Source organism: Mediterraneibacter glycyrrhizinilyticus (assembly GCF_015560805.1).
In the GTDB taxonomy this organism is placed as follows: Bacteria; Bacillota; Clostridia; order Lachnospirales; family Lachnospiraceae; genus Schaedlerella; species Schaedlerella glycyrrhizinilytica_A.
Map to the genome: position 1 here is coordinate 1 of NZ_JADMSO010000014.1, position 57,671 is coordinate 57,671.

43 protein-coding genes (1 of these 43 running past the window's edge) are annotated in these 57,671 nt (G+C 43.3%); 37 read left to right on the forward strand and 6 right to left on the reverse strand.

From position 1 onward, the window contains the following. The first annotated feature begins 52 nt into the window (after positions 1-52). Together I2H87_RS12060 and I2H87_RS12065 are read left to right on the forward strand one after the other, a co-directional pair. Positions 53-1,765 (forward strand): IS1182 family transposase, encoded by a 1,713-nt coding sequence (locus I2H87_RS12060; protein ID WP_195610110.1) that lies wholly within the window; start codon positions 53-55, stop codon positions 1,763-1,765. Positions 1,766-2,067: 302 nt separating this feature from the next. Then, on the forward strand, positions 2,068-3,723 hold the full coding sequence (locus I2H87_RS12065) for an RNA-binding domain-containing protein (RefSeq protein WP_195610112.1): 1,656 nt from the start codon (positions 2,068-2,070) through the stop codon (positions 3,721-3,723). 196 nt (positions 3,724-3,919) lie between these two features. Here I2H87_RS12065 and I2H87_RS12070 read toward each other — a convergent pair whose 3' ends face one another. Further along, entirely contained in the window at positions 3,920-4,372 is a 453-nt protein-coding gene (locus tag I2H87_RS12070; RefSeq protein ID WP_054338230.1) for a helix-turn-helix domain-containing protein, read from the reverse strand. A gap of 322 nt (positions 4,373-4,694) precedes the next feature. Here I2H87_RS12070 and I2H87_RS12075 point away from each other — a divergent pair, with 322 nt between their 5' ends. Further along, positions 4,695-5,327 (forward strand): glycoside hydrolase family protein, encoded by a 633-nt coding sequence (locus tag I2H87_RS12075; protein ID WP_195610114.1) that lies wholly within the window; start codon positions 4,695-4,697, stop codon positions 5,325-5,327. Between the two features lie 107 nt (positions 5,328-5,434). Here the strand turns inward: I2H87_RS12075 and I2H87_RS12080 are convergent, their stop codons facing one another. Continuing rightward, complete coding sequence (locus I2H87_RS12080; RefSeq protein WP_195610116.1) at positions 5,435-6,655, reverse strand: helix-turn-helix transcriptional regulator; 1,221 nt, start codon at positions 6,653-6,655, stop codon at positions 5,435-5,437. A 234-nt stretch (positions 6,656-6,889) separates the two neighbouring features. Between I2H87_RS12080 and I2H87_RS12085 the strand changes: the two genes are divergently transcribed. The 7 genes from I2H87_RS12085 to I2H87_RS12115 all read left to right on the forward strand — a co-directional run bounded on the left by I2H87_RS12085 (position 6,890) and on the right by I2H87_RS12115 (position 17,480). Then, positions 6,890-8,395, forward strand: a complete 1,506-nt coding sequence (locus tag I2H87_RS12085) for a sugar ABC transporter ATP-binding protein (protein ID WP_195610118.1) — start codon at positions 6,890-6,892, stop codon at positions 8,393-8,395. A gap of 13 nt (positions 8,396-8,408) precedes the next feature. Beyond that, positions 8,409-9,395, forward strand: coding sequence for an ABC transporter permease (locus I2H87_RS12090; RefSeq protein ID WP_195610120.1), 987 nt, complete (start codon positions 8,409-8,411; stop codon positions 9,393-9,395). Between the two features lie 59 nt (positions 9,396-9,454). Further along, positions 9,455-10,669: a hypothetical protein gene (locus tag I2H87_RS12095; protein ID WP_195610122.1), complete on the forward strand. Its 1,215-nt coding sequence runs from the start codon at positions 9,455-9,457 to the stop codon at positions 10,667-10,669. Between the two features lie 34 nt (positions 10,670-10,703). Then, a complete protein-coding gene (locus I2H87_RS12100; protein WP_195610124.1) occupies positions 10,704-11,711 on the forward strand; it encodes an ABC transporter permease in 1,008 nt (335 codons plus the stop codon). Further along, complete coding sequence (locus I2H87_RS12105) at positions 11,708-13,435, forward strand: glycoside hydrolase family 3 protein (protein WP_195610126.1); 1,728 nt, start codon at positions 11,708-11,710, stop codon at positions 13,433-13,435. Before I2H87_RS12100 ends, I2H87_RS12105 begins: the two co-directional genes overlap by 4 nt. A gap of 77 nt (positions 13,436-13,512) precedes the next feature. After that, the gene (locus I2H87_RS12110) at positions 13,513-16,050 is read left to right on the forward strand and encodes an alpha-L-rhamnosidase (RefSeq protein WP_195610128.1); all 2,538 of its coding nucleotides are present in this window, start codon (positions 13,513-13,515) and stop codon (positions 16,048-16,050) included. Then, positions 16,047-17,480, forward strand: a complete 1,434-nt coding sequence (locus I2H87_RS12115) for a family 43 glycosylhydrolase (RefSeq protein WP_195610130.1) — start codon at positions 16,047-16,049, stop codon at positions 17,478-17,480. The genes I2H87_RS12110 and I2H87_RS12115 overlap by 4 nt, the downstream gene beginning before the upstream one ends. Positions 17,481-17,574: 94 nt before the next feature. Here the strand turns inward: I2H87_RS12115 and I2H87_RS12120 are convergent, their stop codons facing one another. Then, the gene (locus I2H87_RS12120) at positions 17,575-19,857 is read right to left on the reverse strand and encodes a glycoside hydrolase family 3 C-terminal domain-containing protein (RefSeq protein WP_195610132.1); all 2,283 of its coding nucleotides are present in this window, start codon (positions 19,855-19,857) and stop codon (positions 17,575-17,577) included. A 222-nt stretch (positions 19,858-20,079) separates the two neighbouring features. On the opposite strand from I2H87_RS12120, the gene I2H87_RS12125 reads away from it, so the two are divergent. From I2H87_RS12125 to I2H87_RS12145, 5 genes are all read left to right on the forward strand, one after another. Beyond that, the gene (locus I2H87_RS12125) at positions 20,080-22,656 is read left to right on the forward strand and encodes an alpha-L-rhamnosidase (protein WP_195610134.1); all 2,577 of its coding nucleotides are present in this window, start codon (positions 20,080-20,082) and stop codon (positions 22,654-22,656) included. Between the two features lie 29 nt (positions 22,657-22,685). Continuing rightward, positions 22,686-23,579, forward strand: coding sequence for a glycoside hydrolase family 43 protein (locus I2H87_RS12130; protein ID WP_195610136.1), 894 nt, complete (start codon positions 22,686-22,688; stop codon positions 23,577-23,579). Positions 23,580-23,633: 54 nt separating this feature from the next. Next, positions 23,634-26,063, forward strand: coding sequence for a glycoside hydrolase family 2 TIM barrel-domain containing protein (locus tag I2H87_RS12135; protein ID WP_195610138.1), 2,430 nt, complete (start codon positions 23,634-23,636; stop codon positions 26,061-26,063). Between the two features lie 239 nt (positions 26,064-26,302). Further along, positions 26,303-27,697 (forward strand): MFS transporter, encoded by a 1,395-nt coding sequence (locus I2H87_RS12140; protein ID WP_195610139.1) that lies wholly within the window; start codon positions 26,303-26,305, stop codon positions 27,695-27,697. Between the two features lie 87 nt (positions 27,698-27,784). Beyond that, positions 27,785-29,299 carry a family 43 glycosylhydrolase gene (locus tag I2H87_RS12145; RefSeq protein WP_195610140.1) on the forward strand — a complete coding sequence of 505 codons (1,515 nt, stop codon included), beginning with the start codon at positions 27,785-27,787 and terminating at the stop codon, positions 29,297-29,299. 92 nt (positions 29,300-29,391) lie between these two features. On the opposite strand, the gene I2H87_RS12150 is transcribed toward I2H87_RS12145, so the two are convergent. Continuing rightward, positions 29,392-30,531, reverse strand: coding sequence for an AraC family transcriptional regulator (locus I2H87_RS12150; RefSeq protein ID WP_009268709.1), 1,140 nt, complete (start codon positions 30,529-30,531; stop codon positions 29,392-29,394). A gap of 354 nt (positions 30,532-30,885) precedes the next feature. Here I2H87_RS12150 and I2H87_RS12155 point away from each other — a divergent pair, with 354 nt between their 5' ends. The 6 genes from I2H87_RS12155 to I2H87_RS12180 all read left to right on the forward strand — a co-directional run bounded on the left by I2H87_RS12155 (position 30,886) and on the right by I2H87_RS12180 (position 38,890). After that, complete coding sequence (locus I2H87_RS12155) at positions 30,886-32,574, forward strand: glycoside hydrolase family 3 protein (protein WP_009268708.1); 1,689 nt, start codon at positions 30,886-30,888, stop codon at positions 32,572-32,574. 38 nt (positions 32,575-32,612) lie between these two features. Further along, positions 32,613-35,423, forward strand: a complete 2,811-nt coding sequence (locus I2H87_RS12160; protein WP_195610141.1) for an alpha-L-rhamnosidase — start codon at positions 32,613-32,615, stop codon at positions 35,421-35,423. Positions 35,424-35,494: 71 nt separating this feature from the next. Further along, a complete protein-coding gene (locus tag I2H87_RS12165; protein WP_054704501.1) occupies positions 35,495-36,352 on the forward strand; it encodes an MBL fold metallo-hydrolase in 858 nt (285 codons plus the stop codon). A 6-nt stretch (positions 36,353-36,358) separates the two neighbouring features. Next, the gene (gene pgmB, locus I2H87_RS12170) at positions 36,359-36,991 is read left to right on the forward strand and encodes a beta-phosphoglucomutase (RefSeq protein ID WP_009268704.1); all 633 of its coding nucleotides are present in this window, start codon (positions 36,359-36,361) and stop codon (positions 36,989-36,991) included. A 63-nt stretch (positions 36,992-37,054) separates the two neighbouring features. Next, on the forward strand, positions 37,055-37,906 hold the full coding sequence (locus I2H87_RS12175; protein WP_195610142.1) for an MBL fold metallo-hydrolase: 852 nt from the start codon (positions 37,055-37,057) through the stop codon (positions 37,904-37,906). A 12-nt stretch (positions 37,907-37,918) separates the two neighbouring features. Then, a complete protein-coding gene (locus tag I2H87_RS12180; RefSeq protein WP_195610143.1) occupies positions 37,919-38,890 on the forward strand; it encodes an alpha/beta hydrolase in 972 nt (323 codons plus the stop codon). Between the two features lie 41 nt (positions 38,891-38,931). Here the strand turns inward: I2H87_RS12180 and I2H87_RS12185 are convergent, their stop codons facing one another. Both I2H87_RS12185 and I2H87_RS12190 read right to left on the reverse strand, forming a co-directional pair. Next, on the reverse strand, positions 38,932-39,498 hold the full coding sequence (locus I2H87_RS12185; RefSeq protein ID WP_195610144.1) for an anthranilate synthase component II: 567 nt from the start codon (positions 39,496-39,498) through the stop codon (positions 38,932-38,934). Further along, on the reverse strand, positions 39,495-40,961 hold the full coding sequence (locus tag I2H87_RS12190; protein WP_195610145.1) for an anthranilate synthase component I family protein: 1,467 nt from the start codon (positions 40,959-40,961) through the stop codon (positions 39,495-39,497). The genes I2H87_RS12185 and I2H87_RS12190 overlap by 4 nt, the downstream gene beginning before the upstream one ends. A 781-nt stretch (positions 40,962-41,742) precedes the next feature. Here I2H87_RS12190 and I2H87_RS12195 point away from each other — a divergent pair. From I2H87_RS12195 to ftsH, 16 genes are all read left to right on the forward strand, one after another. Then, the gene (locus I2H87_RS12195) at positions 41,743-42,747 is read left to right on the forward strand and encodes a Gfo/Idh/MocA family protein (protein ID WP_009267556.1); all 1,005 of its coding nucleotides are present in this window, start codon (positions 41,743-41,745) and stop codon (positions 42,745-42,747) included. Between the two features lie 239 nt (positions 42,748-42,986). Continuing rightward, positions 42,987-44,378, forward strand: a complete 1,392-nt coding sequence (asnS, locus tag I2H87_RS12200; RefSeq protein ID WP_054704026.1) for an asparagine--tRNA ligase — start codon at positions 42,987-42,989, stop codon at positions 44,376-44,378. A 231-nt stretch (positions 44,379-44,609) separates the two neighbouring features. Beyond that, positions 44,610-45,668, forward strand: coding sequence for a metallophosphoesterase family protein (locus I2H87_RS12205; protein ID WP_022152038.1), 1,059 nt, complete (start codon positions 44,610-44,612; stop codon positions 45,666-45,668). After that, entirely contained in the window at positions 45,611-47,293 is a 1,683-nt protein-coding gene (locus I2H87_RS12210; protein ID WP_330611584.1) for an ATP-binding protein, read from the forward strand. The genes I2H87_RS12205 and I2H87_RS12210 overlap by 58 nt, the downstream gene beginning before the upstream one ends. Positions 47,294-47,310: 17 nt before the next feature. Further along, on the forward strand, positions 47,311-48,645 hold the full coding sequence (locus I2H87_RS12215) for a CCA tRNA nucleotidyltransferase (RefSeq protein WP_009267552.1): 1,335 nt from the start codon (positions 47,311-47,313) through the stop codon (positions 48,643-48,645). A 66-nt stretch (positions 48,646-48,711) separates the two neighbouring features. Further along, on the forward strand, positions 48,712-49,809 hold the full coding sequence (locus I2H87_RS12220) for a protein kinase family protein (protein ID WP_195610146.1): 1,098 nt from the start codon (positions 48,712-48,714) through the stop codon (positions 49,807-49,809). A gap of 49 nt (positions 49,810-49,858) precedes the next feature. Further along, entirely contained in the window at positions 49,859-51,589 is a 1,731-nt protein-coding gene (locus I2H87_RS12225) for a phospho-sugar mutase (protein ID WP_009267550.1), read from the forward strand. Positions 51,590-51,761: 172 nt separating this feature from the next. Continuing rightward, complete coding sequence (locus tag I2H87_RS12230; protein WP_009267549.1) at positions 51,762-52,037, forward strand: HU family DNA-binding protein; 276 nt, start codon at positions 51,762-51,764, stop codon at positions 52,035-52,037. Between the two features lie 171 nt (positions 52,038-52,208). After that, on the forward strand, positions 52,209-52,448 hold the full coding sequence (locus I2H87_RS12235) for an RNA-binding S4 domain-containing protein (RefSeq protein ID WP_009267548.1): 240 nt from the start codon (positions 52,209-52,211) through the stop codon (positions 52,446-52,448). A gap of 170 nt (positions 52,449-52,618) precedes the next feature. Further along, positions 52,619-52,903, forward strand: coding sequence for a sporulation protein YabP (yabP, locus tag I2H87_RS12240; protein ID WP_009267547.1), 285 nt, complete (start codon positions 52,619-52,621; stop codon positions 52,901-52,903). A 9-nt stretch (positions 52,904-52,912) separates the two neighbouring features. Continuing rightward, positions 52,913-53,245 (forward strand): spore cortex biosynthesis protein YabQ, encoded by a 333-nt coding sequence (gene yabQ, locus I2H87_RS12245; RefSeq protein WP_009267546.1) that lies wholly within the window; start codon positions 52,913-52,915, stop codon positions 53,243-53,245. Positions 53,246-53,302: 57 nt separating this feature from the next. Next, entirely contained in the window at positions 53,303-53,632 is a 330-nt protein-coding gene (locus tag I2H87_RS12250) for an FtsB family cell division protein (RefSeq protein WP_054704028.1), read from the forward strand. Positions 53,633-53,748: 116 nt separating this feature from the next. After that, positions 53,749-55,146 carry a SpoIIE family protein phosphatase gene (locus I2H87_RS12255; RefSeq protein ID WP_195610147.1) on the forward strand — a complete coding sequence of 466 codons (1,398 nt, stop codon included), beginning with the start codon at positions 53,749-53,751 and terminating at the stop codon, positions 55,144-55,146. A gap of 105 nt (positions 55,147-55,251) precedes the next feature. Continuing rightward, positions 55,252-56,631, forward strand: coding sequence for a tRNA lysidine(34) synthetase TilS (tilS, locus tag I2H87_RS12260; RefSeq protein WP_330611585.1), 1,380 nt, complete (start codon positions 55,252-55,254; stop codon positions 56,629-56,631). Next, complete coding sequence (gene hpt / locus I2H87_RS12265; RefSeq protein WP_009267542.1) at positions 56,624-57,151, forward strand: hypoxanthine phosphoribosyltransferase; 528 nt, start codon at positions 56,624-56,626, stop codon at positions 57,149-57,151. Before tilS ends, hpt begins: the two co-directional genes overlap by 8 nt. 64 nt (positions 57,152-57,215) lie before the next feature. Further along, positions 57,216-57,671, forward strand: the 5' end (the start) of a protein-coding gene (ftsH, locus tag I2H87_RS12270; RefSeq protein WP_044954808.1) for an ATP-dependent zinc metalloprotease FtsH. Its footprint extends 1,323 nt past the window's final position; only the first 456 of its 1,779 coding nucleotides appear in the window; its start codon is at positions 57,216-57,218; its stop codon lies off the right edge, out of view.

Here is a 57,671-nt window from a genome sequence, read left to right on the forward strand (position 1 = left end):
AAACTCCACCTCGTGGAATTTAGTCCTACAAGGTGGAATTTAACTTTACAAAGTGGAATTTACTTTTTCAATTGACCTCGAATTGTGTTTACCTGACGACGATCCAGTCTATACCCTGAAAAAAGTGATGGAGGACTTAGATTTTTCTGGCTTATTAGCCAATTGTTCAGATAAGGGAAGAACCGGGTACAACTCAATTATGATGTATGCTGTCGTTACTTACGCAAACATGCGCGGAGTTCGAGCTGTTGACCGTATTGTAGAATTATGTGAAAGAGACCTTGCTTTTATCTGGCTTACCAAAGGACAGAAACCAAAAAGAGATGCTCTTTATGAATTCAAAAACAAAAAACTCACTGCTGATGTATTAGATGAACTGAACTACCAGTTTCTTCGTCGCCTGCAAAAAGAAGGATTCATTACGTTGAAATCACTTTTTATTGATGGAACCAAAATAGAAGCCAATGCAAACCGTTATACATTTGTTTGGAGAGGGACACTCAACTACCATCTTGCAGGATTGTTAGATACGATTGATTCTCTGTATCAGAAATATAATGTTCTGATTGATGAAAATGAGTATGGCATCAAATATGACATTCCCCATGCCCATATGTTTGTGATCGAAGGAATGGAGAAAGTAAGGGATGTCATTGAAAAGAACCGGAAACGAAAACTGGCAAAACATAAAAAGCTGTCAAATAATACAATCATCGAAATTGACAACTGTTCTCCCCTGGAGGTTCTGAAACTCCAGAAAAATCTGCTTCAGATTGCAGAGCAGGAACATATCACGTTTGTTTATGGAAAGGGAAAGAGAAAACCGGAAATCCAGCAATTATATGAGGAACTGGAAGCATGTGGAGAACGTCTGATGGGATACAAAAACTGCTTTGAGATCATGGGAACAGACAGAAACAATTATTCCAAAACAGATTTGGAAGCTACCTTTATGCGGATGAAAGAAGATCATATGCTGAACGGACAGTTAAAAGCAGCGTATAATGTTCAGATTGCAGTAGAGAATTATTTTATTGTTCAAGCCTATGTCAGCAATGACCGGACAGATTATAACACACTGATCCCAATCTTGGAGAAACATAAAAATTCATTTGGCGATATTCTGGAAGAAGTAACTGCCGACAGCGGTTATTGTAGTGAAAAGAATCTTCTGTATTTAAAAGAACATAAAATCTCCAGTTATATTAAGCTACAGGATCATGAAAAACGGAAAACACGCGCATACACAGAAGAAATTGGGAAATATTACAACATGAAAACGCAGATGTTTGAGGATGAACTTTATTATGTCTGCCATGATGGAAGGGAGCTTCATCATCTCAGAAGAGAGACAAAAGAACAGGCTGGTTACACCCAGACGTTTGAGGTGTATGGCTGTTCTGATTGCAGCGGCTGCGAACACAAAGCAAAATGTCTTTATAAATATAATGTAGAAAAAGATACAGAGAAAAATAAAGTGATGAAAATCAACGAACAATGGGAAGCTTTGAAAGAAGAATCCCATGCAAACATCCAAAGTGAGAAGGGGATTTTGAACCGGCAGATCCGTTCCATTCAGACAGAAGGACATTTTGGGGACATCAAAGAAAATGATGGTTTTCGCCGTTTCAATTACCGGACAGCAGAAAAAGTATATAAAGAATTCATGCTGTATGCAATCGGAAGAAATATAAATAAATACCATCGTTTTCTTCATGATGAGATCAAGAAATTTGAAGGAAAAGCGGAAGAAAAGGCTGTTTAGAAAAAGTGTGCTTTTCAAAAATGCAGCCAAGGGGTTTTTGCGCTCTAAAATACATACAGAAAAGAAAAAAATACAAATCTCCCGAAGAAATTCAAGTACTAAAAATACTGATTTCTTTGGGAGATTCGTATTTTAAGGTTTAGAGCCTAAAAATCGGTATTAACCGACAGACCTTTTGGGTATGTTTTAATGTATATATAATTCGTTTTAACTCGAAATATGAATTAAAAAAATGTTTTAACTCGACAAATGAGTTAAAACGAGTTACACTATATCTAAATTATATGATGGGAGGGATTGAAATGCGTACAATTCCTAAAGAGGAAAGTTTAGATATTGAGTTTAAAAGTGATTTAAAATGTTATCCGGATCATGATCTTATTGAAGAAATTGTTGGAATGACAAATACGTCAGGTGGGTGTTTGTTTCTTGGAGTTGAGGATGATGGGACAATTACCGGGGTTCATAAAAAACACAAGGATCCTATAGGAGTGACTGCATTGATTGCAAATAGCACTGTTCCGCCTATAGCTGTCAGGGCAGATATAATTACTGAAGAGGATAAGGATATTCTGAAAATTGAAGTACCGAGAAGCCGAGGTGTTGTATCTACTGCATCAGGGAAAATATTAAGAAGACGTAATAAATTGGATGGAAGTCCAGAAGTAATACCAATGTATTCATATGAGATTCCATCTCGTCTTGCAGAGCTGGGGATGCTTGATTATTCCGCTCAGCCTTTGGCAGGAGCTACTTTAGATGACTTGGATCCAAATCAGAGATTAAGACTTCGGCGAATCATTCAGAACAGATCGGGAGGTGAAAAATCTTTACTTTCTTTACCGGATGAGGAATTGGACATTGCATTGCGTCTTATCACAAATGTTGCGGGTAACTATGTCCCAACAGTTACAGGTATGTTATTAATTGGTAAGGAGGAGCGCATTGCGGAGTTAATGCCAACAGCGAAAGCTGCATTTCAGGTTTTGGAGGGAACGGCTGTCCGTATAAATGAGGACAGTAATAAACCATTGCTTGAATTGTTCGAGAACTATGAGACATATGTTAAAGCATGGAATCCGGAAAGAGAGACTGAGTATGGTTTATTCAGAATTCCAATCCCAGAGTTTGACTGGGCTGCTTTTCGAGAAGGATTGGTAAATGCATTTTGCCATAGAGATTATACCATGCTCGGATCGGTAAGAGTTCTGATAGATGATGAAGGAATGACCATTAGTAATCCGGGTGGATTTATAGATGGGGTCAACTTGAAAAATCTTCTTACGGTAGAGCCACATGGGCGTAATCCGGCACTTGCAGATGCAATGAAACGAATTGGATTAGCCGAGAAAACGGGAAGAGGAATTGATAGAATTTATGAAGGATCTATCATTTTTGGAAGACCTTGGCCGGATTATTCTGAGTCTACCAGCAGATCTGTTAAACTATTTATCCAAAGAGCAAAAGCAGACTTGCCATTTGCAAAATTTGTTGCAGATGAACAAAATAGACAGGGAAAACCATTATCAATATATACGTTAATGATTTTGTCGGTTCTTAATAATGAAAGACGATGTACTGTTGAACGAATTGTTGAATTGACAAATCTCGGAGAAAGTAAGATTAGATCGGCAATCGAGTTTATGATTGAATCTGGATTGATTGAAGTATCCGGAAAAGGAAAAAATCGCACTTGTATTCTTGGAAAAAAGATCTATCGTGAGAATAAAAAAACAATACAGTATGTTCGACAGACGGATATAGATAGTATTAGATATCCTGAATTAGTAATGAAGTTGGCAAATACTCAGGATGGAATTATCACAAAGCAAGATGTAATTGAGTTGCTGAAAGTAAATCCTTCGCAGGCATATACAGTTATTAAAAAACTTCAAGCAGAAGGTCGTTTGAAATTGTTATGTGGAGGAAAATATTCTAAATATAAAGTTGTTAAATGAATTTTTATAGAGCATTTGTAAAATATTATCATGTATCACCGAAGCAGTTCCTAGAAAATATGAGATATGGAGAAAGTGAAAGTTGGTAATATAATTTGAAAGCGCATTATTGGATTATAGATATGGGAGAAATATAGAAAAGACATCAGGACATGTGTGTGTTCCGATGTCTTTTGTAATTATAGAAAAAGAAGTTTTACGTTTGTTTTTTCTTCCGATATTGTAGCGGAGAAATTCCGTAAAAAGCGGAGAATACCCGATAAAAATGATCTTCGCTATTGTAACCGATACGGATAGAAATTTCTTCCATAGAAAGTTTTGTCTTTTCCAGATAACGAACAGCATCTCTCATTTTTAAATCCCGAACGAGTGTAACAAAATTTTTGTCAGTTGTATCCTTAATGATTTTTGACAAATAAGGAATCGAGTAATGAAAAATCTTGGATAATTCCGTTAGGGTGATTGTTGTATAGTGATTTTGGATATAGCGCAGGATTGGGGCATAGTCAGGTCCGGTTTTGTAACTGGAAAATTGACTGTATGTCTGGTAATCTCGTAAAATGCTGGAAAAAAGTAAGTAGAGCCAGTGTATGAGATTTTGTGAAGCATATTTATCCTGACGGAAATTCTCCAAAAAAAGTCGTTTCATTAAATCTCTGATTTCTAAGGATCCGCTTGTTTGAAATAATAAGTAGTTGGGTTCACTTTTATCAGAAAGAATCCGGCGGAAGAAGTCTGAAAGTAGATTATCTTCCGGAAGCAGTGGGAAAAATATTTCACTGAAAGTTTTTTCTTTGAGTAAAACAGGAAAAATCTGAGAGTCTTCGGTTAAAAGTGTTACGTTATGATTGGTATAAGGAGAAATAATACAAAAATCCCCTTCTTTCAGAATCCGTTTTTCGTCCAGAAAGGTAAGTTCACACTCTTTAGGTCCTTATACAAAAATCAGAGAAGGACTTCGTCCACTCGGAATGAATGGCGGAGATTTCGATCTGGCAGTTGCGCCGGATGGAAAGGCATATTATTATTTTGAACGAGTACATACGGAAACAATCTGTGCAGATCTGACGGACGATTATACCGATGTAACCGGATATTACACGACACATTTTCCTCGCGTGCAGCCTCCATATGTGAGAGAAGCAACCGCACATTTTTACCGGAAAGGAAAGCATTATCTGTTGACGTCGGGAACGACAGGATATTTACCGAATCCGTCGGAAGTTGCAGTTGCGGATACATGGCACGGACCATATCGTGTATTGGGAAATCCACATATTGATGATGAAAGTCAGACATCTTTTCATAGTCAGATTTCCAGTGTATTTAAGGTGGCAGGGAAGAAAGCTCTCTATATTGCCTGTGCGGATCGTTGGCTTCCGAAGAATATGGATAAAGAATATCCGATTTACAAAGAAATGTTTGAATGTCTTTATGGGGAAGAAAAGAAGGAATTTGATTTCAGCAGGATGGGAGAAGAGGTCGTTCAAAATACGTCCATTGCTGATTATGTATGGCTTCCATTGAGATTTGACGGCGAGATGGTATATATCGACTGGAAAGATTCATGGAGTCTGGATGAATATGAAGATATTGTGAGATAATTAAGAAGAAAAGCATCTGTGATACTTGAACTTGCGCGTATCACAGATGCTTTTCTTTTTGGGGTTAAAAAGTAAAGTCATCTGGAGAACGGAGTTGCAAGAGACGATCAGTTTTCGGATGAGTTTTGTAATTTCTTACGATATTCACTTGGTGTACAGCCGATAATTCGTTTAAATATTTTTGTGTAATAATTAAAATCGGACATGCCTACGTAGGATGCGATTTCCTGAATCTGAAGGTTAGATGTACTAAGTAATTGCAGAGAACTATGAATGCGACAGCTCATAATGTAATCTGTAATGGTTGATCCCACTTCTTTTTTGAATAGTTTTGACAAGTATGGAGTGCTGACGTGGCAATATTCGGAAAGTGTAGTGAGCGTAAGTGGCTTGCTAAGATTAAAATCAATATAATTGAGTGTATTACGTATGATTTTGGAATACTGATTTCTTGACTTGTTTTGTACCAAAAGGCAGTATTCACGTACCATTTTTTCGTGAATTTTATCTAGTTCAATGGTTGTGTTACTATTACTGATCAGTTTGACAAATTTGCTGGAAAGGCTGTGGAGATATACCGGATGTACATTTCCATGAACGGCACCTAGTCGTAATATTGTATTTGTAGAATAAAGAGAAGCCTTTTTATCAGAGACCGAGTCATTGATACGAGGTGCGTAAACAATGCTCATAAACTGTCTCGTAACGGACATTGCTTCTGTAACATTTCCTTTTCGAATTGCCTGAAGAAGAGAATCTTCCAATGCGTAACGTTTTTCACAGGCGGTTGCTGTCAGCATATAATCATCGATCGGGATATAATCAGTTTGTTCTTGTTCTTCTTTTTGATCCGTTATTTCGAGCGGAGAAAAGGTATGTCCGGGACTGATATAGTTAATGATTTCTGAAAGAACGGAAATCAAACGGAAATTATCATCAATGACCGGGAATTGATATAAAAGTCCGCGGATGCTTTCTAATTCTGTATGATTTAGATGATGGCGTATAATAAGATAATGAAAATAGTTTTTGTCTACTTGGTTTCTTAAAAAAGGACCAACGGTGATAAGATCTTTTTTATCCGGATAAGGATGAAAAAATATATAATTAATCTTGTAACTATCTGTATAAAAATAAAAAATATTGTGTTCGGTATTTTTTAGTAGTTCTCGTAAGTTTCCGTATAGCTGAGCAGGATTCTGTAAACCACGTCTTAAACCAATATCCATATTAGAAATATCTATATAGGGAGGAGTGTAATAGTTGAAATTTAGAGAAAGCGTATTTTGAAGTAATCGTTGTAAAAAATAAATTAATGAATTGTCCATAGTAAACCTCCGGAAATCAGATATATTTTGAATAAATAAATTGTATCATATTTTTCTAATGAGTGAGATAAAAAATATAATGAAAACTACAAAAAATTAAAAAAAAGATAAAATTATACTAAAGTAGGATGAAAAAATCATAGGAAAATAGAAAATGAAATAGTAAAATCATTACAAGATACAGATTGCAGGAGCGAGGAAACAGCGGAAGCAAACATAAGGCGGAGGTTCAATATGAAGGAAGCAGTATTAGAGATCAAACATATGCATAAAACATTTGGTCCGACAATTGCATTAAAAGATGTAGATATTACGTTAAGGCATGGAGAAATCTGTGGATTGATCGGAGAGAATGGTTCTGGAAAATCTACGATCATGTCGATTGCAAGCGGAAGGCAATCGGCAGATAGTGGAGAAATGATTTATATGGGAGAGGGGTGGAATCCGGCGACGATGCTTCAGGCACAAAATGCAGGAATATCGATGATCCTTCAAGAAGCCAATACGATTCCGGGAGTAACTGTTGCACAAAATATATTTGCCGGACGTGAAAAAGAATTTTCCAAATTTGGAATTGTCAATATGAAAAGTATGTGTGTGGCAGCAGAACATCTTTTGAAAAAGTTTGGAGTAGAACATATTAAAGCAGGAGATTTGATCGATCATTATACATTTGAAGACAGAAAGTTGATTGAAATTGTCCGGTGTGTAACGGATGAAACACAGATTTTGGTTGTAGACGAAACAACAACCGCATTATCTTTGGACGGACGAGAAATTTTGTATAAATTGATTCATAAGATGGCAGAAGAAGAAAATAAAACAGTTGTTTTCGTGTCCCATGATATGGACGAGATTTTGGAACATTGTTCCGTTCTGACAGTATTAAGAGATGGAGAAATTGTAGGCGAGCTTTCAAGAGAAGAGATGGATGCTCCGGATGCAGTAAAAAGGATTCGTTATCTTATGGTAGGGCGTGAGATTGGTGAGAAATATTATAGAGAAGATTATGATGTTTCTCATAGAGATGAAGTCGCATTAGAATTGAAAAATCTTACATTTGGAAATATTAAAAATTTCAGTCTTACGTTACATAAAGGTGAAGTGATCGGATTCGGTGGTTTATCCGGATGTGGAATGCATGAAATTGGACGAGCTGCATATGGATTGGAAAAGTTGGATGCCGGTGAAGTGATTTGTGGCGGGCATAAAGTAAAAACACCGGTGCAGGCGATCAAACAGGGAATCGGATACATTTCAAAAAACAGAGATTTAGAAGCATTGGTGTTAGATGCATCTATCGAAGAGAATATTGTACTTCCTTCGCTTCCTTCTTTACAGAAAGGAATTGCTATTTTACCGAAAGATGAGCATGAACTGGCAAATCGTGAAATTGATGCGTTGAGGATCAAATGTCATAGTGGAAAACAATTAGTCAATACGTTGTCCGGTGGGAATAAGCAAAAAGTATCTTTTGCTAAATGGTATGCAAAAGGATCGGATGTGATCATTATGGATTGCCCGACACGAGGCGTAGATATTGGAGTAAAACAGTCAATGTATATGCTGATTGAACAGATGAAAAAAGAAGGAAAAGCGATTTTGATGATTTCTGAAGAGTTGTCGGAATTAGTTGGAATGGCAGACAAAATTCTTATCATGAAAAACTTTGAAGTTACAAAAGAATTTATGCGTTCTCCGGACTTGAAACAAACAGACATCATTGAATACATGATATAGGGAGGAACAGGGAATGGAAATGAAAAGCAATGCTGCGAAGGGAAAGAAGCTGCACAGTAAAAATGCTGCGATGATCGCTTCCTATGGCGGATTGATATTCTGTATCGTATTATTTACAATCGTGACACCGTTAAAGGGAGAAAGTATCTGGTCACCGACAAAATTAGCGACGTTGATGTCGGATGTAATCGTAACGGCGCTGATGTCAGTTGGAGCAGTATTTATATATGCACTTGGTAATCTTGATATTAGTATTGGAAAACAGATCGGGTTATATGCGGCAGTTATGGTGACGGTTGGAAATCTGACCGGTAGTCTGATCCCGGGAATTTTACTTTGTATTGCGTTGTCAATGGTAATTGCAGTGATTAACGGAGCTTCCGGACCGCTATTGAACATCATACCAATCATTCCATCAGTGGTTGTGATGCAGGTATTATCGGGAATTATTACAGTGATATTTGCAACGCTTGGAACGCGAAGTATTACGTTGAAAACGATTGATTATAGTATTTTTAAATCACCGGTATTAATGTTAGTTGTTCTCGTGATTGAGGTTGCAGTGGCAGTATTCTTATTTAATTATACGGCAATAGGAAAACAGGCAAGGATGCTTGGGGCTAATAAAGTATCTGCGAGTCAGAGTGGTGTAAGTACCGTGAAAGTTCGAGTATTGTGTTATATCATTGCAGGAATTTGTTTTGTGGTTGCCGCGATCTTTCAGATGGGATATACCGGTTCTGCATCTGATTCAACAGGAACCGGGTTTGAAATGAACATTATGGTCGCATTGATTCTTGGTGGTATGCCGATTTCCGGAGGTATGAGATCTCGTATTTCAGCAGCAGTAGTTGGAGCATTTACATTCTCACTTTTAGATGTGGGACTGCCGATGGTAGGATTACCGACTCGAATGACATTTATTGTAAAAGCGATTGTATTTTTAGTTGTGGTATTGATTACAAGTAGAAGTAAAAAATCAAATGTATTACCAAAGTAATAAAATAGGAACGACCTATTTATTAAAATTATTAAAAAAGAAAAATGGAGGAAAAGAAAATGCGTGTATGGAACAAAGTAACAAAAAGGATTGCAGCAGCGGTATTGGTATCGAGTGTTGCAGCAACAGCATTGATGGGTTGCGGCGGAAGTGAGGCGCCAAAAGAGACAAATAATGCAGAGGAAACTACAAAAGGAGGAAAAATTCTTTTGATGGCAAATTCAAGTAGTGGTCCGATGTACGATTTTAATTTAGCCTATATGGATATGTGGACAGAAGAGCTTGGATATACTTATGAAGTAATCTATGGTGATGCAGCGAATGACCCGGCAGGAAATCTTAATGCTGTGAAAAATGCGATGACTAGTGATGTGGTAGGGCTGATTACGATGCAAGATGGTGGAATCACAGATATTATGGCAGAATATCCAGAGTTGTATGTTGCTGGAGTAGGATCTGATATGGCATCTGTATATAGTGAAGGCGGCGCTAGTGCGGCAGCAGCAGAGAACGATCATTTTCTCGGAACTGTTGCACCGGGATATGTAGATGGTATAGAAGTTGGAAAGATGTTTGCAAAAGCGATAGAAGATGCAGGATATAAGAAAATAGCAGTTTGCATGTCTCCGGCATTTGCATATCCGCAGTATGCAATCGCAGATCAGACGATCCGTGCAGAAATTGAAGCATACAACGAAACAGCAGAAGAACCGATTGAAGTAGTAGATGATGAAGCAACAGTGTTGATGTTCAAACCATTGGATGATACGTTTTTCAATGAACCAGATCACAAGGATTTGGATGCGATTGTTGGTTTATGTGGAGGACAAATGTTTGTGTATCCGACATTGACAAATGCGATTGGAAACGGAACTGCAAATCCGGATACGAAATTACTTACACTTGGTCTGGAGGGGGCAGATGATCTTGTGGCAGATGTAGGAACCGGAATCGTGCAGCAGTTATATGTACCGAACTTTGAAGAAATTTTCTTCCCAATTGTAATGATCGACAATGCAATTCAGGGAAAACAGTACAGTGATTTTACAAAATCAGAAGTATTAGATGGTGTATATGTATCGATTACAAGTGATGAGATCATGACGAATATCGAAGAAAACAGTCCATTGTTGTCTGCAGATATGTCCAAAACATCTGTATCAATCGAAGTTGGAAAAGAATATCTGACAAGATACAATCCAGATGCAACATATGCTGACCTGAAAGAATTTATGGCTTCAGATGCATTTTCTGAAAAGGCATATGAGAAATAATCGACACTGAAAATAAAGGAGGCAGTCTTCAGTTATGAAAAGAAAAATGGGAATAGGAAAACGAATTGTAGGAACGCTTGCACTGCCGGTTATTATGTTTGTTATAATGATGATCTTTTGCTATTCAAATGGGAAGATGTATTTTGGAACAATGGATATGTGGAAGACGTTGATCGTCAATATTACGATTTCTACAACGTGTGCATTGGGGATTGGACTCCAGTTTAATAATGGACGATTTGATTTTTCCGGTGGTGCAGTGATGTTGCTGTCAGCAATTGTTGGCGGCAACATTGCCAAAAATATGAACAATAATGTTGTGTTATTCGCGATACTTTGTGCTGTTTTATGTACATTACTTAGTGTTACAGTTGCATTGCTGTATGTGTATGGAAGACTTCCGGTAGCAATCAGTACCATCACGATGGCATTGATTTTCGAAGCAATTACACCGCTCGTTTACAATGGAGCGGGAATAAACTTTATTGCAAATATGGAGATGAAAAAACTGGCAACGTTTCCCGGTGTGTTGATTCCGTTTTTGATCGCTGTTTTGGTATATGTATTTTATAAAAGATATACATTGACAGGAAAACAGTCACAGCTTTTGACGAACAATCAGGGAGCGGCAGTTGACATTGGAATCAATGAGAAGAAAAATGTAATCCTGTCCTATGTGTTCAGTGGCATTATCTTTGGATGTGCAACTATGGTATGGACTTCGACAACGATCAAATCGGCGTCATTCACATCATTATCAACGGTCAGTGATCTTTTTACAAATATTCTTCCGGTGTTTATCGGTCTGGCTTTGAGTAAATATTGTGGAGAAGCAATCGGAACGGTGATAGGAGCAATTACATTGAGTTTGATGTCCTATGGATTACAGGCTGTTCTGTCAGCAGAATTGGGAAGCGCAATTTCAATGGTCATGATGGGATTATTTATTTTCATCTTTAATATTATCACAACTCCTTATGGAAGTGTTGTTACAGCGTGGTTTCAGGCAAGAAAGCGAAAAGGAGAATTGAAAAAAGCATGATTGATTTAAAAGAAAAACCATTTGACTTGGATCAGGAAGCAATAACATGGGTTCAGGAAACATTGTCCGGTATGACAACAGAAGAAAAAATCGGACAGTTGTTTATTAATCTTGGACGAAGTACAGATGAGGCTTATATCAAAAATATGGTAGAAACGTATCATATTGGGGGCGCCCGCTATACAGAATCAGATCCGGAAAAGGTTTTTAAGCAAAATCAAACGTATCAGAAATACAGTAAGATTCCGATGTTTATTGCGGTCAATGGAGAGACCGGCGGAAATACATTTTGCAACACAGGGACATTTGTTGCGACAGAGGCAGAATGCGAAGCAACCGGCAATGTACAGGCGGCATATAAAATGGGACAAGTGTGTGGAAGCGAGGCAGAAGCGCTGGGCTGTAATTGGAATTTTGCACCGATTGGAGATATTGTATTTAATTGGAGAAATACAATTGTGAATACAAGATCGTTCGGGAAAGAACCGGAAACAGTTTTAGAAATGTGTCGGGCATATTTGAAGGGAAGCCGTGAGAGCAATGTACTTTCTTGTGTGAAGCATTTTCCGGGAGATGGTGTAGAAGAACGAGATCAGCATTTGGTAATGGGAATCAATAATTTGTCTTGTGAAGAGTGGGATGAATCTTTTGGTAAAGTATATCAGACTTTGATCAATGAAGGATTGGAGTCCATTATGGCAGGGCATATTGCACTACCTGCGTATAGCAGACATTTTTATCCGGAATTGAAAGATGAAGAGATTATGCCGGCAACGTTGGCACCGGAATTGATTCAAGGATTGTTAAGAACGAAAATGGGATTCCAGGGAATTGTTGTAACGGATGCATCTCACATGGGGGGGATGTTGAGTGCAAAACCGCGTTCGATGCAGGTTCCGGGGGCAATTGCAGCCGGTTGCGATATGTTTTTGTTTTTCCATGATCCGGCGGAAGATTTTCAGTATATGCTGGCTGGATATAAACAAGGTGTGATTACCGAGGAACGTTTAAATGAAGCGGTAACAAGGATTCTTGGGATGAAAGCAAAGTTGGGGCTGCATAAAAAGAGAATTGCGGATCAGTTGGATGAACGAGGCGTATTAGGGTGTGAAAGACATCATCAAATTGCAGAAGAAATTGCAGATCAGGCGATTACACTTGTAAAAGATACGAAACATTTACTTCCGATAAATGTGGATGAAAAAAAACGTGCAAAATTGTATTATCTGGAAAGCGCGCCGATTTCTTATGCGGACGGTACAGACAAAGCAAAAGAAATTGTTATTGAAGAGCTGGAAAGAGTTGGGTTTGAAGTGGATGTGAATACATCTTATTATGAACTTGAGATGCAGGAGATGTCGCGGTTCAACCGATATAAGGTAATGGATATGCCGGGATCCGAAGAATTTAAATCCAAATATGATATTGTGTTTGTGTTCGTCAACATGAATGGTTATGCACAAGAAAATAATGTTCGTGTGAAATATTCTGCGGCACATTCCAATGAACTTCCGTGGTGGATACAAGAAGTTCCTACTGTATGTGTTTCATTGAATTATACGAATCATCTGTATGACCTTCCGATGATGAAAACATTTATTAATGCCTACGCACCAACACGAGAATGTATTCGCGCAACAGTGGAAAAACTTGTTGGTAAGAGTGAATTTAAAGGAAAGTACAATGAAAATGTATGGTGTGGAAGTTGGGACACACGACTGTAAGCATAAAATATTTGTGAATGAAGAGACAGCCACACCATATGGTGTGGCTGTTGAAATATAAAGAGGAGATAAATTCTATGGAAATTATAAAGTTAAGGACAAATCATTTGGAAAATCCAATTGGTTATAATCTGGAAAGATTTTCTTTGTCTTGGATTGTAAAATGTGAGGGAACATATCAAAAAGCATCCAGAGTAGAGGTGTCAGAGTCGGAGCAATTTGAAACACTTATTTCTGACAGCGGATGGAAAAGATTGGACAATTTGAGTTATATACCGTTGGACGAAAAGGGCGATTTTTTGAATTTAAAGCCGATGACAAGGTATTATTGGAGAGTTTCCGTAAAGAGTGATAATGGAGAGGAAGCAACAAGTTGTACGGCATTTTTTGAAACGGCAAAAAATGGAATAGAGTGGGATGCAAAATGGATTTGTGCGCCATTTTCTGAACATCCTATATTCCGAGGTAGATTTTTTGCACATAGCGGTCAAAAAATACGGCTTTATATGTGTGGCGTTGGGTTATATGAAGTGTATTGTAATGGGAAAAAAATTACTGAAGAAGTGCTTCTTCCAGGATACCATAGTTATGATCTTCAACTGATGTATCAAACTTTTGTGTTAAATTCGTTGATTCAGGATGGAGAAAATGAAGTTACTGTTATGTTAGGAAAAGGCTGGTATATGGGACGTTTCGGATTTGGCGGAGGCGTTAGTGATATATATGGAGATCAGATGACGTTTTTGTGCGAAATTTATGCAGATGACCAGAAAGTTCTTGAGAGTGATGACAGATGGGAATGTAGAAAATCTCCTGTTGTAGACAGCAACATTTATGATGGTGAAATATGGGATGCAAGATTAGAAGACGATGGTCAATGGGAAAAGGTTCATTTTTTATCTAAAGAAAAAGCATCTGCCATGAAGAAGCGGCTGACGGAAAGGAGAAATCCGAAAACAAAGGTGATCGATCATATAAGACCGAAGGAAATTATTTATACGAAAAAAGGGGATACCGTTCTTGATTTTGGTCAAAATATGGCAGGATGGTTTACATTTTACTGTAAGGAATCATATGGAAAGGAAGTTACGGTAGAATGTGGAGAAATCATGCAGAATGGAGAATTCTATCGGGAAAATCTTCGTACAGCACAGGCAAAATTAACATATGTGTCAAATGGAAAAAATAGAGTTGTCAGACCACACTTTACTTTTTATGGATTTCGATATTTAAAGGTTCAAGGATTGAAGAATGTGGAGGAAGCAGATTTTTGCGCTCATGTTATATCCTCGGTGTCGGAACGTACGGGAGAATGGGAAACAAGTAACCCGAAAGTCAATCGCTTAATAGCAAATAGTTGTTGGGGACAGCTCGGAAATTTTATTGAAGTACCGACAGATTGTCCTCAGCGCGATGAACGAATGGGATGGACGGGTGATGCGCAGATTTTCAGTGCAACTGCATGTTATCAGTATGATTCCTCTGCTTTTTACGCAAAATTTATTCACGATATGTGGTTAGAACAAAAGGAAATAGGAGGAAGTGTTCCATTCGTTATTCCATCGCCAAAAGTTAATCTGATGCCAGGCGCAAGACAGAGCAGCGGAAGTTGTGCATGGAGTGATGCAGCTACAATTCTGCCATGGACATTATATTGGTATTATGGAGACCGTTCTTTATTGGAAGAAGAATATCAAGGAATGAAAGCGTGGGTGGATTTTATACGTACACAGGAAACAGAGGAGCATCTTTGGCAGAGCGGTTTTCATTTTGCAGACTGGCTTGCTTTAGATAATCCAAATCCAGGACCGGCAGGAAAAACAGATCCATTTTATTGTGCGAGTGCATACTATTATTATGCATCTGTATTAACGGCGAAAGCAGCACAGATTTTAGGGAATAAGGAAGATGCGATATTTTATCAAAAATTAGCAAATCAGATAAAAGAAGCTTTTCAGAAGGCATACTTTACTGAAGAGGGAAAATGTCTTGTGGATACGCAAACGGCATATATTCTTGCGTTGATGTTTGAGTTATGTAGAGAAGAAGACCGAGAAAAAGTTGCAGAGCAATTACATAAAAAATTATTGAAAAATAAGATGCATTTGGATACCGGATTTGTTGGAACAGGATATTTATGTAAAGCGTTAGCAAAAGTAGGATTACAAAAGGATGCGGTGACGCTTTTGCTTCAAGAAGATATGCCGGGGTGGTTGTATCAGGTTATTATGGGGGCAACGACAATCTGGGAACGATGGAATAGTATTCTTCCGGATGGAACAATTAATCCGGAAGGGATGAATAGCTTGAACCACTATGCAAATGGTGCGGTGTGTCAGTGGATTTATGAAGATTTGATCGGGATTGCACCGATGGAAGCAGGGTTTAAGAAGGTGTTATTTGCGCCGAAACCAGATATACGCTTAGAATATGCAAGAGGAACTTATGAAAGTGCGATGGGAACCTATCAATGTAGCTGGAAATTTGTGGAGGGGGTGTGTCATTATTCTTTGACAATACCTTTTGATTGTACAGCAAGGATTGTGATTGAAGGATGTGATATGGGAGAATATACATCGGGAATCTATCAGTTTGAAGGAGGAAAATGGAAATGAAGCAAGCAGTGATGAATCCATATTTGCCGCTATATGAATATGTTCCAGATGGAGAACCAAGAATTTTCGGCACACGTTTATACGTATATGGATCTCATGATTATGCAGGGGGAGAAAAAGGATTTTGTCCCGGAGATTATATGGTGTGGTCTGCTCCGCTGGACGATTTAAGTAATTGGGAGTGCGGAGGTGTTGCGTTTCCACGTAGTGATTGTCCGGAATTGACAGAGACAGATGCAATGGCTGCGCCGGATGTGGTGAAAGGACCGGGTGGACGCTATTATATGTATTGGAATACAAATGCACAGAAAGTATGCCGGGTAGCGGTGAGTGAGGTGCCGGAAGGTCCATTTTCCTATTATGGAGAGGTTCGACGTGCAGATGGAACAATATATGATGATTTTAAAATGTTTGATCCGGGCGTTCTTGTAGATGATGACGGAAGTATATATTTGTTTACCGGGTTTTGTATGCCGGGACCTGTGCCGGAACGGTATAAAAATATGCCGTCCCCATTTGCGGAGACTAGTATCGGATTTGAGTTAGAAGAAGATATGCTGACTATAAAAAGGGGACCTGTTCCGATAATTCCCGGAGCCAATGTCAGTACGGGAACCGGGTTTGAAGGACACGGATTTTATGAAGCATCAAGTCCGAGAAAAATAAATGGAAAATATGTGATGGTATATTCGGGAGAAACAAGCCATGAATTATGCTATGCTGTATCAGATTCTCCGTTGGGAGTTTATACATATAAGGGGGTTCTTGTCAGTAGCGCAGATATTGGGATACATGGAAATAAAAATCCGATTATGCCATATGGAAATGTGCATGGCGGGCTGGTACAAATAAAAGAGGACTGGTATATTTTTTATCATAGGCAGACCCATGCAATTGAATGTTGCAGACAAGGGTGTGCAGAAAAACTTTCTGTACGAGAAGATGGATCTTTTCAACAGGCAGAAATTACAAGCTGTGGGTTGAATGACGGACCGATTCCAACAAAGGGAACTTATAATGCATGTTATTGCTGCTGTCTGAAGGGAAGTTTGTTTTCACAAGAAAAATTAAATGTTCGGGAAAATCGACGTGAAAGTGAAGGATATATTTATGAAGAATCTACGGGGATAGATGAGACAAAATCTTTGCATTATCTGGCAAACTTAAAAAAAGATACCGTTGTAGGATTTAAATATTTTGAATGGCAGAACGTTCGAAATATTGCAGTGAAATTACGTGGCGAAGGAAATGTTTCGATAGAGGTGCATATAGACTCTCCGGAAGGAAAATGTATTGGAAAGACGAAGGTGAATCTTTCGTGTTTGTGGGAAGACTATGATATTGATATACAGAATATAGATGGAGTTCATGCGTTATATTTTGTTTTTGAAGCAGAAAAGATAGTAGAGTTTATGGAATTTACATTTTAAAACAAAAGTGTAATATATAGAAAACTCCGTTCTGATTGAGACATAACATCAGAACGGAGTTTTTCTATACATGTATAAAAAATGAAAATGATTTTTACAATTGATTCATCTCATCGATCATGTTCTGTAATTCCTCTTTTGTACAAAGTCCGAAAGAAAGTACGCCTCGTATTGGCATGGAAAATGCAATGGCATCTCCCATAGCATCGCCGACCGCTTCATCGGTTGTTTCTTCTGCGCCTTTCGCATCTTCATCGGATTCTGCGCCGCCGCCAAAGAAAGCATCCATTTTTTTCTTGAGTTTCAGACCATATTTTGCAGTTCGTTCATCGGATAAAAGTTCGCCTAAAGTCGTGTTCAGATGAGTTTGGATCGGTAATAATTTTTTCGTTGTCAAATGAACGATTTCTGAAAGGCGAATATCTCGTGAGGATGCGCCGATCTGGATTTCATACTCTCCGCTTGCTGCATACCAGTCGTGAAGCGCTGTGTGATACCATGCGAAACTCCTGTAATCAAGCGTAAAGGAAACTGTTTTTGTCTCGCCCGGTTTTAAGGAGACTTTTTCGTATCCTTTCAGTTCACGCAGCGGACGGCGTGCTGCTCCGGTTAAGTCGCTGACATAGAGCTGTACGATTTCTTTTCCTTTTACAGAGCCTGTATTTGTGACGTCAACCGTTACGGTTACGGTATCTTCATCGGCTACATTATTGCGGTCCAGAGTGAGATTACTGTAAGCAAATGTCGTATAGGATAATCCATATCCGAATGGGAACGCAACCGGCATTTCTTTTGCATCATAATAGCGATAACCGACAAAAATTCCTTCTTTGTATGTCACATGGTCTCCGTCGCCAAATGACAGATAAGACGGATTGTCAGATAATTTGTACGGAATCGTCTCTGCAAGTTTTCCGGATGGATTGACATTGCCGAACAAAATATCTGCGACTGCTTCTCCGACTGCCTGACCGCCGAGATATGCTTCCAGAAGTCCTTTGACATCAGAAAGCCATGGCATTTCAACCGGAGAACCATTGTGAAGTACAACGATCGTTTCAGGCTGTACAGCAGTAATTTCACGGATCAAACGATTCTGACATTCCGGCAAATGCATATGGCTTCGGTCATAGCCTTCGGATTCAAAGCTGTCCGGAAGTCCGGCGCAGATCACGACTTTGTCTGCGGATTTTGCCGCGTTGAGTGCTTCCTGTGCGAGAGCTTCTTCATAACAATCTTCATCAGCAGAAAATCCCTTGATGTAAGTGACATTCTCGTATTCCTTTAAGGCGTCCATCAGGCTGCTGATCTTGAAACTGTTGATATGAGAACTTCCGCCGCCCTGGAAACGTGGTTTCACGGCAAATTCACCGATCACTGCAATTTTCTCATTTTTATTCAGAGGAAGTACGTTGTCGTTTTTCAAAAGAACCATAGATTCTTCTGCAATCTTTTTCGCAAGAGCGTGGTCGGCTTCTAATGCAAAATCCTGCTCTTCGCGGTTATCCCAATATAAGAAGACGATACGGAGGATCCGTTCTACGGCTCTGTCCAATACCGCTTCATCTAAAGATCCGTCTTTGACTGCGGCAATGATCTCACGGTCATTGATGCCGTAGGAAGTCGGCATTTCCAGTTCCAGTCCGGCTTTTAATCCTTCTACACGCTCATTGACAGCGCCCCAGTCCGACATCACATAGCCTTCGAATCCCCATTCATCTCGCAGGACGTCTGTCAGAAGCCATGGATTTTCGGATGCAAATGTGCCGTTGATCTTGTTGTAAGAACACATAACGGTGTAAGGCTGTGCTTTTTTTACAGCAGTTTCAAATGCAGGAAGGTAGATTTCGCGGAGCGTGCGTTCATCCACATCGGAGGAACAGCTCATGCGGTTAAATTCCTGATTGTTTGCGGCAAAATGTTTGATGGACGTTCCGACATGATGCGTTTGTACACCAGCGATAAATGCAGCGGCAGTTTCGCCGGCAAGGTATGGATCTTCGGAATAGTATTCAAAATTCCGTCCGCAAAGTGGAGAACGTTTGATGTTGACAGCAGGTCCGAGAACAACTGAAAGATTCTGTGCTTGTGCTTCTTTTCCGATCGCGTCACCGAAGGTATGCATCAGTTCTCTGTCGAAGGAGCAGGCGCTTAAAGCTGCCGGAGGGAAGCAGACAGCTTTGATACTGTCGTTGATCCCGAGATGATCTCCCGACTCATCCTGCTTTCTGAGACCGTGTGGTCCGTCACTTACCATAACGCTCGGAATACCAAGACGTTCTACTCCTTTGAGATGCCAGAAATCAAGACCGGAGCACATGCCGGCTTTCTCTTCCAAAGTCATCTGAGCAACCAATTCTTTTAAATTTCGTTCCATTCTAATGAGACTCCCTTCTATTACTTTTTCTGATCCCGGCACATGCCGGATATTTATGATTTCAGTATACAGGAAATGTTTCAGAAAGAAAATGGGAATAGAAAGAGGTGAATAAAAAATGTCGGGTTTGTACGAAAAAAATCCGTGTTTCTTTTTCAGAATCTTTTTTACAATAGTATTAACAAAAGCAGTGAGAAGAGAAAAACGGCAATGGAGGGAAAAATGAAATTAAAAAATTTACGGGTAAACAATATCGAACATCCGCTTGGATTTCAGATTATGCCACTTAGTTTTTCATGGACAGTGGAAGAAGCCGGAGAAGCAAAAGAACAACAGTCCGCCAGAATCCGGATTTATGAAAATGTGGAAACAGAAGCGGATATGGAAGGAAAAAAGGCTGTATATGACAGCGGTGAAGTGACGGACGCAGACAGTTTGGATTACTCGGTAAATGTAGAATTGAAACCGAGAACACGGTATCAATGGTCGGTAGAAGTGACCGCGGATACAAAGGAACAGGTATCTGCCGAAAGCTGGTTTGAAACGGGAAAGACAGACGAGGTATGGGAAGGACAGTGGATCGCACCGGAACAACAAACTTCATCCGTGATTTTGCGAAAAACATTTGTTTATGACGGAACAGCCAAATCGGCAAGGCTGTATATGTGTGGACTCGGCGTTTATGAATGCTATATCAACGGGAAAAAAGCAGGAGATGAATATCTTGCGCCGGGGTATCACTCCTACGATTTTCATTTACAGGCACAGACCTATGATGTGTCTGATCTTTTGAAAGAAGGGGAAAATGAGATCGAAATCTGGCTTGGAGAAGGCTGGTTTAAAGGAAGGCTTGGGTTTGACGGCGGATTCACCGATATTTACGGAGACAAATTATATGCGATCGCAGAACTTTATGCAGGCGAGGAGTGCCTTGTAAAGACCGATACGACATGGGAAGTTTTAGAATCTCCGATCCGTTTTAATAATATTTATGACGGCGAAGTGTATGATGCCAGACAACAGAAATGTCGGATTGCCGGGACAAAGCTTTTACAGGAAAGTCCGAAAGAATGTGGAGAACTTTCCGATCGATATAGCCTTCCGATCAAGACGAAAGAAATCTTTTCCGTAAAAGAGGTTCTTCATACGCCATCGGGAGATACGGTTTTGGATTTCGGACAGAATCTGACCGGATGGGTGGAATTTGACTGCCGGATTCCGGAGGGAAAAGGGATACGCCTGACTGCATCGGAAATTATGCAGGATCAAGAATTTTACCATGAAAATCTGCGGACTGCAAAAACGGAATTTCTGTATCTTTCCGATGGAAAAGAAGCCCATGTCAGACCGCATTTTACCTTTTACGGATTTCGTTATATGAAGGCGGAAGTGGTTCAGGAAGTTCGCAATGGAGAAGACGTAACATTGCGTTGTGAAGAGACGCTTTCCGATGAAGAATGGAAGACACAGTTTCAGGCAGTGCACCTTCGCAGTGATTTTGATCAGATCGGATGGATTGAAACGGGTGATCAGAAAGTCAATCAATTATTCTCCAATGCATTGTGGGGACAGAAAGGAAACTTCTTAGACGTTCCGACAGATTGTCCGCAGAGAGATGAGCGGCTTGGATGGACCGGAGATGCACAAGTATTTTCCGAGACCGCATGTTTCAATATGTACATGCCGGCATTCTATCGGAAATATATGTGGGATATGCGTGCCGAACAGAGCATTCTGGACGGCGCAGTGCCAAATGTAGTTCCGCGTTTAAAGCGTGGCATGGTAGCCGAGTACGGGGCGTGTCCATGGGCAGATGCGGGCGTGATCATTCCTTGGAACGTTTATTGTCATTATGGAAGTAAAACATTATTGGCAGAAATGTATCCGGGAATGAAGGCGTGGGTTGATTATCAGCGCAAGCAAGAAGAAGCAGAGGGCGGTCTGCATTTGATCAAAGGCGGATTCCATTTTGCAGATTGGCTGGCGTTGGATAATGAGCAGCCGGGACCGTTTGGAGCGACGGATCCGCTTTATATCGCAAGCGCCTATTATTTCCGGTGTACGAAGATCATTGCAGACGCAGCAGAAATACTCGGATATGAAGAAGCGCCGGAATACAAAAAACTTGCAGAAGAAATCAAAAAAGCAATCCGTGCGACGTATTTTGATGGAAGCGGAGCATGTTGTTCTAAGACACAGACCGGGGCGGCAATTGCGATCGTGTTCGGACTGATCGAAGATACGGCACAGGAGGAAGGCGATCGGCTGCATCAGCGAGTGGCAGAAAATAACGGACATTTGAACACCGGATTTGTGGGAACACCGCTTCTTTGTCCGGCATTGACGAAAACCGGACATCATAAAACCGCGGTGGACCTGTTATTGAACGAAGATTATCCAAGTTGGCTTTATAGTGTAAATCTCGGAGCGACAACCATATGGGAGCGTTGGAATTCCGTGCTTCCGGATGGAAGGATGAATCCGGAAGGAATGAACAGTCTGAATCATTATTCTTATGGAAGTATCGAAGCATGGATGTACGGAGATGTGGCAGGAATCCGGGAAGCCGAACCGGGATTTCGAAAAGCAGTGATCAAACCGAATCCGGATGCAAGATTGAAATACGTGGATTGTAAAATGGAGACTGCGGCAGGAATTTATGAAAGCCACTGGAAGTATGAGGAAGACGGTTCGGTAACATATCGTTTCCATGTTCCGTTTGGGGTGAAGGCGTTGATCTGTCTGCCGGACGGAAGAACAGAAACAGTCGCAGCCGGAGATTATATATATTGCAGTTGATGAAATTGTTGGCGAAAAGGAGAAGAGAGATGAACAGAGAAAAGGTAAATATCAGAGATCCGTACATTTTGCTTCATGAAGGAATCTATTATCTGTATGGAACAAGAAGTGCGACTTGTTGGGGAGAGGCAGATGGATTTGACTGTTATAAAAGTGAAGATCTGGAAAATTGGGAAGGACCGATTGAAATTTTTCACAAACCGGAAGGCTTTTTCGCAGATCGGAATTATTGGGCGCCGGAGTGCTATTTTGTAAACGGATATTTTTATCTCGTGACAACGTTTGGAAGCGTAGAAGGAAAGAAAGGGATTTATATTCTTCGTTCCGAACAACCGGAAGGTCCTTTTGAATTATACAGTGAACGGCTTACGCCGGAAATGTGGTCTTGTATTGACGGAACATTGTATTGGGAAAATGAAACCCCATATTTGATCTTTTCTCATTCATTTGAAGATTCACCAAGCGGAGATATGTGTCTGATCCCGCTAGATCCTACATTGCAAAAGACGGCAGGAGAACCGAAATTATTGTTCGAGGCGGCAGAAGCCAAATGGGCACATCCGGTTCCGTTTGCAAAGATAGAGTTCGGAATGGATGGAGATGTGTATTTTACAGACGGACCGTGTGTATTCCGGGCAGAAAATGAGTTGTATATGTTCTGGTCGAGTTGGGGAACCAACGGATATGCCGTTGGCGTGGCAAAGTCAGAAACCGGTGAAGTGAACGGACCGTGGATCCAGCAGGAAACGCCGGTATTCCCGGAAAACGGCGGTCATGGAATGGTATTTCGCGATAAAGAAGAAAATTTACAGTTTGTACTGCACTATCCAAATGATAAATATAAGGAACATCCTGAGTTTCGGAAAATAATCAATAAAAACGGACAGCTTCAACTGGAAAAGGAAAAGAAAGCTGAAAGATAAGAAAGTAAACAATGGAATAGAAAGTAATAAAAGAGAAAGAAAGGAATTAAGAACATGAGAATTCAAAAATGGAATGAAAACTGGAAATTTTGGGCGGATAAAGATTCCTTTGCCCTCGTATGGAACGTACCGGAGAATGCACGGACGATCAACCTTCCTCATGATGCGATGATCGAAGAAAAAGCATATGCGGAGAGTGGAAATCACGGAAATACCGGATTCCGTGACGGAGGCGTTTATACCTATGTAAAACATCTGTTTGTAGGAGAAGATGCAAAAGAAAAAACAATGATGCTGAAATTTGAAGGTATTTACATGAACGCTATGGTTTATGTAAATGAACAGCTTGCGGCAAAAAATATGTTTGGCTATACAACATTTTATGTACCGCTGAATGATTTTCTCCGTTACGGACAGGAAAATGAGATCCGTGTACAGGTGCGGAATAATAATATGACAAACAGCCGTTGGTATTCCGGAACCGGAATTTACCGTGACGTTTATTTGTTAGAATCCGGACTGGATTACCTTGTGCCGGAAGGCGTACAGATCAAGTGCGAGACGGCGGACGAAGAATATGCGGTTCTTCAGATTCGCAGTGAAGTGAAGAATCGTAAACCGATTCCTGCAGAAATGACATTACATACTGTTATTCGTAACGAAAAAGGTGACGCTGTGGGAGAAGAAAAGACCGTGGCTGTCTTATTTGATCAGGAACAGCGTGAACTGACACAGCGGATCGTGATCGGGAAACCGGAATTCTGGTCCGCAGAAACTCCGATTTTATATACTTGTGAAGCTACATTGATGATGGGAGAGGAAGTTGTAGATGCGCAGACAGAGAAATTCGGAATCCGTACAATGTCATTGGATGCAAAACGGGGACTTCGTATCAACGGCGAGTCGGTAAAACTTCGCGGAGCATGTATTCACCATGACAGCGGACTTCTCGGAGCCGCAACATTTGAAGATGCACAGTATCGGCAGGTTGCAAAATTAAAAGAAGCCGGATTTAATGCGATCCGTATGTCTCACCATCCGATGGCTCCGGCAATGCTGCGCGCTTGTGATGAGTTGGGAATGTATGTAATGGACGAAACATTTGATATGTGGGATCGATGCAAATCCGATCTGGATTATGGTCTGTACTTCCGTGAGTGGTGGGAAAAAGATGTGACTGCAATGGTACGCAAAGACTACAATCATCCGTCTGTGATCTTGTATTCGGTAGGAAATGAGATTCCGGAGATCGGAACAGATCATGGTGCAAAGACTTGCCATGAATTGTGTGAAAAAATCAAAGCATTGGATGAGACTCGTTATACGTTGGCGTCCATCAACGGTGTATTTGCAGCCGGAGATCAGGTAGACAATATCGTAGCAGACGTATCGGCAGATCTTTGCGCCAAAGGCGAACTGGATGGAAATGTCAACGACTTTATGACTTTGATGGATGACCATATGGATGAGATCGTCGTACATCATGCGATTACAGAGCGTTTGGAGAAAGCGTGTGCATCTACGGATATTGCAGGATATAACTACATGACGGCACGTTATGAGATGGATGGAGAATTATATCCGAACCGTGTCATTGTCGGAAGTGAAACGTATCCGCCGGAGATCGCAAGAAACTGGGATCTGGTAGAGAAACTTTCTCATGTGATCGGTGATTTTACATGGACCGGTTGGGATTACATCGGAGAAGCCGGAGTTGGCGTTCCGGCTTATCAGTGGGGCGAAGGCGGCTTCGGCGCGGGATTCCCATGTCAGTTGGCATATTCCGGAGATATTGATATTACAGGATTTAGAAGACCTGCATCCTATTTCCGTGAAGTTGTATTTGGTCTGAGAAAAGATCCATATATTACAGTTCAGAACCCGCACAAATTCGGACAGCATCTGATTAAGACACCGTGGGTGATCAGCGACAGTGTTTCTACATGGAACTGGTCCGGTTGTGAAGGAAATCCGGCGATTGTTGAAATTTATTCTCCGGGAGAAGAAGTGGAACTCTTTGTAAATGGTGTGTCACAAGGGAAAAAAGCTGCCGGAAAAAATGCCGGATTCCGTACATTATTTGAAGTGGTTTATGAGCCGGGAACTGTGGAAGCAGTCGCTTATGAGAATGGTCAGGAAATCGGACGCATGGAACTTCAGAGCGCGGAAAGCGAAGTGCATCTGGAATTAGAAATAGAAGGAGGAAGAGCAAAAGAACTTTCCTATATTCATGTATGGCTGAAAGATTCACAAGGAAGAGTCATGACAGATTGTGATAAGAAATTAACGGCAGAAGTGACAGGAGACGCTGATTTGGCAGGATTTGGAAGTGGTAATCCGAAACCGGAGCACAATTATAATGAGGGAATTACGGAAACGTTCCATGGTCATGCACTTTTGATCTTGAGAAAATCTGAGGGAACAGAATCTTGTCAGGTAAAAATCAAATCTGAAGACGGATTAAGTGTGGAAGCATCTTTTTAAGATGTCGCAAATGACCTTGCCGGATGTCATCTTAGAGACTGTTTTACAAGTGGCGCACATGCTATGATGGCTTTAAGTTGAGGGCAAATAAAAAATGTCGGCTTCATCTGAAAAAAAGACGGATGAAAAAGTATCGTCTTAAAAAATGTCGGATTTGAGGTAATATATAACATGGAAATTGCCCTCGGCATTCGGTAAACTAGAGATAGTTTAAAGAGAACGAAAAGGAGAGAGAGAAAATGGCAAATGAAAAAACAGTGAGTCAGAACGGCTCAAAGGACCATGTAAGTACCGCGTTTAAGTGGTTCCATGCAACATCTGTAAACGGTGGAGCAATGTTGATCGCGGCAGTTCTTGCAAGTTACTTGTCTGTATATATGACAGATACATTGATGATCCCGGCAGCAACCGCTTCCCTGATCATGTTTATTTCTACATTGTGGGATGCGATCAATGACCCGATGATGGGAGTCATCGCAGACCGGACACATACACGTTGGGGACGTTATCGCCCTTATATGTTCGCAGCTCCGATCTTGTTGACATTCTTCTCCATCATGGTATGGGTTGACTGGGGATTTGAGTCTGTAACGGTAAAAGCAGTTTACGTTTTAATTATGTATATCGGATATGGAATGACTGTTACGATGTACACAATGCCGCAGATGGCAATCCTTCCGGCAGCAGTAAGAGACAATGAACAGAGAAATATGATCATTACACTTGGCGCCGGATGCTGTGCATTTGTATTTACGATCGGAAACACATTTACATTGAACATTACAGGATTCTTTGAGAGTCTCGGATTCAGCAACGGATATGTACCGTTGATGGCAATCTGTGGTGTGCTTGCATTTATTTCCTTCTGGGGATTGTTCTTCACATCCAAAGGACAGGAGAAATATCTCCAGCCGGCAGAAAAAGGAAATCCGTTAAAAGCAATTGCAACCATTTTGAAATACAAAGAAGTTTATCCGAACTTGGTTGCATGGATCATGGCGTCTATGGGATACGGAATGATGTTCTCCACATCTGTATACTACATGATGTATTATTATGAAAGACCTGACCTGATCAGCGTATACATGGGAGTTATTTCTATCGGAGCGATGGTTTCCATGATGGTATTGATGCCGATCGTTCTGAAAATCTTCAAGACAGGACAGAAAGCGTTGATCGTATCACAGGTCGTATCTTGTGCTTGTTATGTACTGTTGTTCTTCACAGGTAAAATGAACTTTACATATTGCTGTGTGATCACATTTATCTCTACATGTTTCGCAGCTATGCAGAATGCACTTGTAAATGTACTTGTAAACGATACAATCGACTTCATTCAGTTAAAAGAAGGAAAGTCTGCAAACGGTGTGATCGCTTCTATCAAAGGATTTGCACAGAAATGTGGTAACACAGTTGTTAGTTCCGGTATCCTTGCAGTACTTGCAGCTTCCGGATATGTGGCAGGTGCGATCGGACAGCAGCCGGACAGCGCAATGTTCGCATTGAACTTCTTGAAATTCGGAGCTCCGACATTGACAGGTATCATCTTGATCATCTGTGTTGCAAAGAACCCGATGGCAAAATATGCAAAACAGATTGAAGAAATGAAAGCGAAAATGAACGCAGCAGAATAAAGAATAGTAAAAGAAAAACTGTCGAATTTGCTCAAGGGAGGGGGAGCAGATCCGGCAGTTTTTTTGATAGAATAGGAGGAAAAGAGGATGAGCAAACATTTAGGATTGAATCCGTATTTACCGTTTTGGGAGACCGTTCCGGACGGAGAACCGCATGTATTTGACGGAAGAATTTATATTTACGGAAGCCACGACAAGCGAAACGGAACTTCTTTTTGTGAGGACGATTATGTGTGCTGGAGCGCGCCGGTAGATGATCTTGGAAACTGGAAATACGAGGGCGTCATTTATAAAAAAACACAGGATCCGATCAATGGAGCGCCATATGACAAAGAGATGCCGGAGTATGAACCCTCCTTTTTCGGAGCGGAAACAAGATTGCTTTATGCGCCGGATGTGACAAAAGGACCGGACGGCAGATATTATCTTTATTATGCGCTGGACACGGTAAATGTGATTTCTGTGGCAGTTTGTGATACTCCGGCAGGAGAATATGAATTTTTAGACTATGTGAGAAGAGCAGACGGGACGATTCCGGAAGTGGGACGGTGGTTTGATCCGGCAATACTTTGTGAAGAAAGCGGCAATTACCTGTACTATGGATTTTGCCCGCCGATGCGCTTTCCGGGAATGGAAGAGTTAGACATTCCGGGAGCGATGATGGTAAAACTTTCGGATGATATGCACACCATTATCAGTGAACCTGTATGCGTGGCAAATGGAATCGATACAGCGAAAGGAACGGCTTATGAAGCACATCCGTTTTTTGAAGCGTCCAGCATCCGTCATTTTGGGGACTGGTATTATTTTGTGTATTCCAGTTTGCAAGGGCATGAACTTTGCTATGGAATGGCAAAAACACCGGAAGGTCCGTTTGAATATAAGGGTGTGATCGTATCCAACGGAGATATTGGATATGAAGGAAATACACTTCCGGTCAATTACACAGGAAATAACCATGGCGGACTTGTTGAGGTGGAAGGTGCGTATTACATTTTCTGGCATCGCCATACACATGGAACTGCATTTTCCAGACAGGGATGTGCGGATCGGGTTGTGATCTGTGAAGACGGAACGATTCCGCAGATCGAGATTACAAGCTGTGGTTTGAATGACGGAGCGCTTCCGGCAAGCGGACAGTATTCGGCGTATATTGCCTGTCATCTGACGGAAGGAGATCGAGAAAAAGTCGGACAGGTGATCATGGCAGGTCCGGGCGAGGCTGTACCGGAACTTCCGGAAGAAATGCCGTATATTACAGAAGAGGTTCGAAATGACGATGCGGTATGTGATGAAGCGACATTGACGAAAGAAGAAAATCTGTATCCTTATATTTGCAATATGCGAAAAGGCGCTTTGGCAGGATTTAAATATTTTGCTTTTTCCGGAAATGAGACGAAGATCGGACTGACACTCAGAGGAGAAGGCACGATGGAAGTTTTATTAGATACTGCCGGGGAAAAAGTAGTCGGAAATTGTGAAAAATCCGGTGAAAATTGGGAGCAAGTGTGGATAACTCTTCCGAAGATCGAAGGAAAACAGGCATTGTATTTCCGCGTTGCAGAAGGTAAGGTTGACTTTGCAGAGTTTGAAATCAGATAGAAGCGTTAGTATACATTAGAAAAGAGGAATTTTTATAGAAAACCAAAAGTGTAAAACAGATGGACTCTATGAAAAATTCCTCTTTTATTTTATTAGTTTGTCTTTTCGTTTTTGACTTCAAACGGAACGAAGGCTTCTTCTGTATGGCTGTTTTGTTTGCGGTATTCCTGCGGTGACATTTTATAAGTGCTGCGGAATACTCTTGAAAAATGATCCGCAGAGTTATAGCCTACTTTTTCGGCAATCTCGCCGATCTTCAGATTGGTATTGGTTAAGTAGTCGATCGCTTCGGCGAGCCGGAGCCGCTTGATCAATCCGGTGAAATTGTGTCCGGTATTCTGTTTGATCAGTGTGCATAGATGCGGTTCACTGTAATGAAACAGTTCGGCAAGAGAGGCTAATGTCAAAGTCTGATAATTGTGCTGGATATACTGTAAAACAAGTGAGAAGTCGGCTCCCATCTGGTAGTCGTAAAATTGTAAAGTTTTGCTGTAATTTCGGAGTAAGTTGGAAAACAGCAGATTGATCCAACTGATACAGCAAGCATTGCTGTAACTGTCGTTTTTATAACTTTCGCCCATTGCATTATGAATGATCTGTTTTAACCACTTATTATTTTCTGAAAAAAACAGGAGATAATTGGCATGGGAATCATCCTGTAAAATGGTTCGGAAAAAATAGGAAAGCAGGTCTTTCCGTGACAGAAGAGAAAAGAATGTCGTATCAAACGTGCTTTTTCGTAACATAATGCAGAACACGGTGGAGTCATCATCGATGACAAGATCGTGTTCGGAAGACGGCGCAATGATACAAAGCTCTCCTTCCTGCATGGTGCGTTTGCTTTTTTCAAAGACAAACGTGCAGCTTCCGCTGGCAACATAATTAATTTCAAAATAATTATGTATGTGAGGCGCGGGACGGGTATAGCGGGGGTGACGGATGATAAAAACATCGCCGGAGTTTGGAAAAATATCTGTTTCTTTTACTTTTGGCGTAATTGAAATTTGCGGATTCAGTTCCAAAGGAAGTTGATCGATGATCTTATTGAACGCATCGTCGTCCATGTCTCCGAACATTTCAGAAGTCAGCATAGGATCCGGAGGCGTTTCCGAGAGAAGTCCTTTTCGGTAAAGGTAATCAGCCATTTCCGGAAACTGCATTCGACTGCCTGTTCGGAAAAAGTAATCTTTCATATGTTGTTGAAATTCACCATAGGTGATGTAGTAAGCCATAGTTTAACCTCAATGCCAGATTTTTTGCCTGAGCAATCTATTTCGTTTTTATGTTTCAATGCCATCAGTGAACAAAAAAGCAAATGTATTCTTGTCTGCTGATGGTATTTATTATAAAGAAAATTTGATTTTCATGCAACTTACCCTGTGGAAAAAGTAAAGGTTTTATGTGTTATATCGTGAAGCGGATGTTAGTGTCAGTGCACATTGACGTTATGAGCAAGTGGTGAAAATACGTCGGATTCTGAAAAAAAAAGTACATGGCAGTTTAGAACGAGATTTTGTAAAATGAAATCAACCTGAAAAGTATGAGAGTTACGAAAAATTTATGGAAATGAGAAGGAGTATAAGGATATGATTCAGTACAAAGAAAATCCGTTTTACTTAACAGAAGAGCAAGTGCAGTGGGTAGAGAGTACCTATGATTCTATGAGTCTGGAGGAAAAAATCGGACAGCTTTTTTGCCCGATCGTATTTACGAAAGATGAAAAAGAATTGAAAGAACTGGTGGAGACAAAGCATATCGGAGGAATGCTTTATCGTGAAGGACCGGGAGAGGAATTAAGACAGTCTCATAAAATCTTGCAGGATGCTTCGAGAATTCCGCTTTTAACAGCTTCGAATCTGGAATACGGCGGAAACGGATCGGCAATAGAAGGAACGTATTACGGAAGAGAAATGCTTGCCGCAGCGACCGGAGATGTGGAGAGAGCATATCAGCTTGGAAAGGTAAGTTGCAGCGAGGGAGCGGCAGTCGGTGTGAACTGGTCTTTTGCTCCGGTTGTGGATCTGGATCTGAACTATCACAATCCGATCACTAATGTGCGTACCTTCGGTTCCAATCTTCAGACGGTGATCGATATGGGAAAAGCATATATCCGCGGTGCAAAAGAAGAAGGCGTGGCGACAAGTGTAAAACATTTCCCGGGAGACGGTGTGGATGAACGTGACCAGCATCTTGTGACAAGTGTGAACGCTCTTTCCTGCAAAGAGTGGAATGAAAGTTATGGAAAAATTTACAAAGAAATGATCGAAGCAGGTACATTGACTGTAATGGCAGCTCATATTGCATTACCGGCATATGAAGAATATTTTGATCAGAAACCGTGCGAGCGGATTCTTCCGGCAACTTTATCGGAAAATCTGTTAAAGAAATTATTGAGAGAACAGCTTGGATTTAACGGTTTGATCGTAACGGATGCAACACCGATGGTTGGTTTCTGTTCTGCAATGGACAGAGCAACGGCAGTACCGCTTAGTATTGAAAATGGCTGCGATATGTTCTTATTTAATCGAAATATGGAAGAAGATTTCCGGTTGATGAGAGAAGGATATGAAAAAGGAATTTTATCGGACGCTCGTTTGGAAGAAGCAGTGAAGCGTATTCTGGCAACAAAAGCAGCGATGCATTTGCCGGAGAAACAGGAAAAAGGACAGCTTGTACCGGATGCATCGGCATTGGATATTTTGAACTGCGAGACGTATGATCGTTGGGCAAAGGAATGTGCGGATGAAGGGGTAACGCTTGTAAAAGATATACAAAAACTTCTTCCGATCGATCCGAAAAAACACAAAAGAGTGCTGCTTGAACTGATGGGTGATTTCCCGTCGAACAAACGAGTATGCGAATCATTTGTACGGGAACTGGAAGCGCGCGGATTTGAAGTGACGGTGTATGAACCGGAAGGATTTGAAGTGATGGAAGATTCCGTGGAAAGCTTTAAGAGCCGTTACGATCTGATCTTCTATGTAGGAAATATCGAAACAGCATCGAACAAAACCGTATCTCGTCTGAACTGGCATACGATGTTTGGTCTTGGAAATAACATGCCGTGGATGGTGCATGAAATGCCGGCGTTGTTTGTCAGCGTAGGAAATCCGTATCATTTGCTGGATGCGCCGATGATCAAAACATTTGTCAACGGATATTGCAATTCCGAATATGTGATCCATGCTGTGGTTGAGAAATTGTGCGGAGACAGCGAGTTTAAGGGAAAATCTCCGATCGATCCATTCTGCGGAAAACTGGATCTGAAATTATAGGTCAGATTTGAGATTGTAAGCGAAAAGGAGAAACATAAATGCGAATTACAGAAACAAAAATAAACGGAATCCAGAACCCGATGGGATTTACATATGATTTTCTGCTTTGTTCTTGGAAAGTGGAAGATACCGAAAGTAAAAAACAAGTCCATGCGAAAATAGAAGTCAGTGAGGATGCAGATTTTACCCGGATTTTGTGGGAAAAAGAAGGGGAAGATCTGAAACAGTCGGGAGAGAAGATCAATCTGGAATTAAAACCGCGCACAACCTATTATTATCGTGTGACAGTAACCGGAGATCAAGGCGATACGGCTGTCAGTGATCTTGCCTATTTTGAAACCGGAAAAATGCAGGAAGCATGGGAGGCGGATTGGATCGCTCCACAGAAGGCGGATGCGTTCCATCCGGTGATCGGCACGAAGTTTGCCGCAGTGAAACCTGTTAAGAGAGCAAGACTTTATACATCCGGTGTGGGCGTGTTTGAGGTTTATCTCAATGGTAAAAAATTAGGAGAAGAATTTTTGACTCCATACGTCAACAATTATGAGGCGAATATACAAGTACTGACATTTCCGGTAGAAGAACTTTGCAGCGGAAATGGGGAAGCCGGAGAAAACAGTCTGGAATTTTTGCTTGGAAAAGGCTGGTATATGGGTGAGTTCGGTCTGGATGGTCAGAAAGAAAATTACGGAGATCGGATGGCTGTGATCGCAGAACTTCATTTGGAATATGAAGACGGAACGACAGAGTGTATCTGTACCGATCAAAACTGGAAATATTGTGGTTCCGATATTGAAGATTCCGGTATTTATTTTGGAGAAGACCTGAACCGTCTGCTTTGGGAAGAAAAAGAAAATCCGTGGAAACCGGTGGAAGTTATTGCTGATCCGGAAGCGGAGGAAGGAACAAAAAATCTTGCAAAATCACATTTGATGGATCGCTTAAGTCTTCCGGTTGTAGCAAAAGAACAAATTTCAGTAAAAGAGATCCTTCACACTCCGGCAGGAGAAACCGTTTTGGATATGGGACAGAATTTTGCAGGATTTGTGGAATTTGATGCGGATCTTCCGAAAGGAACGAAAGTGGTACTTGATTTCGGAGAGATTTTACAGAACGATAATTTTTATCGGGAAAACTATCGGGAAGCCAGATCGCAGTTTGTCTATATCTCCGGTGGAAAACCGGAAACCGTGTGTCCTCATTTTACATTTTTCGGTTTCCGTTATGTCCGTGTGACCGGATGGGCAGGGGAATTGAAGAAAGAAGCATTCCGAGGAAACGTACTGTATTCGGATTTGCAGAGAACGGGATATATCCATACAAATCACGAAAAAATTAATCGTTTGTATGAAAATACGGTTTGGGGACTGAAATCGAATTTCCTCGATATGCCGACCGATTGTCCGCAGAGAAATGAACGTCTTGGATGGACCGGAGATGCGCAGGTATTTGCTCCGACGGCAAGTTACCATATGGACACCCGTGCATTTTTCCATAAGTTTGTAAAAGATCTTCGGGATGAACAGAAGATGATCGATGGCGCTGTGCCGAATTATGTGCCGAATATCGGACATAAAGAGGATGCCGGAAGCGTATGGGGAGATATTGCAACATTTCTTCCGTATACACTGTATACTTATTTCGGAAATCAGGAAGAAATGAATTACTGCTATCCGTTGATGAAAGACTGGGTAGATTACATTGACAGAAAAGACGGAGAACGAGGCGAAAAGCACTATCTGTTCGATTTCGGATTCCATTTTGGCGATTGGCTGGCATTAGACGGCGCGACACCGACAAGTTTTAAAGGAAGCACAGAAGATACTTATATTGCTTCGGTCTATTATTGTGCGTCTGTTCGTAAGACAGCAGAAATTGCCGAGACATTGGGATTGACAGAAGATGCAGCGCATTATCGGAAGTTGGAGGAAAAGATCAGACAGGCAGTGTTAGCAGAATATTTTACTCCGAACGGAAGACTGGCAGTGACAACGCAGGCTGCATATGTGATCGCATTAAAATTCGGAATCTATGTGGATCGAGAATATCTGATCGAACAGTTTAAGAAGAAATTACAGGCAGATGGAAATCAGATTAAATGTGGATTTGTCGGCGCACCGCTTCTTTGTACCGTTTTAGCAGAAGCAGGTTTGTATGAACTGGCATATGATTTCTTACTGAAAGAAGGATTCCCAAGTTGGTTATACAGTGTGAATTTGGGAGCAACAACGATCTGGGAACGTTGGAATTCGGTGCTTCCGGACGGAACGATCAGTCCGACTGGAATGAATTCTCTGAATCATTATTCGTATGGTTCTGTGATGGAATTTATGTATGCGTATGCAGCAGGAATCCGTCCGGCAGAGCCGGGATTTGCGCGGGCGGTCATTGCACCGCATCCGGATGTGCGTCTGCCGAAAATGGAATGCAGTTATGATTCTGTAAACGGAAAATATACATGTAACTTTGAAATTTGTTCTGATGGAATGTTGCATGTGGTTGTGGAAATTCCATTCAACTGCGAGGCGGAAGTAGAGTTGCCGGGATATAAAGAAGGCAAACAGATTTTGAGCGCCGGAAGATATGAATTTGATTATGTACCGGAAACCGATTATTGTCATCCGTACGGAGAAAAGACAACGTTGGCAAGAGTCGGAAAAGACCCAAAAGCGCTTGCTGTTTTGGGAAAATATACACCGGCATTGGCAGGAATGTCACAGTCGGATGACGCAGAATTTTTGTATAACACATTGGAAGAAATCAGTTATCTCGGATTCCTTCCGTTTGATCCGGAAAAGCTTCAGCAGGCGATCAAAGAATTAAAGGAAATCAACGTATTAGAAGCATAAACGTTAGAAACATAAAAGGGCTTAGAAGTATAAAAGGCGATGTAAAATATTGCAGACAAGGAGGAAGGACAATGGAACCGACACTGGAACAGATCTTCGGCAGTTATACTGCATGGGAAGCAAAGGAAGGCACTTGGTTTATCAATTTTATGAACGGCAGTGAAAATATGTATTTGTTAGAGGGAGATGAGAAGGCGCTTCTGATCGATACCGGATATGGTGTGGGAAATCTTCGGGCGTTTGTTGAGAAACTGACGGATAAGCCGATCCTTGTTGCGAATACACATTTTCATCCGGATCATGCGGCGGGCAACGGAGAGTTTGAAGCTGTTTATATGAGCGAGGGAGAGAAGAACGACGCACCGTCAACTTTAACTCCGGGAGCGGTTCCGTTTGATCTTTCAAAGCTTCCGAATCCGGATTATGAGAAAATCTATGTCAAAGACGGAGATGTGATCGAGTTGGGAAATCGTACGATCGAGGTGCTGGATGTAAAGCCGGCACACTGCAACAGCAGTCTGTTTTTCCTGGATCGTAAAGGACGGATGCTGCTTTGCGGAGACGAGATCGATGTGGGACAGGTGATGATGTTTGATAATTCCAAGAATCCGGAAGCACCGTATGATGTGCGGGAGCGGATGCTGAATTTTCGGGCAAATATGCAGCGGGTAAAAGATCTTGGCGATGCGTACGATTGGTTGCTTCCGAATCACAATGGCTATCCGATCGCAAAAAGCTATCTGGATGAGTTTATCGGTCTGGTGGACGCAGTATTTGCCGGAACGGCTGTGATCGAGGATCAGTTGAACCATCCTTTTGTAGAAATGGATCCGAAAGCGGATAAACTTTGCCGTGTAAGATTTAAGCGAGTCGGCATTTTTATAGAAAAAGAAGAATTGATGAAAATTTATGGAAAACAGGAGGGATAAACGAGAATGAAGGCATTTATTTTTGATTTGGACGGAGTGATCGTATTTACAGATAAATTCCACTATCAGGCGTGGAAGAAAATGGCAGATGAGATGGGAATTTATTTTGACGAAACGATCAACAACCGTCTGCGCGGAGTAAGCCGTGCAGAGAGTCTGGAAATTATTCTGGAACGATATGAAGGCGAGCCGCTTTCGGCAGAGAAAAAAGCGGAATTGATGGAGCAGAAAAATAATACATATCGGGAACTGTTGGCAACAATGACACCGGCGGATGTATCGGACGAGGTAAGAGAGACTTTGAAAACACTGCGTGAACGTGGCTGCAAACTTGCTATCGGTTCTTCCAGTAAAAATGCAAAGTTTATTTTAGAGAAAGTGGAATTGCTGAATGCGTTCGATGCGATTTCAGACGGAAACAATATTACACATTCCAAACCGGATCCGGAAGTTTTCCTGAAAGCAGGAGAATTTTTAGGAGAAGATCCAGCAAACTGTGTAGTCGTAGAAGATGCATACGCAGGAATTGACGCAGCAAAGGCAGCAGGAATGTTGGCAGTCGGTTTGGGCGATGCGTTCGGATATGAGAAAACAGATGTGAAGATCGAGCATTTTGCACAGCTTTTAGATGTAGAATAAATCAATCAGAGGGAACATTTTACAATTAATAATAAAAAAGTAAGTGTGTGGGAGGAAAAAATTATGTATTATCAGGTGGAAGAACAAGATGGGTATTACCGGATCGGAAGTCCGGAAAATGTATTCTGTTATCTGTTTGTCGGAAGTAAACAGGCGGCGTTGATCGATACAGGACATGGTTTTGGAAATTTGGAACAGACGGTGCGCTCGGTAACAGACAAACCGTTGGTGATTATCAATACGCATGGACACTGCGATCACACCGGAGGAAATGCACAATTTGAAGAGGTGTGTTATATCGGTGAAAAAGATATTGCGCTTTGTCAGGAACATTCAGAGGCGGCGATGCGAAGAGATAATGCAAAACGTGCGGAAAATAGTATGAATTTCGAAACCGGAGAGACGTATAACGGACTTCCGGAAGGATTTAATCTGGAAGAATATTGCAGCCGTGGAACGGGAACGCTTCAGACAGTTTCGGAAGGAACGGTGTTTGATCTCGGTGGGATTACACTCAAAATTTATGAAACGCCCGGACATACGCAAGGCGGCATTTCTGTGTTATACTTAGAGAAAAATATACTTTTCGTCGGGGATGCAACCGGAATGTTTGTTTGGCTCTTTGCAAAAGAGACAACAGATCTTACGACTTATGTAGAAGCCGTTCAAAAGATGTACGATCTGGATGCAGTTTCCTACATCGGCGCACATAATCCGAATCCAATGAAAAAGGAACAACTGTTGCGTTATATCCGTGCAGCCAAAGAGGCGGATTATGATGCAGGGGAACCATTTGAAAGCTTTTTCGGAAAGGAATATGAGCCAAGAGTCTGTGCATTGGATCATATGACAATGGCAGAAATGTTCCATCCGGATTTTGCGTCAGTCGTGATCGGAAAGGATAAAAGAAAATAGGAGGCTACCGGTATGTTGACAGAGACAATCAAACTTTATGAAGACAGAGAAGATGTAACATTGACCACTTATGTGATCGCAGAGAAAGGTGAATTACGTGGACAGGGAAAACGACCGGCTGTTTTGATCTGCCCGGGCGGCGCATATATGAGCTGTTCCGATCGTGAGGCAGAACCGATCGCATTGAAATTTGCGGCAATGGGGTATCATGCATTTGTGCTTCGCTATTCGGTATACGGAGAAGGAGACAATAGTTTTCCGGATCTGTCAAAGCCGTTAGAGGTAAAAGAAAATTGTCAGTTCCCGAATCCGATGTGTGAGATCGGAAAAGCAATGCTGATCATCCGCGAACATGCGGAAGAGTGGTCGGTGGATATGGATCGCGTAGCAGTCTGCGGTTTTTCCGCAGGCGCGCATAATACAGCAATGTATGGTGTGTATTGGGATAAACCGATCGTTACAGAGAAACTGCATACAACAAAGGAAATGATCCGTCCGGCGGCGCTGATCCTCGGCTATACATTGAGCGATTACATTTATATGAAAGAAGCAGCAGGCGCATCCTCAGATCCGATGGCAGATGGGCTTTTTGCGGCATCTAATACGGCATTCCTTGGTAATGCAAAACCGGATGAGGAGAAACTTCTTGCAGTCAGCCCGGCGCGTCTTGTGACGGAAAATACGCCGCCGACTTTTTTATGGGCGACATCGGCGGACGAACTTGTTCCGGTTCAGCATAGTCTCCGGATGGCGCATGCTCTGGCAGACCATAAAGTACCGTTTGAGATGCATATTTTTGAAGAGGGAATGCATGGTCTGAGCGTTGCGACACAGGCGTCCGCAGGCGCAAAAACACAGATCAATGCGGATGCGGCGAAATGGGTGGATCTGGTGGAAGCCTGGCTGAAAAAGCGGTTTGCGTTAGAACTGCCGGAGAAGTTGACGTTCGAGGAGATGCTGGAGCAGATGAAAAAGGGAATGTAGTAAGGATTGTTTTTCCCTTGTACACTGACGTTAATAGTGGCTCATATCTTCTTTATAAAATTTCTGAGCATCTGTTTTCCGTTCGGTGTCATAATGGATTCAGGATGGAACTGTACACCGTATATGGGATATTTTTTATGTTGTATCGCCATTACCACACCGTCTGTAGTGAGTGCTGTTATTTTTAATTCTTCGGGAATGGTGTTGACATCAGCTATTAGGGAATGATAGCGTGCGACCGGTGCGGTTTCGGGACAGCCATTGAATAATGGGCAATCTGTGTTAAATTTCACATCGGACTGTTTACCATGCATTAGTTCCTTGGCGTAAGTAACGGTCGCACCGAAAGCAACACACATTGCCTGATGTCCAAGACAAACGCCAAGTATCGGAATATCGTGGATCGTTTTTACCACATCTATGATGATACCTGCATCCTCCGGTCTGCCTGGACCGGGGGAAAGGATAATGCGGTCAGGATTTAGGCGTTTAATTTCGTCTACTGTCATTTCATCGTTTCGGATGACCTTGATATCCTGCTCGATTTCACCAATAAGCTGAAAGAGATTATAGGAAAAACTGTCATAGTTATCGATCAGTAAAATCATAATTCTACCTCCTGTGCAAGTTCTAGTGCTTTAAGTGTAGATTTGGCTTTGTTCAGGCATTCTTCAAATTCTTTTTCGGGTATAGAATCTGCTACGATTCCTGCGCCGCTTCTGACGAATACCTTGCCGTTTTTCTTGTAAGCAATGCGGATGGCAATGCAAGTATCCATATTTCCGGTAAAATCAATGTAGCCGATTGCACCGCCGTAAATACCACGCTTGTTGTTTTCAAGTTTTCCAATTAGCTGACAAGCTCTGATCTTTGGAGCGCCGGAAAGTGTTCCGGCAGGCAATACCGATTCAATGGCATCCAGTGCATCGTGACTTTCACTGATCTCGCCGCGCACTGTGGAACCGATGTGCATAACATGAGAGAAGCGTTCAATGGAATGGAACTTTTCGACTTGTACAGTACCGAACTTGCTTATTTTTCCGAGATCGTTTCGTCCTAAATCAACCAGCATATTGTGCTCGGCAAGTTCCTTTTCGTCTGCAAACAGTTCGGATTCGAGAGCGTTGTCTTCCTCCACAGTTTTCCCTCTCGGTCGTGTTCCTGCGAGGGGGAAAGTGTGCAGTACACCATTTTCAAGTTTTACAAGTGTTTCAGGGGATGCCCCTGCGACCTCTACGTCTGTTCCTGAAAAATAGAACATATATGGTGATGGATTGATGGTGCGAAGCACACGATAGGTGTTGAAAAGACTTCCTGTAAAGGGGGCAGAAAGACGGTTTGACAACACAATCTGGAAAATATCGCCTTCTCGAATATGGTGTTTTGCTTTTTCCACCATATCGCAAAATTGCTTTTTATCAAATAGTGGTTCTACCTTACCGAGTAGTTTGCCGCCGGATTCGTTTTTCTTCCCACCGTTTTTAAGAAGCGATACAAGTTGTTTTAATTCCATCACTGCTTTGTTATATTCGACCTCAATGTTATCGAGCGGCATATTGACAATGAGAATGATCTTTTGCCGTAAATGGTCAAAGGCAATGACTTTGTCAAAAAGCATCAAATCTACATCTTTGAAATGTTCCCGGTCTTCCACATCGCATTTTACGCTTGGTTCGCTGTAACCAAGATAATCATAGGAAAAATATCCGACAAGACCTCCTGTAAAGGAAGGAAGATAATCAAAGCGAGGACTTTTGTATTCTAAAAGAATTTGTCGGAGATAGTCGGCTGGATGTTCCGTTTTCACGTTTAGATTCCCAATCTTCATTTCGCCGTTCATACAAGTAATCTCTATTTGGGGATTAAAACCAAGGAATGTATATCTTCCCCATGTTTCGTTTGCCTGAGCAGATTCTAACATATAACAATGCGTAGATACATTTTTCAGTATCTTCATAGTTTCGATGGGTGTGGTAAAATCGGAAAGTATCTCACAACTCACAGGGAGCACGTTGTATTTCGGATCTGAAGCAATCCTTTTTATTTCAACTAAAGTTGGAAGAAATTTCATTTGCTGTACCTCCAAAATATAAAAAGTGGTTTGGTTGCGTTTGCATTTTGGCTTTAATCTTCTGTCAAAGTAGTTTCTTAAAAGCAAAAACGTCCTTGACAGAAATGTATTTTCTGTCAAGGACGAATAAAAACTTTTATCCGCGGTGCCACCTTGATTCATAAGAATGATCCTATGCGCTTAGCAGGATACCAACATATCCCTGGCAAATGACGTCTGCCTGCAACGTCGCAGAGTACTTTGTGAAATTCACATTTGACTGCGCCCTCGGCGGTCCATTTGACAATTTGTTTCTTACCTGACTCTCAGCAATACAGGTTCTCTGTAAAGGCATCATTGCCGTTATCTCCGCTTCAACGGTTTACTGTATTAAATTTTAAACAGTATAGTATATTTGATTTGCGATGTCAATGGATATTTACATAATTTGTTTAAATTGACCAAATGACTTAATTGCAAACTTAAATTCCACTTTGTAAGATTTTTTTGAAAAAAGTGATTCTTCGGTTGTTTCCATATAGCAGAAAACAGTATTTATTGGTATAATCGGAACAAAAGGATAGAACGATTGATATACGGAAAGGTATCCCAAACAAATACTGGCTTAAAAGTGTTCACTTTGGGTAAGGAAAAGAAAATTTTAAATTTTTGATCGTTGAATCTGGAATATATTTATGGCTTCGGCGATCGCAGTGACGAGAAAAGGCGCGGCGGTTGCGGTTCCGACGCGGGAGGAGGTAGAGGGGAGATTGAAACAGTTATGTGAAAGGAGGAAAATAAAATGCCGATCAAACTTGGGATCGTAGGAACGAACTTTATCAGCGATCGTCTCTGGCATGCGGTACAGTACGTTCCGGAAGTTGAAGTGTGCGCAGTGTATTCCAGACATCAGGAGACAGGGGATGCATTTGCCGCGAAATACGGTATTACACAGGTGTATACAGATTATGAATTGTTTCTGGAGTCAGATCTGGATGCGGTTTATATTGCGACGCCGACTTATGCGCATTGTCCGCAGACATTAAAAGCGTTGGAGCATGGGAAGCATGTTCTTTGCGAGAAGATCATGGCGGTCAACGCAAATGAGGCTGAGCAGATGATCGAATGTGCGAAGAAAAATCAGGTGATTCTGTTGGAAGCGATGCGTCCGGCATTCGATCCGGCGTATCAGTTGATCATGGAAAATCTGCCGAAGATCGGAAAGCTGCGGCGCGTGACCCTGGAATATTGCCAGTATTCTTCCAGATATGATAAATTCCGGCAAGGAGAGATCCTCAACGCATTTCGTCCCGAGCTTGCAAACGGCGCGATCATGGACATTGGTGTTTATCCGATCTATATGCTTGTGCAGTTGTTTGGGATGCCGAAAGACATAAAATCATTTTCGACGAAGCTGGAAAATGGTTTTGAGGGAGACGGCATTGTGCTGATGCAGTATGAAGAAATGGTGGCGGAGGCTGTGTATTCAAAGATTACAGAATCTGTCAATCCATCCGTTTTCCTTGGGGAAGACGGCGCGATCGTTCTGGATCATGTCGGTGTTCCCGAAAAGATTGAAATTCGTTACAGAGACGGGCGCACGGAAGAAATCCCATATCAGACAACAGCGGAGAGAGAAGACGGACGTGGGGATAATATGCAGTTTGAGGTGGCGGGATTTGCATGTCTGATCCGGGAGAAGAACGTGGAGCATCCGTATCTTCAGCATACGCTCCATACACTTCAGATTGCAGATGAAGCAAGAAAGCAGAATGGGATTGTATTTGATGCGGATTTGGTGCTATAATAATAGTTACTGGGAATAAAGATACCAGACGGATTGTTCCGCATTTCATGCTCTCACAATCCGCCCCCTAATTCGGATATCGCGGGGCATAAGCCCCGCTTTTAACCTCATTAGGGGGGCGGGGCATAAAGGCATAAAAACACTTGTGTGCAAGCACATCGTGTTTTATGACCTTTTGCCCCTGGTATCATTGAACTTTCGTAGAAATCAGGAAGAAAGAGTTAAAGGAGAATTTCAAAATGGAACTAGTAACTGTGCGTGAATTATTTAAAAACAGAGAACAATATTTGGATCAGAAGATCACGGTCGGCGGCTGGATCCGCAGCATCCGTGATTCAAAGACATTTGGATTCATCGTGGTAAATGACGGATCTTATTTTGAGCCGCTTCAGATCGTTTACCATGATACGATGGACAACTTTCAGGAGATTTCCAAACAGAATGTGGGTGCGGCAATCGTTGTGACCGGAACACTTGTGGCAACGCCGCAGGCGAAACAGCCGTTTGAGATTCAGGCAGATGAAGTTGTGGTGGAAGGCGCTTCCGCACCGGATTATCCGCTTCAGAAGAAACGTCATAGTTTCGAATATCTCAGATCTATTTCGCATCTGCGTCCGAGAACCAATACATTTCAGGCAGTATTCCGCGTGCGCTCTCTGGCGGCATATGCGATCCACCGCTTTTTCCAGGAGAGGGGATTTGTGTATGTGCACACTCCGCTGATCACCGGAAGCGACTGCGAGGGTGCGGGAGAGATGTTCCGTGTAACGACGCTGGATATGGAGAATCTTCCGAAAAACGAAGACGGAAGCATCGATTACAGTCAGGATTTCTTTGGAAAAGAGACCAACCTGACGGTAAGCGGACAGTTGAACGGCGAGACCTATGCGCAGGCATTCCGCAGTATTTATACATTCGGTCCGACGTTCCGTGCAGAGAACTCTAACACGACACGTCATGCGGCCGAGTTCTGGATGATCGAGCCGGAGATCGCATTTGCGGATCTTGACGATAACATGGAGCTGGCGGAAGCAATGCTCAAATATGTGATCAGCTATGTGATGGAAGAGGCGCCGGAAGAGATGAACTTCTTCAACTCTTTTGTGGACAAGGGATTGATTGATCGCCTGAAAAATGTCGTAGAGTCTGATTTTGCAAGAGTGACTTATACGGAAGCAGTAGAACTTCTGGAGAAGAACAACGATAAATTTGAATATAAAGTACATTGGGGATGCGATCTGCAGACAGAGCATGAGCGTTATCTGACAGAAGAGATCTTCAAACGCCCGGTATTTGTAACCGATTATCCGAAAGAAATCAAAGCATTTTATATGAAACTGAACGATGACGGAAAGACCGTTGCGGCAGTCGATTGTCTTGTTCCGGGAATCGGAGAGATCATCGGAGGAAGCCAGAGAGAGGATGATTACGAGAAACTGCGCGGAAGAATGCAGGAGCTCGGACTCAACGAAGAAGAGTACGGATTCTATCTGGATCTGCGCAAATATGGTTCCACACGTCATGCAGGATTCGGACTTGGATTTGAGCGCTGCGTGATGTATTTGACAGGAATGTCCAACATCCGTGACGTGATCCCGTTCCCGAGAACTGTAAACAACTGCGAGTTATAAGATACCGAACAGACAACGAACGCAAAGAGGGATACAGGCGGGAAGTGCAAAGAGTGAATTGGGCGAGGGTACTTCAAAGGCGGAATGCTGCTTTTGGAGTGCCCCGTTTCTTTTTTGGGGTGTCATGCACGCATTAAAGTCCGGAGGACGGTTTCATGTCAGTGGACAAGGCGTTTTTGTTTTTCCATGATCCGCCGCCGTTGGAGTATGTTCATAAAAGGGGAGTGAAACATGAGATTTATTCATATTGCAGACGTACATCTGGGAGCGGAACCGGAGGCGGGAACGGCATACAGTAAGAGACGACCGGATGAATTATGGGAGACCTTTTCCGAGGTGGTATCATTGTGTGAGCAGGAACAGACAGATCTGCTTCTGATCGCGGGGGATCTGTTCCACCGTCAGCCGCTGCTCCGGGAATTGAAAGAAGTGGATTATTTATTTTCAAAACTGACGCATACGGAAGTGGTTCTGATCGCAGGAAATCATGATCATATCCGAAAAGATTCGTATTATCGTACATTTTCATGGAGTGAAAATGTACATCCGCTGTTTGGAAACAGACCTCAGTATCTTGTGCTGGAACATCTGGACACGGCGGTTTACGGATTCAGCTATGAGGCGAAAGAGATTTTGGAACCGCGTTATGACGGACTTTGTGCGCAAAAAAAAGCGGGGATTGAGATACTGCTTGCACATGGAGGGGATGAGAAGCATATTCCGATCAATGGAAATGCACTTAAACGAAGCGGGTTTGATTATGTGGCGCTGGGACATATCCACAAGCCGCAGATTGTCGTCAAAGGGATGGCGGCATATGCGGGCGCGTTGGAGCCGACCGATAAAAATGATACCGGAAAACATGGGTTTATCCGTGGAGAGATCCGGGGCGGAGAGACGAGGATTTCTTTTGTACCGTTTGCAAAGCGGGAATATCTGCATCTTGCGCTGAATGTGGACAAAATGATGACGGCGCGGAGCGTGATGGACCGGATTTTGGAAATGATAAAAGAGAGGGGAGCGGAAAACCTTTATAAATTTACTTTGAAAGGTTTTCGTGACCCGGAGCTTATCTTTGAACGGGAATGGGACGAAGTTTCAGGCAATATTCTGGAAATTGTGGACGAGACGGTTCCGGCATATGATTTTCGGAAGATCCGCGAGGAAAACCGGAGCAATCTGATCGGGCGGTACATCGAATCTTTTGAGGACTGCGTGCCGGAGAGTATTGAGTGGCAGGCGTTGTGCGAGGGCGTACAGGCGTTGATGGAAAGCAGGGGTGGAATGTGATGAGGATCAGGGAACTGCATTTGATGAATTTCGGAAAATTCACAGACACCCATATTTACTTTCCGGGGCAGCTTCATGTGATCTTCGGAGAAAATGAATACGGAAAATCGACGATCTATGCGTTTATCAAAGCCATGCTGTTCGGATTGGAGAGAGGGAAAGGACGAGCTGCAAAGAATGATACATTTTCACGTTATGAGCCTTGGGAGAATCCGAATTATTATGCGGGGATGATGCGGTTCACATGCGGTGGACGTAATTTTCGTCTGGAACGGCATTTTGACAGATATCATAAATCTGCAGAACTCATTTGCGAGGACGACGGAGAAGAGCTGTCGGTTGAAAATGGCGATCTGGAGATGCTTCTGGGCGGGATCGGCGAAGCAAGTTTTGAAAATACGGCGGCGATCGGTCGTTTAAGCGCTAAGCCGGGACAGGATCTGGCGGCAGAACTGAAAAATTTTGCGGCAAATTATTATGAGACCGGAAGTGGTGAGATCGATCTTTCCGGGGCGTTGGAGCGTCTGAAGATCCGGGCGCGGGAAGTACAGAGGGAGCAGAAGAAACTTCAGGAAGCGCGGGAACAGAAGATAAGGAAGACGGAAGACCGGATCGGTTATGTGGAAGACGAGACGGAACGTCTGCAAAAAGAGATTGCGGATGCACGGGAGCATCTGGCGGCAGAAGAAGAGAAACGAAGAGCGGCGGTTTACCGGGCAGAGCAGGAAAAAAACACACAGCAGAGGGAAGATCCGCGGAGCAGGGAACGGCAGATGGCTGAGCAGAAGAGAACTGCACGGCAGAGAACGGCGAAACGGGCAGGCAGCATTCTGGCGCTGCTCGGGATCCTGCTTCTTCTCAGCGGATGGATGCTGCACTTTCCGACGGCTGTGATCGGGGCGGCTGTCGGTATTTTTGCGGGCGGGATCGGCTGTCTGTTGTGGGGGTATCTTTCTTTGGGGTGTCCATCTGATGCGTGGGAACGCACCTATCCGAAAGCGGCGGAGCAGAAAACGGAAGAGCAGAAAGAGCCAGACCGGGATGCGGCAGACAGAGAAGCGTTGGAAGAGCGCGTGTATAAATTAAAATGGAAGATCGAGCAGAAACAAAGCGACCTGAAAGAGAAACAGGTTTTGAAAAATAATCTGGAGGAGCAGCTTCGGGAAGAGGAAATGCGCTCGTCTGCGGAGAAAAAGCTGGATCGTACATTGGATGCATTGGAACTTGCGGGCGAACATCTGAAAGATGCGGCACATGGAATGAGCGACCGGTTCGGCGAGCAGCTGAACAGACATGCGTCGGAGATCTTAAGTGAGATCACCGACGGGAAGTATGGCAGACTGTTTGTGGAAGATGGTTTGGAACTGTCAGTGTACAGTGAGGGAAAACGGCTTCCGGCAGAGCGTTTAAGCCGCGGGACGATCGAACAGATCTATTTTTCCCTGCGGATGGCTGCGCTGGATCTGATGTATGAGGAAGAAATCCCGCTTATTTTGGACGATGCATTTTCCAGTTACGACGAAAAAAGATTAAAATCTGCGCTGAAATGGTTGAGCAGACAACCAAGACAGGTTATAATATTTAGTTGCCAAAAACGAGAAGAAGAAATCATCAAAATGTTCTGAGGAAAGGAAGAAAACAGATGAAGATCACGCTGCCGGCAAAAGTGACGGAAATTATTGAAAATTTGCAGATGCACGGATATGAAGCATATGCCGTGGGTGGATGCGTCCGGGATTCCATTCTCGCAAAACGTCCGGAAGACTGGGACATTACGACTTCCGCAAAGCCGGAAGAGATAAAAAAGCTGTTCCGCAGGACGGTCGATACCGGGATTGAGCATGGAACGGTGACTGTACTTTTGGGAAAAGACAGTTTTGAGGTGACAACGTACCGGATCGACGGACTTTATGAAGACGGCCGGCATCCGAAAGAGGTTGTCTTTACGAATAAATTAGAAGAAGATCTGCGGCGCAGGGATTTCACGATCAATGCGATGGCGTATAACGATGAAGTGCGGCTTGTCGATGTATTCGGCGGGATGAAAGATCTGAATCACCATCTGATCCGCTGTGTCGGAGACCCGATGGAACGTTTTTCGGAAGATGCGCTCCGGATTCTGCGTGCAGTACGTTTCTCCGCGCAGCTTGCGTTTCCGATCGAGCCGGAGACGGCGGAAGCGATCCGGAAACTTGCGCCGACTTTGGAACGGATCAGTGCGGAGCGTATCCAGACGGAACTGGTGAAATTGCTCGTATCCGCTCATCCGGAACGGATTCAGGATGCGTATGAACTGGGGATCACAAAAGTGATCCTGCCGGAATGGGATGCAATGGTCGGCGTGGCGCAGAATACGCCGCATCACAAATATGACGTGGCGGAACATACGCTGCATGCGATCAAGAGCGTCAAGAGGGATAAGATCCTCAGACTTACGATGTTGTTCCATGATATGGGAAAACCGGCGATGAAGACGACCGATGAAAAGGGACGGGATCATTTTAAAGGGCATGCGCTCGTAAGTGAAGAACTTGCGCGCTCCGTGATGCGCCGTCTGAAATTTGACAACGATACGATCAAAAAGGTGACGAAGCTGGTCTGCTATCACGATTACCGGATCGAAGCGACGCCACAGAATGTGCGCCGCGCAATGAACCGGATCGGAGTGGACTTGTTCCCGTATTATCTCGCCGTGCGTATGGCGGATGTCAAAGCACAGAGTCCGTACCGTAAAAAAGAGAAGATCGAGAATATCATCGAGATGCGGGAGATTTATCAGGAAACATTGATCAGCGGACATTGCGTGAACCTGCGCGGTCTGGCAGTTACCGGAAAAGATCTGATGCAGCTCGGCATGGAGCCCGGACGGAAACTCGGCAGTATGCTGAACGAACTGCTGGAATGGGTCATCGACGAACCGGAATGCAATAAGAAAGAACTTTTGTGTGAATATGTAAAAGAAAGATTAGGGCTTTAGCATACTTTGGCTGCCCGCCTCATAGATTGAAAAGAGTTAAGAATCGTAGAAATGCAGGGGGCAGCCATGAGAGAGTATGAATTGGAAATTTTAAATCAGTATGACATTGAGATAATCAGCACCCGCAAAGTAAGGGGTGCGTTTTTTTGCGAAACAAACGAGGGATTGATGCTGCTGAAAGAGGCAGGCATCTCCGACGGGCGTGCGCTTCTGCTGTATCAGTTACTTCGTCAACTTTCGGGGAGCGGGTATGAAAATGTGGATCTTCCGATATTTACAAAAGAACAGGAGCTGATCAGTACGTCGAGGGACGGAACACGTTATATGCTGAAACATTGGTTCGGCGGTCGGGAATGTGATGTTCGCAGGGAGGGGGATGTACTGGAAGCTGTACGGAATCTGAGTCTGCTCCATCAAAAGATGCGCTGGGAACCGGATCCGGAAGATGACGCTGCAGATCCGGCAACGGGAGAAGCTTTGTGTGAAGACGGGACGCAGGCAGCAGAAAACGTGAAGATGCCGCCGGCAGGAAGACATTTGAGAGAAGAATTTTTATGTCATACAAGAGAGTTGAAAAAAGTGCGTGCGTTTATCCGGAAGCGGAGAAATAAAGGAAAGTTTGAAGCACTGTTCTTACAACATTTTGAAAAAATGATCCGGCTGGCGACGCGGGCGGCGGAGCAGCTGGAAACTTCCGGATATGAAACGTTATACGAGCAGAGTATCTGCGGGAAACGACTGGTCCACGGGGATTATAATTATCACAATGTATTGATGCCGGCGGGCGTACACGGAACGTCAGACGGATGGGGATGCAGGGAACGGGTCGCGACAACGGGCTTTGAGCATTTCCGGATGGATGTGCAGGTGCTGGATCTGTATTATTTTCTGCGGAAAGTCATGGAGAAACATCACTGGGATGTAAAATTCGGCGATGCGATGCTGGAAATGTACAGCCGGATCCGTCCGCTCAGTCAGGCGGAGATCGAATATATTTCGCTGAAACTGATCTATCCGGAGAAATTCTGGAAAGTTGCAAATGCCTACTACCAATCCAATAAAGCGTGGATTCCGGAGAAAAGTGTGGAGAAGCTGGAAACGGCGATCCGGCAGACCGAAGAAAAAATGCGGTTTGTTGAGCAGATATTTGCTTTTCATTTGTGAATGCCTGTTGTATAATGGAAACATACTATTTTGGCAGGAGGTATACACAATGGAATACAAAGAACGATATGAAGAATGGCTCTCCAATCCTTATTTTGACACGGCGACAAAGGCAGAGTTAGAGAGTATCAAAGATGACGAGAACGAGATCAAAGAGCGTTTTTATACAGACCTTGAGTTTGGAACGGCCGGTCTTCGCGGGATCATCGGAGCAGGAACGAACCGGATGAACATTTACACGGTGCGGAAAGCAACGCAGGGACTTGCCAATTATATCCACAAAAGCGGCAACGCACAGAAAGGCGTGGCAGTCGCTTATGATTCCCGCCGGATGTCTCCGGAATTTGCAGACGAGGCGGCGCTTTGTCTGGCGGCAAACGGGATCAAAGCCTATGTGTTTGAATCTCTGAGACCGACGCCGGAACTTTCTTATGCCGTGAGAAAGCTTGGCTGTATCGCCGGGATCAATATCACCGCAAGTCACAATCCACCGGAGTATAACGGATACAAAGTATACTGGGAGGACGGCGCGCAGATCACACCGCCGCATGATAAGGGGATCATGGACGATGTCAAGGCGATCGAAGATTACACGACGATGAAGACGATGTCTCTTGACGCGGCAAAAGAAGCGGGACTGTACGAGACGATCGGAGCAGAGATCGACGACGCGTATATTGCGGAACTGAAAACACAGGTGCTTCATCAGGATGCGATCGATGCAGTCGGAAAAGATCTGAAGATCGTGTACACACCGCTTCACGGAACCGGCAATATCCCGGCGCGTCGTATTTTGAAAGAACTTGGTTTTGAGAATGTATACGTTGTCAAAGAACAGGAACTGCCGGACGGCGAATTCCCGACTGTTTCCTATCCGAACCCGGAAGCGGCGGAAGCATTCGATCTTGGTCTGAAGCTGGCGAAAGAAGTGGATGCGGATATCGTGCTGGCGACAGATCCGGATGCAGATCGTCTCGGCGTTCGTGTGAAAGACAAAGACGGAGAATATCATACATTGACAGGAAATATGTCCGGCTGCCTGCTGGCGGATTATGAGATCGGACAGAGAAAAGCGCTGAAAGGACTGCCGGATGACGGATATCTGATCAAGACGATCGTGACGTCCAACATGGCGGATGCGATCGCGAAGTATTACAACGCAGGATTGATCGAGTGTCTGACCGGATTTAAGTATATCGGACAGCAGATCCTTGGATTTGAGACGACCGGAAAAGGAAACTACCTGTTCGGATTTGAGGAAAGCTACGGCTGCCTGATCGGAACACATGCGCGCGACAAAGATGCGATCGTGGCAACGATGGCGTTGTGCGAAGCCGCAGCTTACTATAAGACAAAAGGCATGAACCTTTGGGATGCGATGATCGAACTCTATGAGCGTTACGGATATTACAAAGACGATATCCAGTCCATCACGTTAAAGGGAATCGAGGGACTTGCAAAGATTCAGGAGATTCTGGAGACGCTGCGTAAAAATCCTCCGGCAGAGATCGCAGGATATAAAGTGCTGAAAGCAAGGGACTACAAGACCGACGAGATCAAAGATATGGAGACGGGAGAAGTGACCGGAACAGGTCTTCCGAATTCCAACGTCCTTTATTACGATCTGACAGACGACGCATGGCTGTGCGTAAGACCGTCCGGTACAGAACCGAAAGTCAAATTCTATTACGGCGTAAAGGGAACTTCTCTGGAGGATGCCGACGCGAAATCTGCCGATATGGGGAAAGAAGTCCTCGCGATGATCGACCGGATGATGTAGAATCTGCTCAGAAACCGCTAAAAACCGCTGAAAACGTGGAAATATCTTGACAAAGATATATGAAACAGGTATAACAGTATTTAAAGGTAAAGTCATGCCGTACGCAAGGACATGCCTTTATGAATGAGTCAGAATATGAATATTCTACTACAATAAAGAGGAGGATTTATCCATGAACAAGACAGAGTTTATCGCAGCAGTAGCAGAGAATGCAGACATCTCTAAAAAGGACGCAGAGAAAGCGATCAAGGCTTTCGCTGATGTAGTTACAGAAGAATTGAAGAAGGGTGAGAAAGTTCAGCTCGTTGGATTCGGAACATTCGAAGTTTCCGAGAGAGCTGCAAGAGAGGGAAGAAACCCGCAGACAGGCAAGACTATGAAGATTGCTGCATGCAAAGCTCCGAAGTTCAAAGCAGGAAAAGCATTGAAAGATGCTGTAAACGAGTAATCAGAGATTATCAGAACGGAAGATAAACAAAAGCAGGGGACTTGCCCCTGCTTTTCTTTTAACATAGGCAGCGCTTTTCCGGCGGATAGCGGGCGGAAATATACAGGCAGACATATCCGGAAAAAGGAAAACGGATATAGGAATCAGAAGAAACAGGAGGAAAGAAGAATCATGAGACTGGATAAGTTTTTAAAAGTGTCCCGGCTGATCAAACGGAGAACGGTAGCCAATGAAGCATGTGACGCAGGACGGGTGTTGGTCAACGGCAAACCGGCGAAAGCGTCCGTGAAAGTGAAGATCGGCGATGTGATCGAAATTCAGTTCGGAACAAAGACGGTAAAAGTGGAAGTTCTGGATCTGCAGGACACGACCAAAAAAGAAGAAGCGAAAGATCTGTTCCGCTATTTATAAGCTACATAGCGTCAGTGTACACAGGGAAATCCGCGGCAAAGGGAAATACGCGTTATGGGATTTGCGCTTCGTCGACCGTTTTCCCCATGTACACCGACACCGGAGATAACATAAAACCGGATCTCCCGTCATATACATAGGAAAGGTATGAAAACAAAGGGGGATTTGGGATGGAAGAGCGGCAGATTGCGAAGACGCACAAATTGGTGATCAATAATAGAAAGACAAGTATGGTGACAGGGGTGCTGGATGTACTTTCGTTTGATCTGAACGAGATTTTGCTGGAGACGGAGCAGGGAATGCTGATGGTAAAAGGCACGGATCTGCATGTGAACCGGCTCAGTGTGGAGAAAGGGGAAGTTGATCTGTCGGGAAATATCGACAGCATAGCCTATTCCAATACAAGTCAGGTCAATCGTTCCAACGATAATTTTTTTGCAAAATTATTCCGGTAGGCGATGGGGATGATGCTTGGAATCGGAAAAGAGGCGAGTATATTCCTCTACGCAGTCCTGACCGGAGTGGTGACATTTTCCGCCTATCAGATCCTTGTCCTTTTTAGAAAATTGATCCCGCACCACATCGCAGCGGTCAATGCGGAAGATTTTTTGTATTGGCTCGGAATCAGCGCCTACATATTTCGGCAAATGTATCAGACAACATATGGAAGTATACGCTGGTTTTTCGTGCTTGGTGTCGCAGTTGGAAATATCCTGGCATATTTTATCAAAATTTTCTTGAAAAAAACAATGTCAAAATGGAAGAAAGCCCTTGAAAAACGAAGACAAAACCGATAGAATGAAAGTTATAGGCAGGGGAACCTATGAATGGATTGATAAGTTGGGTGAGTACAGATGGATCGTAGGAAAAACGAAACGAGGCGGAAGAAGCGTAAGAGTTCCGTGTTTGGACAGCATAGGCGGAGCGTGCTGATCGTATGCTCGATTTTAGTCATGCTGACGGGCGTGTTGTCGGTGAATGCAGTGAGCCTGTATGGAAAGAAGCGGCTTTACAGCCAGCAGGAAGCGGAGCTTCGCGCGCAGATATCGGAAGAGCAGGCGCGTGCGGAGGAAGTGAAAGCATATGAAGAATATGTCAAGACAGACGAGTATATCAAAGATGTCGCAGAAGAAAAGCTGGGACTGGTAGACCCGAACGAGATCATATTTAAACCCGCAGAATAGAGCGGGCGTTACGAAAGAGAAACTCTGGGAGAAATTCCCGGAGTTTTTTTATTGAGCAGGATACATCCTGACCAATAAAAAACACAACCGAAAATCGGGACGGGAGGAGTCGGAAAATGGATGTGGGACAAGTATTACATACCAGCCCGTATGTGACACAGATCGAGAAGCTTGCGGATTCGATGAAGCAGCTTACAAACACATTTCTCAGGATGGAAGAAAAGAAGAAAGCGTTTACCGAAGATGAAGTCGAGCGGATGTTTGACTGTGTGAAAGAAAAGGTATGCAGACAATGTGAAAAATGTTCCTGGTGCTGGGGAGAAAATTTTGTGCGGACGTATCAGATGGGATATGAGATCCTTTCTGCAGTAGATCGGTATGGAAATGAACTGAATACTGAGACAAAACGACGGCTGCAGCAGTGCTGTGTCAAAGCGCCGCGTTTTCTGCGGGAAATACTGGAAGCATTTCATGAGGCAAGGCAGAATATGATGTGGGTGAACCGTATTGCCCAGAGCCGGGAGGGCTGCGCGTTGCAGATGGACACGTTTGCAGATCTGATCCGGATTTCCGCAAAAGAGTTGGAGGACAGTATGTTTACCGACGAACGGCTGTCGAAAAGGATCACGGCGAATCTGAAACGGCGCGGCGTGCGGGTTCTGAACACCAATTTCTTTATGAACAAAGAGGGAAAGTATGAGGTGCATGTCACTGCCCGCTCGTTGAAAGAACAGTATGTGACAGTGAAAGAAGTAGCAAAAGAAGTTTCCTCGGCAATGGGGCGGAGGCTCGTGCCGGAGGGAACCCAGTCGCAAATGCTCGGGAAAGAGTATGCGACGGTGATCTGTCTGGAGGGACCGCGCTATTATACGCTGCATGGCGTGGCGAGGATCGGGAAAGGCAGCAGTCAGATCTCCGGGGACAATTTTATGATGGCAAATCTTCAGGGTGGCAGGCAGAGCGCGGCGCTCTCCGACGGAATGGGATCGGGCGTGCGGGCATGCAGGGAGAGTACCAGAGTGATCGAACTTCTGGAAGAACTGCTGGAAGCAGGATTTCCGGAAAAGGCGGCGATCCAGATGATCAACACGACGCTTGTACTGGGGCGTGAGGAAATCCATTATTCTACGGTGGATCTCAGTGTCTTCGATCTGTATACCGGGGAATGTGAATTTATTAAGGCGGGGGCTTCGGCTACATTTATCAAGCGAAAAGATAAAGTAGAACATTTAAGTTCCACAAGTCTTCCGATCGGAGTGGTACACAAGCTGGAACTCGATTCCGTCAAACGAACGTTGAAAGACGGCGATTTTGTGATCATGGTGACGGATGGGGTGATGGATGCGCTGCCGACCGGAGAACAGGATGTGCTGCTGGAAACGATCATTCAGGGAACGTCGATGATCAACCCGAAAGAGTTTGCAAATCACATTTTACAACAGGTACAGAATTGGAGTGAAGAACCGCCGCAGGATGATATGACGGTTCTGGTGATCGGAGTATGGGAAAAATGAACGCACATCTTGCAATTTCTTACAAAGTTGCGTTATAGTTTACATATGAAAACGATAAAAGCATATATTCAAAAATATCATATGATCGAAAGCGGAGACAGGATTGTGGCAGGTATATCGGGAGGTGCAGATTCGGTATGCCTGTTTTTCGTGCTTCTGGAGCTCCAAAAAGAAATGGATTTTGCATTTTATGCGGTACACATCAACCACGGATACCGCGGGGAGGCATCCGACCGGGATGAACAGTTTGTCCGTGATCTCTGTGAAAAATATGGCGTGCCGCTGCAGGTTTTTTCGGTGGATCTGGAATCAACGGCAAAAAAGAGGAAACAATCTCTGGAGGAAGCAGGGCGGGAGATCCGCAGGGGATTGTTTGAAAAGGAAATGCAGAGCAGGAACGCCTGCAAAATCGCGCTGGCGCACCATGAAAATGACAATGCCGAGACATTTTTGTGGAATCTGTGCCGCGGATGCGGACTGCATGGATTGGGCGGGATCCGTCCGGTCAACGGCGTCTATATCCGTCCGCTTCTCGGAATGACGCGGGGAGAAATCGAAATATTTCTTCAAAAACGGCAGCAGCCTTATTGTACGGACGCGACGAATCTGGAAACCGACTATACGCGGAACAAACTGCGGCATCTCGTGCTTCCGGTGCTGGAGGAGCAGATCAACCGGCAGACGATCCGGCATATGAATACGACGATGGAGGAACTCCGGGAGCTGGACGATTATGTGGAGATGCAGGTCGAAGCAGCGTATCGGGTGTGTGTGGAAAAAGAATCGGACGAAATCTGTCTGATCCGGAAAGAGCCGCTTTCGCAGTATCCGGAATTGCTGCAGAACAAGGTGATCTTCCGATGCCTGACAGAAACCGCGGCAACGCAGAAAAATCTGGGGCGTGTGCATGTGGAAGATGTGCGTGCGTTGTTGGAAAAACAGCCCGGACGCTGTCTGGATCTTCCGGCGCGCGTGCGCGCAGTGCGCGAGTACGAGGGCGTACGCCTGAAAAAAATCCGGTACGAAGAAGAACAGCCTGTAAAAGAACGGCGCGCGGAACAAACTACAGTTTGTCTGACAATTCCGGGAACAACGGTTCTGCCGGAACAAAATCTGAAAGTGACCTGCCGGATCCTGGAAAAAAATCCGTTGTCGGAGGGGACAGATATTCCGCAAAAAACCTACACGAAATGGTTTGACTATGATATAATAAAAAAGTGTCTGCATATCAGGACGCGTCAAAGCGGCGACTGGATCACCGTGGACGGTGCAGGACACCGGCAGAAATTGAAGTCCTGGTTTGTAAATGAGAAAATCCCGTACAAACAACGGGAAGAAATCCCACTGATCGCAGAGGGGAACCAGATCGTATGGATCCTGGGATACCGGATGGGCAGTGCATACCGGATCAGCAGTGAAACGAAGAGGATCCTGCAGATCGATGTAGAGAAAATGAAGTCAACGGAGGAAAAGAAAAATGGCTGAAACAATACGCGTATTGGTATCGGAAGAAGATGTAGACAAAAGAATTATGGAGCTCGGAAAGAAAATAAGCGAAGACTATGCCGGCAAACAGGTACATTTGATCTGTGTGCTGAAAGGCGGCGTGTTCTTTATGTGCGAACTGGCAAAACGGATCACCGTGCCGGTTTCTATGGATTTTATGTGTGTCAGCAGTTATGGTGACGGAACCACCTCCAGCGGAGTCGTTCGGATCGCGAAAGATCTGGATGAAGCGATCGAGGGGAAAGACGTATTGATCGTGGAGGACATCATTGATTCGGGAAGAACGTTATATTACCTGATCGACATTTTGAAAAAACGCAATCCGAAGAGCATCCATCTGTGTACACTGCTGGATAAGCCGGAGCGCAGAGAGCGTGATGTGAAAGTAGATTATGTGGGATTCGAGATCCCGGATGAGTTCGTAGTCGGCTATGGTCTGGACTACGCACAGAAATACAGAAATCTTCCATACATCGGAGTGGTGGAAGGTCTGGAATAGGAAGGAGTATCAGGCTTTGAATAAAGACAGCAAAAACAGGGGATTTAACGGTGTTCCGTTCCTGATGTTTATTGTGATCGTATTTGGATCGCTTTGGTTCATGGGGAAAATGCAGCAGCAGGGACAGGAGATCACCTACACCCAGTTTGTTCAGGAAGTGGAAAGCGACAATGTGGCGGATCTGACGATCTCTCAGAACAAGACGGCGCCCACCGGTGTGGTTACGATCACATTAAAAGACAGCGGAGCTGTAAGGCGGGTGTATGTATCCGATGTCAATGAGATTCAGGATATGCTTGAAAAAGAGGGAGTATCCAATTACCGGCTGCTGAATGTGCACGAAGATACATGGATGACAACGATCCTGCTTCCGGTACTGATCACGATGGTCGGCGTATTTTTACTTTTTATGCTGATGAACCGCCAGAATGGCGGAGGCAACGCCAAGGCAATGAATTTCGGGAAGAGCCGTGCGAAAATGAGTTCGCCGGATGAGCAGAAAGTGACATTTGCACAGGTT

Excerpts from the sequence above, each read along its gene's own strand:
- I2H87_RS12065 (WP_195610112.1), top strand. The coding sequence starts at position 2,068 with ATGCGTACAATTCCTAAAGAGGAAAGTTTAGATATTGAGTTTAAAAGT.
- I2H87_RS12070 (WP_054338230.1), bottom strand. The coding sequence starts at position 4,372 with ATGAAACGACTTTTTTTGGAGAATTTCCGTCAGGATAAATATGCTTCA.
- I2H87_RS12075 (WP_195610114.1), top strand. The coding sequence starts at position 4,695 with ATGAATGGCGGAGATTTCGATCTGGCAGTTGCGCCGGATGGAAAGGCA.
- I2H87_RS12080 (WP_195610116.1), bottom strand. The coding sequence starts at position 6,655 with ATGGACAATTCATTAATTTATTTTTTACAACGATTACTTCAAAATACG.
- I2H87_RS12085 (WP_195610118.1), top strand. The coding sequence starts at position 6,890 with ATGAAGGAAGCAGTATTAGAGATCAAACATATGCATAAAACATTTGGT.
- I2H87_RS12090 (WP_195610120.1), top strand. The coding sequence starts at position 8,409 with ATGGAAATGAAAAGCAATGCTGCGAAGGGAAAGAAGCTGCACAGTAAA.
- I2H87_RS12095 (WP_195610122.1), top strand. The coding sequence starts at position 9,455 with ATGCGTGTATGGAACAAAGTAACAAAAAGGATTGCAGCAGCGGTATTG.
- I2H87_RS12100 (WP_195610124.1), top strand. The coding sequence starts at position 10,704 with ATGAAAAGAAAAATGGGAATAGGAAAACGAATTGTAGGAACGCTTGCA.
- I2H87_RS12105 (WP_195610126.1), top strand. The coding sequence starts at position 11,708 with ATGATTGATTTAAAAGAAAAACCATTTGACTTGGATCAGGAAGCAATA.
- I2H87_RS12110 (WP_195610128.1), top strand. The coding sequence starts at position 13,513 with ATGGAAATTATAAAGTTAAGGACAAATCATTTGGAAAATCCAATTGGT.
- I2H87_RS12115 (WP_195610130.1), top strand. The coding sequence starts at position 16,047 with ATGAAGCAAGCAGTGATGAATCCATATTTGCCGCTATATGAATATGTT.
- I2H87_RS12120 (WP_195610132.1), bottom strand. The coding sequence starts at position 19,857 with ATGGAACGAAATTTAAAAGAATTGGTTGCTCAGATGACTTTGGAAGAG.
- I2H87_RS12125 (WP_195610134.1), top strand. The coding sequence starts at position 20,080 with ATGAAATTAAAAAATTTACGGGTAAACAATATCGAACATCCGCTTGGA.
- I2H87_RS12130 (WP_195610136.1), top strand. The coding sequence starts at position 22,686 with ATGAACAGAGAAAAGGTAAATATCAGAGATCCGTACATTTTGCTTCAT.
- I2H87_RS12135 (WP_195610138.1), top strand. The coding sequence starts at position 23,634 with ATGAGAATTCAAAAATGGAATGAAAACTGGAAATTTTGGGCGGATAAA.
- I2H87_RS12140 (WP_195610139.1), top strand. The coding sequence starts at position 26,303 with ATGGCAAATGAAAAAACAGTGAGTCAGAACGGCTCAAAGGACCATGTA.
- I2H87_RS12145 (WP_195610140.1), top strand. The coding sequence starts at position 27,785 with ATGAGCAAACATTTAGGATTGAATCCGTATTTACCGTTTTGGGAGACC.
- I2H87_RS12150 (WP_009268709.1), bottom strand. The coding sequence starts at position 30,531 with ATGGCTTACTACATCACCTATGGTGAATTTCAACAACATATGAAAGAT.
- I2H87_RS12155 (WP_009268708.1), top strand. The coding sequence starts at position 30,886 with ATGATTCAGTACAAAGAAAATCCGTTTTACTTAACAGAAGAGCAAGTG.
- I2H87_RS12160 (WP_195610141.1), top strand. The coding sequence starts at position 32,613 with ATGCGAATTACAGAAACAAAAATAAACGGAATCCAGAACCCGATGGGA.
- I2H87_RS12165 (WP_054704501.1), top strand. The coding sequence starts at position 35,495 with ATGGAACCGACACTGGAACAGATCTTCGGCAGTTATACTGCATGGGAA.
- pgmB (WP_009268704.1), top strand. The coding sequence starts at position 36,359 with ATGAAGGCATTTATTTTTGATTTGGACGGAGTGATCGTATTTACAGAT.
- I2H87_RS12175 (WP_195610142.1), top strand. The coding sequence starts at position 37,055 with ATGTATTATCAGGTGGAAGAACAAGATGGGTATTACCGGATCGGAAGT.
- I2H87_RS12180 (WP_195610143.1), top strand. The coding sequence starts at position 37,919 with ATGTTGACAGAGACAATCAAACTTTATGAAGACAGAGAAGATGTAACA.
- I2H87_RS12185 (WP_195610144.1), bottom strand. The coding sequence starts at position 39,498 with ATGATTTTACTGATCGATAACTATGACAGTTTTTCCTATAATCTCTTT.
- I2H87_RS12190 (WP_195610145.1), bottom strand. The coding sequence starts at position 40,961 with ATGAAATTTCTTCCAACTTTAGTTGAAATAAAAAGGATTGCTTCAGAT.
- I2H87_RS12195 (WP_009267556.1), top strand. The coding sequence starts at position 41,743 with ATGCCGATCAAACTTGGGATCGTAGGAACGAACTTTATCAGCGATCGT.
- asnS (WP_054704026.1), top strand. The coding sequence starts at position 42,987 with ATGGAACTAGTAACTGTGCGTGAATTATTTAAAAACAGAGAACAATAT.
- I2H87_RS12205 (WP_022152038.1), top strand. The coding sequence starts at position 44,610 with ATGAGATTTATTCATATTGCAGACGTACATCTGGGAGCGGAACCGGAG.
- I2H87_RS12215 (WP_009267552.1), top strand. The coding sequence starts at position 47,311 with ATGAAGATCACGCTGCCGGCAAAAGTGACGGAAATTATTGAAAATTTG.
- I2H87_RS12220 (WP_195610146.1), top strand. The coding sequence starts at position 48,712 with ATGAGAGAGTATGAATTGGAAATTTTAAATCAGTATGACATTGAGATA.
- I2H87_RS12225 (WP_009267550.1), top strand. The coding sequence starts at position 49,859 with ATGGAATACAAAGAACGATATGAAGAATGGCTCTCCAATCCTTATTTT.
- I2H87_RS12230 (WP_009267549.1), top strand. The coding sequence starts at position 51,762 with ATGAACAAGACAGAGTTTATCGCAGCAGTAGCAGAGAATGCAGACATC.
- I2H87_RS12235 (WP_009267548.1), top strand. The coding sequence starts at position 52,209 with ATGAGACTGGATAAGTTTTTAAAAGTGTCCCGGCTGATCAAACGGAGA.
- yabP (WP_009267547.1), top strand. The coding sequence starts at position 52,619 with ATGGAAGAGCGGCAGATTGCGAAGACGCACAAATTGGTGATCAATAAT.
- yabQ (WP_009267546.1), top strand. The coding sequence starts at position 52,913 with ATGATGCTTGGAATCGGAAAAGAGGCGAGTATATTCCTCTACGCAGTC.
- I2H87_RS12250 (WP_054704028.1), top strand. The coding sequence starts at position 53,303 with ATGGATCGTAGGAAAAACGAAACGAGGCGGAAGAAGCGTAAGAGTTCC.
- I2H87_RS12255 (WP_195610147.1), top strand. The coding sequence starts at position 53,749 with ATGGATGTGGGACAAGTATTACATACCAGCCCGTATGTGACACAGATC.
- hpt (WP_009267542.1), top strand. The coding sequence starts at position 56,624 with ATGGCTGAAACAATACGCGTATTGGTATCGGAAGAAGATGTAGACAAA.